Below are 41487 nucleotides of genomic sequence, written 5' to 3'. Positions count from 1 at the left end.
CGCCCGTCCGTCCGGCCGGGTTTCATGCCCCTTTACCGACTTCGCCGTGGATACATACGGCGCATGCTTGGCCATCGTGACATGGTACGGGAAGGCCGGGTTGTACTTCGCCCGGATCATCAACCGCGCCACCTTGTAATAAGGGTCGCTAGGCTTCCATCCACGATACGGCCGGTCCACCGGGTTCCCATCGACGTAGACATAGTCCCCGTCGTTGATGCCACGATCTTTGGCCGCTGATGGGTTGACATGAATTTGATGCTCACCCACCCCCGGTGTCCGCTTATCCATCCGATAGGCATCGCCAAAGTTGGACTCATACATCTGCACCCAGTCATTCACCGACCATTGGCTATGCACCCGATGCCGGGTCTTCGGCGTTACGCAATAGAACTGATACCCCTTCTCCCAGAGCGGATTGGCGTATCGTTTAATTTCCGCCCAGGGCAACTTGATGTTGCGGACGGTTTTATCGTCATGATGTTGCGCCGTGATCGGAATCCCATAGTCATCCGGCCGGATATACGGATTGGATGACATGATCGCATTCGGCAGATACGGTGTCGCTTCCGTTCCTTCCCGATGCGAGATGAAGTTTTCCCCATATTCAATGGCCTCCGGCTCCACCCGGTAGGTCTCCAGTCGGCCACTGCGGGTCCACATCGGCTTCGATTCGTTGGTTTCTTCCCATAATGGGATACGAGGATAGGTCCGGGTCATCACCATCCAGCCCTTTTCCGACTTCAGCATCGTGTCAGCCGAATACCCGTAAGAGGTGCTACCGGCATCCAACAACCGTTGAACATACACGTCCACGCGATTGTCATAGACAAATTTAAAGTAATCGCGGAACCGGCCATCACCCGTTATTTCGGTGAGTTTGGCCGCGACGCCCGCGACCGTATCCAAATCGTTCCGCGTGTCATACAACGGCCGGATGCCACCTTTCCATACCTGCATCCAGGGGTTGGAGACGGTGGCGGTCATTTCAGGATAGGTAAACTCCATCCACCCGTTCACCGCAAATGACACATCGGCGTGATTCACATCTGATGTCATTTCAATGTCCTGAGTCACAATCGCTTCGATGTGGGGATCCACATTCTTGACCATGTCATAATGGTGTTTTGAATTATTGAGAATATTGACATTCGCCACCCATCGGAGCTTACTCGGTGTCGGCATATGCGTCTTTCCGGTAAATACCCGACGGCCGTACTTGGGTGTATTCACAATCAACGCCGTATCGCCGTGGTTCCAGTACGTCGTTTCTTCGCCATAGTAGTATGGACGGTAATTAATCTCTTTCCCATGGGCATTCGGATCCGTCGTGATCTTGAACGGATTTTCCCCGGTGTGGATCCCAATGCCTTCCCCCGACCATGGCGTGGCCGCCCAGACACCAACCTTATAGTTTCCTGACCAGGTATGACATCCCGAACCGAATTTCCCCATGTTTCCTGTCAGGGTCATCACCATGGCAGCCGCACGCCCCATCGACGTCATATGAAAATAATGGCAGACGCCTTCTCCATTATGAATGGCGGCCGGTTTGATGGTCCCGTTATCTCGAGCCCATCGCACAATAAGGTCTTTCGGACATCGATTGATTTGGTGGACCGTATCCAGATCGTAATCCTGAAGATGGACCTGATACATCTGGAAAAGGGGCATGACATCTGCCTCCCTCCCACTCAGTAATTTCACCCTGAACGATCCCGTCAACGCCGGATCGAGACCGCTGTTCTTAAAGTGCCAACCTACCAGTTCTCGGTGAAGCGGGACCGCCTTGTCCTGATTGAGATCCCACACCATAAACCCTCCAAGGCGAGCGATCTGAGAAGGCGAAAGCCCTTGCACTTTCCCCGAATACGTTTTGGAGAAATCCGGGAAGGCATAGTCTTTAATGACATCGCGCGGATCCAAATATTGCAGAGTATCCGTGCGAACCAACAAGGGTAAATCCGTGCTGGATCGAATAAAATCGCTGTCCTGAAGACCATCGTCTAAAATAATTTTGCAGGCCCCGAGAAATAACGCTCCATCTGTCTCGGGACGGACCGGCATCCAATAGTCGGCCCGTTGTGCGGTGGGATTGTATTCCGGGGTAATGACCACCACTCGACCACCTCGTTCAATGGACTCCAGCTTCCAATGAGCTTCCGGCATCTTGTTTTCGACGAAATTTTTGCCCCAACTTGTATTCATCTTGCTGAATCGCATATCGGAAAGATCACAGTCGATGGCTTGCGCTCCGGACCAGAATGGTTGCGAAGGATCCTGATCACCGTGCCAGGTCAAATTATTAAAATACCGCCCACCCTGGGCATTATCCGGCCCAACCTTTCTCACCCAACTATCTAACAGGGCTCCACATCCCCCGTTCATCCGGGTAATGCCCATTTTGCCTATGACACCTAAGACAGGCATACCGGCCCGGAATTTCATGCTCCGGACTCCTGAGCCCTTCATCATCTCGATCATTTCCGGAGGATACCCTTGTTCCCGCAATCGCCTCGCACCGGCCTCGCCGCTATACCGGTTGGCGATCACGATCATGGCCTTGGCCAAATAGGTAAACGCGGTATCCCAGGAGACCCGCAACATATCATCCAAATAGCGCGCATTGAATTTATATTTCGTCATGACCGTTGGGTCTAATTCAGGACTTCCGTCATCCATCCAGGCTTTCCAGCCACGCCGCATCAAGGGCCCCTTTAAACGATAGGGACCATACACCCGGCGATGGTAGGTATACCCCTTCAAACACATCCGGGGATTATGGGCAAAGGTTCCCCGATTCCCGTACATATCCTCATAGGTTTGATGATCGTAGTTTTGCTCTACGCGCATCACGACCCCGTTCCGGACAAACGCACGAATACGACAGGCATGCGTGTCATTGGGGGAACAACACCAGGTAAAGGAACTGTCATACCGGTATTGATCGTGGTAGACCCGCTCCCAGGAGCGATCAGGGTATTCACCCAATGGATTGCCTACCTCCACAACCGATTGCAATGCCGTCAACGCCAACGCATTATCCGCCAACACCACTGCCGCCACAGTGCCTGCTGTAATTTTCAAAAATTGTCTTTTTGTGACCAACATCAAACGCTCCTCCATATAAAGGTTGACTGTTCCGGCTCACGACACAAACCCTTTATTCCTCCTTTCTTTGAGACTGCCTCAACCGATGTCTTTCCCACACATTCAATTCGGCAGGTATGGCCACCGCGGTTTTTGGGGGATCGACCATAAGATTTGCCCAGCCCAACAGTAAGACTCCCACGAAGCTGACTATCCCGAAGATCATTTCAATCAGAGGATTTGCAACCCAAAATTCCATCATCTCTTTTTTCCTCTCTGTTCAATCACTCCATCATCCGCTTCACTTAAATGAGTGCCCGCGCTTTTCAGCGCCCCGTCCTCGCACTGGCTTCAGGAATCAAGGATTCATTCACCAACCTATACTTTCCCCACGAAGCACATCAGATACGACTGGCCGGTTGAGGTGTGAACTGCGGTACAGGGGATGATTCTGGTACCTTCGACATCTCCGGTACCGGCGATTTTTTACCGGCAAATGCCGCCAGCCAGAACACGAATAGAATGGTCGACCAGAACAGCAGAACGTTAAAGGAGATCATATTCGCGGCAAACCCGATGGTGTGGGTATAGGCCCAGGGCGAGTTATCCCGCATTACCTCATTGACATGCCAGAAGAGGCGAACTGATGAACGGATGTATCCCATCAATGCCATCATCCAGGTAAATTCCGTGGCCAGAGCGATCAGGGCATATTGTGATCTGGCCGGCATTTTGCCCCATTGAATGGGGCCCGCCATCCTGGCATTTTTCAGCATGGCCAGATTCATCGGCATCATTAACAAAAGGCACGACATGGTAGTGGCCACCTGGGGCACCGATAGCCCTATCCGCACGTTCGCCGGAATGAAATACCCATAGATGGCTAACCAAATAATATTGAGACTGCCGACCACGAAAAAACAGGTCATAAAAATATTGCCAAACTTTTTCCATTTCACTGCCGGAATCAAATTGCCTCGCTGATACCAAATGAAACTCACAATCGTCACAATGATGAGCATATTGATTCCACCATTTTTGGCAGACATCACCCCGTAGTTGCCTAATACGGGATGCTGTTGACCTCCCATGGCTTTCAACTCAGCCGGGGTCATCACGATGGTATGGGGCGTGATAAATACCAGTAGGCCCACCACCGCAATAAACACCAGATATTTAATGTATCGTTGAAATCGTTCCGCACCCGGCATCCGGCCAAAGCATTGCCACAAGTAATAACTCGTACTCAAAAAGAGAGCACCGATCATGGTGGCCTGAATAATAAACAACCAAGCGAGGAGGCCTCCCATCAGGGTAATTCCCATTTGCTGGCGGTAGGCATATACCTCCCGCATGAGCCAATAGCCCGCAAACGGCAATGGAATGAGGAAAATGACTGCGATAAACATCGCGACATATCCCATCCAGTCGTAATGGGCACGTTCTTCATCGGTTTTAGCCGATAAAAACCGGTAGGCCGCGTAGGCGGCAACGACGCTGCCTCCGAATGCCATATTTCCTAAAATTCGATGAACATTCAGCGGATTCCACAACGCGCTATGAATCGCATGCCAGATATTCCCGAGGTACCGTCCTTGTTCATCCACCCCTGCCGGGGACATCATGAAGGCGATCCACGAATTCGCTAAAAACATCAGCACGGTTCCAATAACATTTAGGACCACGGCGATACTGAGATGCACCCATTTCAGGACTCCTTCTCTCATCCTGTCCCATCCATAGTAATAGATATACAGCGTTCCGCTTTCGGCGACGAAGAGCAGAGCGTAGATGTGCATGACAGGACGGAAAATTCCAGAGAGGTAACTGAAGAACGTAGGATAAAGCGTGAGAAAGGTGAAAAGGAGGATGCCCCCAAGGATCGCGGTCAACGAATATGCGGTCAGACTAATTCTGATAAAATCATAGGCCAGCTGGTCGTATTTCTTCGCCATGGCTTTATCCTTTGTCACCATGCCGATGAACTCAATCACCATGCAGAAGATGGGAACCGCTAAGACAAAACTGCCGTAATACAAATGCTGCTGGTTCGCAACCCAAATCAGCACGCGACTTTCAAAATTCCCATAGCGCGGATAATCGTGAGTATTGTCAGCTGTAAGTGGCGCCGTCTCACTGGACACGATGCCCTCGGTCTTGTAATAAATATCCCGTCCCATTTCGACCGGCGCTGCGCCTTCCTCACCCTCAACAACCTCCTGGACAGGCTGGGAACTTTGCCCTCCCCCTGAAGCGACGGCTTCACCATTTCCAAATAGGATCGGCATCGCGATACCGATCGGCAGCAGCAACATTCCCGCAATCATGCTGATCAATAAAACTGCGGCATTCTTTTTAAGTTTCATTCCTCCACGCTTTCCACTCATATCTCTCCCCCCAAAATCATTGGACTCATCTGACATCCATAAAAAATTTCTTCTGATAAATTTATCTCACAAGTTTTCCTGACATTGCCGAATTCTGGGTGCCACTGCTTTCATTCCGGATGTTCATGTTGTTGAACGCTTTGCATGGGGCATGCCCAATCAAAATAATTCAGTGTCCCAGGACAATCCCTTGTAATCCTAAAGTTTCCATTGTTTTTCTCCGGGATAACATCCGCAGACGGATCATTCACCCACGAAAGAACGTGGTGGGAGGTGGTGGCCAACCACCGCTTTACGTGGCTGGACTCAAAAAATGCGGGAAGCACAAAAGGGGGAAGACTAAGAGCATGACGAAGAAAGATAAGATACCCGCACACCCGCTCACGCTTCGAAAGGTCGGGGGTTCTGAAGAGCACAATCCGGATCGGAGGATGTGGCCAGAAAGGACAATTACACAGCAGGATCGAAAAGTTGCTGAAACACAGGGAATCGCATCGTACAAATATGCCCTCCCGCTAATGCTGCCTCACGCACATCATGAGGAGAACGGATACCGGCAAGAAGCACCTGAGTGGATAGACCATAGTTTTGAAAGACGGTGACAATGGTTCGAATAATATCGTCTCCCTTAATTTGATTGTCCCCGGTGCGATCAAGGCAAATGGACACACACCAGGCACCGGCTTTGGCGGCAATTAAGGCTTGTGTGAGGGAAAAACACAAAGACACATTCACCCTGATGCCTTCAGCTGTCAACCGCTTAGTCGCCTTGAGACCAGCAGGGGTCAAAGGACACTTCACCAAGACATTTTTGTGGATTTTCGATAATTCTTTGCTTTCCTTGACGATGGCCTCTTCTTCAATACTCAACACGCCGACACTGATCGGACTATCTACATAACGACAGATTTCTCGAATTCCTTGATAGAAATTCAACCCCTGCTCAGTAACCAACGTGGCGTTCATGGCTATTCCATCCAGAATCCCAAGCCTACCAATCTCCTGAATTTCTGTGAGACTCACCGTGTCGAGATAGAATTTCATGAGCACTCATTACTCATGAACAGAGGTTGCCCCCCAAGCAGCAGAACCTCAACCAAAATCATGACCTACTGCTCCCGCCTCAGGATCGCGCATAAAACCTGAACTCATGAACCAAATTTCTATAACGAATTGATAAAAAGTAACTGGCTCCATTTTCGGTATGCATACACCGAGCCACAGGTGGATTGAGAGGGACTGAGACGAGAAACCATTGAAAATGCTGTAGATGCTATTGACAAATACGCAGGTTAATAGACTGGCAGTGAAACCCCATGAGAGATCGTGGTGGTCCGGTGGCTCATACCACCATCCACCGTGGTTTCAGCACATGAGATTTCAGAGAAAAGAGTGGGACCAGGTAGAAAGAAAGAGTGTAACGTTGAACAATTTAGGGTCGAGTCGGGCGTTGAAGACCTAATTTTTTGATCCGGCTCCTGAGCGTGCTAGGTGCCAATCCAAGTTGTTCCGCCGCCCCACCCTCTCCCTCAATTTGCCAATTGCTGGAGGCCAGGGTCTGAAGAATATGTTGCCGTTCAAAATCAACCAAACCAGCTGGAGCCTTTGATTCATGGGTGGCATTCTGAAGAATCAAAAGCCGTTCATCGATCCGCAGAATCTTTTGATGAGAGAGAATCACCGCCCGTTCAATAACATTTTCCAGTTCTCGAATATTACCCGGCCAGGAATACCGGATAAGCCGCTGCAGAGAATCCGGTTCAATGATTTCGCAGGGCCGTTTGAGTTTAATAGCATAGTGCTCCAGAAAATGCTGTGCGAGTTCTGGAATATCTTCCGGCCGGGCACGGAGGGGAGGGATGGTAATCGGAAACACATGAAGTCGATAGAAAAGGTCAGCACGAAAACGACCTTGTTCAATGGCTGATGGCAGATCGGCATTCGTTGAGGCCATCAACCGAATATCCACCGGAATAGACTGTTTCCCACCCACACGATCAACCATCCCGTCCTGGATTACTCGTAATAATTTCGCTTGGGTCTCCATAGGAATTTCCCCGATTTCGTCTAACAACAAGGTCCCGCCATGGGCTAACTCAAAACGCCCCTCACGCCTGGAATCGGCTCCAGTAAACGCTCCTTTTTCGTGACCAAATAATTCGCTTTCGACTAATCCTGCCGGAAGAGCCGCACAATTGACCCGAATGAACGGTTTGTTCGCACGCATGCTCCAATCATGAATGGCCTGGGCGAGGAGTTCCTTCCCGGTTCCCGTTTCCCCCGTGATCAGAACGGTTGCCGTGGTGGGAGCGACCTCGCGGGCAAGTTCCAATACATGCTGAAAAACCTGACTTCGTCCTACCATGGCCCCGAAGTGTTTTGTCAGCTTGAGTTCCTCGACCAGATAGATGTTTTCTCGTGCCAACTGTTGACGTAGCAGATTAATTTCCTCATAGGCCTGTACATGATCTATGGCATAGGCAATTTGCATTGCCACTTGGGATAAAAACTCAATAGCATCAGGATCCGGGTTACCCGCATCAACGCTTCCAAGGTTCAACACCCCCACACACTTTCCTCTGACCAGCAGCGGAAGGTTAATCATGCGTCCTAGCCCTTCCTCCACATACCATTGATCTTCCAAAAAGACCTGCTCCTGTTTGAGATCAGGACGAACATGTAACGTCTTGTGATCGTACACCCACCCCATTGCACTCCCAACACGCGGTATCACGGTATCACCTTGGACCACGACCCTCGCCAAATGAGTCGTCACAACATAAAATTGAAACCCATCAGACTTACGGTCATATAAAGTCACACTGACCCGGGCCCAGGGCATGACCTGTTCAATCTGCTCGATAATGGCCTGCCAGAGACTATTGGTATCCCGTTGTGAATTAAGCACAATCGCGACGTTCAGGAGCGCCCGGTAATTTCTCTCAATTCGTTCCACAATCCTTCAATCCTTTGTTATGACAGATTCAAGCACAGAAACGAATGACCTGTCTAATACGAGAAATGAGCTTAAACTTACGCAAAATCTGAGAAGGCAGTACGATTATTTCATGTTTAAATCGTGAGGAAAAAATGGATTCATTTTAATCGGCTAATGAAAACCATGGGCCAACAATTGACTCAACCCCATATCAAACCGCTAGGATAATATGAGTTCGGAATCACCTCATAACGTATGTCACCATCAAGAAGCGATCTCAATGGGAAAACTCACTAGGCCTTCCAGTTATCACGTGGCATTGAAAAAGCGTCAGGAAATCGCCAAGGATACAATGGCGTTCTATTTTGATCGACCGGCTGGATTCACCTATACAGCTGGACAGTTTATCGATGTGTCATTACCGAATCTTTCCACATCCGATCCAGAAGGCCAAACACGGGCGCTGACCCTTGCCAGCGCTCCTTCCGAACAACAGCTCATGGTCGCCACCCGTCTTCGGGACACCCCCTTTAAACGCATGTTGGCAGAAATGCCTCTTGGAACGACAATTGACCTTGAAGGTCCATTCGGACAATTCACGCTACCGCCTGACGATTCCCGAACGATCGTTCTTCTCGCAGGAGGAATCGGGATTACACCGTTCCGAAGTATGGTGGTCGAAACCGCTCATCGCAAATTCTCACATCATCTCATTCTCTTGTATTCAAATCGACATCCCGAAGATGCCGCTTTTCTTGATGAACTGCATACCCTCCAACAAAAGAATACGCATTTTACGTGTATTGGAACAATGACGAACCCAAACCGAGACACGGAAACCTGGGAAGGTGAAACCGGTCGGATTGACAATGTCATGCTTCGAAAATATGTCAAAGAGGGGAAAGCGGCTCTGTATTATGTTGTGGGGCCCCCTGCAATGGTTGATGGATTACGAAAAATGCTTGAGTCTATCGACATTCCAAAGACCAATATTCGCTCTGAAGAATTTGTGGGCTACTGAAAATCTCATGAAGATTGTATTTGCCTCGTTAACCCATTGAGGATAGAAATTTCCCGGACTTCACGACCGAACAGTCATATACCAATAAACAGATTTCAGCATGGATCTGAAAAAAATTGGCCTTGGCGTGAGGCGTTTTTTCGCATGCTGGGGCCACTCACCAGGAGTGGTGCAAAGAAACCTGTTTACATGGGTTTCCCCTCTGAATAATCATCCTGACGGGATGACCTGTTAATGCCATGATGGCAAAGAGATATATTAGTGAAACAGTGGGACGGGCCAAAATATCGGATGGGAGAGCAAAAACGAGAGCATAGCCTATTTTTAAATAAGTACCTCCGGACGAACCGGTTCTCAATCAGACAGACACGCCACGATTGGGTGTCTTATTCAGAGTGCCGCTTGATCCCGAATTTTTTCAATCGGCTTCTCAATGTGCTGGGATGTAACCCCAGATGCTTAGCTGCCCCCAATGGTCCATCAATTCTCCATTCACACGCCGCTAAGGCTTGTAGGATTCGAGTGCGTTCCACGTCTTTTAATTGAGTGGGCGGCATGGCATCCATGTCGTTTCCCGTGGACTGCAACAATGAATCCTCCACATGCATGACGGACGATTGGCAAAGAATCATGGCCCGTTCAATCACATTTTTCAGTTCCCGTACATTACCCGGCCATGGATACTGAACAAGCATTTCCATTGAACGATCATCGATTTCCTGACAGTTTCGTCTGAACTGCAACCGATTTTTCTCCATGAAATGTCGCACCAGAAGGGGAATATCATGCAGACGTTCCCGGAGAGGTGGAACCACAATCGGAAAGACATGCAGTCGGTAATATAAGTCGGAACGAAAACGCCCTTCGGCAATCGCCTTGCTTAAATCGCTATTGGTCGCGGCAATGATTCGCACATCGACGGCTTTCCCCTCGATACTGCCTACTCGTTCCACGATACCATCTTGTAAAACCCTCAGGAGTTTTGCCTGCGCTTCAATCGGCATCTCCCCGATTTCATCAAGAAACAAGGTGCCCCCATTGGCTAACTCAAATTTGCCGGGTCTTCCATTCTCTGCACCGGTAAACGCGCCTTTTTCATGGCCGAAGAGTTCACTTTCCACAAGACCTGAAGGCAACGCCGCACAATTGACTCGAACAAAAGGCTTTAAATTGCGTGGGCTCAACTCATGTAGTAATCGCGCCAATAGTTCTTTTCCCGTTCCCGTTTCCCCCATAATGAGCACCGAGGTGGTGGTTGGGGCAACGGCCTGGGCCAGGTCCAGCACGTTCTTAAACTTTTGACTATTTCCAACCATCGCTCCAAAATCATACGTAACTTTGATTTCTTCTAGAAGATAGGCATTTTCACGAGTGAGCTGTTCCTTCAGGTGGTTGATCTGTTCATAGGCCCGCACATGATCAATGGCAAAAGCAATTTGAGTCGCCACTTGGCGTAAAAATAAGACATTTTCCGGATCAGGATCCCCTGATTCCACACTCCCGATATTCAAAGATCCGATGCAATTATCCCCGACAATCATGGGAATATTGATCATTCTTCCCAGACCCTCTTCGTGATAAAACGCATCTTCTAAAAATACTGGATTTTGCTGTATATTGGGACGAACATGAAGACGCCGATGATTATACACCCACCCCATTGCACTGCCTTCTCGAGGGATGATGGCATCACATTTCAACTTCACCACAGACATACTGGTTTCCACCGCGTAAAACCGGAAGGCATCTATGTCAGAATGATACAACGTAATACCCGCACGTTCCCAAGGAATCACCTTTTTAATATGTCCCGTAATGGCTTTCCACAGACCTTCCGAATTCCGTTGGGAATTTAAGATGTTCGTGACTTCCAGCAGGGTTTGATAGAAGTAACGGGCAAGATGATCAGTTGAGTGGGTCATATCGACTATCATGTATAAGCCCCTCACACTAAAATATGAGTACGAAAGATTCTAACCTTAACTGGAACCTTTGAACCAGAAACTGTTATTCATGGGCAAAAATATTACGCTTAAATTTCTATAAGGAGGCAGCAATTACTGAGCCATAAATAACTTTTGTGGTGGTGTACAAATATCTATTTTCCTCGTCAAAATTGTCTTGGCGCCTTAGCTACTATTTAGAAAAATATGTTATATTTTTCAATAGCTTAATAAGTCAAACCACCACTCATTCCATGGTGCCATCCAGGTCACGCAATTAATCGTTTATTTAAGTAAACTTTATTAAAAAAACTTCATTTTTAATTTTCATAGTAGAGCGAAAACGCACGGAGATGTCCGTGCTAAATCGCACACCCATTCGCCACCCCATGGATGCATGGCTGGATAAGGGTCACCATTGAGGCCACTTCTTCATGTGTGGAAGAAGCGATTTGCCTAAGATTTTTTTTGCATCAGGTCGTAACTGGTATGCAATTCTATGTAGATTAAAAATCTTATAAAAAAAAAGCCTGACGTATAACGTCAGGCACAAGAGTAAACAGGGGGGAAATTATTCTGTTCCAGGAATGAGGAGACTGGCGAACCTCCCCATTCCATGGAACCGGGATGGACATTTACTGGCATTTGCAACTACATCATACAGGGAATCCACTACTCCGTCAGCTTAGCTTGATCAGCTTGGCTTATATGCCATGCAATCTTCTCATTCAGAAGACTCGTATTCCCTTTCAAGGTAGAAGAGATATGCTTCAAGGCATTTCTATGAAACCCCTTCGGGTCGAAGTGTGGCTTGCTCTCAAAATGGGCTATGCGCTTATCTATATCCTGAACACGACTTTCCAGAGACTGGACCTCCCCTTCTGAAGCTTTTGCCGCAGTCATATGATCTTGAATCGACCAACCCTGGGTCTCCATTCTCCAGGCTGAGCTCTGCTCTTGACCGTTATCACTAGCCAGGACCCACTGTGGAAGTCCTAGAAGCATCCCCACAAGAAAAGCTGAAATAAAAAATTTGTTATTCATAACTTCCTCCTTCCAGCATTTATCAGTTTTAAAACATCTTCGAACCTGTCCTGCTAATGTTAACTTTGCTTCCCGCACAACCTATTTCAATATCCAATTTATATGCCAACAAAAATTATATTATATTTACCTTTACATTCAATGATTTAAAATTTTATGAATTTAAAATTATGTCATGCATGTAACATGCAAATGTAACAAAAGTGATTCATGTAGTTACACAATGTTACACTTTTTGTCGTCCATTCTAGCTTCCTTCCGTTTTGTTGATCAGGGTTTTGTCTGAGAAATGTGAAGACGGCTATAGAAGGGGCTACCCCTCCAGCCTGAAGTAATCCATCGGCCCATAATCAGTGTCCGTTAGGAACATTCAGAAAATGAGAAGAGTCTTGGCTCTGCTTTGCCGACTCACTCAGGCTCCTATTTAAGGGACCCGCATGGTTGAGAAAATTGAGGTCCTGTTTCTGAAAAGAACATTAACGGAACACACTCATGCAAGGATTAGGAAACAACCGGCATAAAAGGCAGACCCTCCCTACTAATATGACCCCAAGTAAAAACCGATGAGGCCAACGTCATGGTTAAGTTCGGTTAGACGATTACCCACATTGGCTCAATGACGTTACAGCCGACTCCATCGACGGAAGGGATATTCACAAACACTCAATACCGATAGCCAGGTAATCCTCCCCCTCTTTCTTGGAGGTTCCATTACTCCTCCGTCAGCTTGGCCTGGTCGGCCTGCCGAAAATGCCAGGCAATCTTTTCATTTAGAAGTTTCTCTTGCCCTTCCAATGTACTGAAAAGAAGTTTTAAGGAACTTCTGGTAAAGCCCTTCGGATCGAAGTATGGCTTTTCCTCCAACTTGCTTATGCGTTCATCTAATTGCTGAATGCGGTCCTCTAAAGACCGGGCCTCCTCTTCTTCAGAATACGCAGCAGCTATATGGTCTTGAATGGACCAACCCTGGGTTTCCAGTTTCCATTCAGAAACCTGTTCTTTCGTAATTTCACCAGCCAAAACAAAATTTGGAATGCCTAGGAGTATCCCCACGAGGAAAAATGACATCATTATTTTGTGATTCATGACTTCCTCCTTCTTGCTGACTGCTTCAAAAGAGCACCATTGATTCACTGCCCACCCTTTCATCTCCTATTTATGTCTATCCAATTTATAGGCCAACAGTTTTAAGGCAGTATTTACTTTTAATTTCAATAGCTTAAAATTTGTGAAATAAAATGAACGCGCTAAACTGTTACATCTAAATGCATCAAAAGTGTAATTCCTTGATACATTATGTAACACGTCAGTCTGTCATGCCTTCAGATGCGTTTCTTATTGATCTGGATGTAGGAAGATTAAGAAGATGCGGGATATTTGTAACTGTTCTAAAGGAAGTGTTGAATAATACAGATTTTCAAGGGCAAATTTGCCCAGGATTAGATTACTCATCAAAGGCTCCGGGTCGGTTCAAAAAAGTCCGTCCAGCAAGGCCGCAGCCGTTTTTACGCACGGAGCGTACGCATAGTACGTGAGCACGGAAAAATGGGGAGAACGCCGCTGGCGGCTTTTTTCAACAGACCCCTAAAGGAATAGACGAACAAGGAAAGAAGTGCGGGGAAATCGCGCAAGCACCCAGACAGGAAACTTCTAGGCCATGCTCGGCTACTAATCTGGGCGTTCCAGCCATCCAGGTGATTGCCACCGGGACCGTGGAAAGCCATGCCTTAGCCTGCCGGGGTTGGCGAATTAGAAGCAGGACCTTTCTGAAATCCCTCACCCAGATTCGCCAGGATTGATAGTGGCAATTTGCCTATGGTTGGAGGATGGGCGAACTGTCTCTCAAACAAGATTTCAAATGGAGGGCGTTTTACGCCGAGAAGATATTCCGAGGCGTGACATGCGACGATACAAGGTGAGGCGTGCGATCCCAAGCAGCTTTGCCGCAGCTGAACGGTTCCCTCCCGTCTGCTTTAATGCAGCGAGAATCTTCTCCTTATCTTCATCATAGCTTGAAGTTATGTCCTCAAAGGGTGCCACTGGAAGCCTTTCATCCTGATTAAGCACCTCTGGCGGTAAGTCTGGGGGTCGAATAATCGTCTGAGGACATCGAATGACCGCGAACTCAATGGCATGCTTGAGTTCGCGAACGTTTCCAGGCCAGGCATAAGCCATCAACAGCCGGAGCGCTTCATTACTCACGGCCTCAACAGGCCTTCCTGTGGTCGCCCGGTATTGGTTCAGAAAATGGCTGATTAACAACGGGATATCTTCCCGTCGTTCCCGTAGCGGAGGCAGTAGCACTCTTCCAACCCGAATCCGATACAACAGGTCAGCCCGGAAGCTTCCCACACTGACATCATTGGCAAGATTATGATGGGTGGCTGCAAGCACACGAACATTCACTTTCCGGAGCCGAGATTCCCCAAGACGGGTAATTTCCCATTCTTGCAGAACCCGAAGCAGACTGGTTTGGACGGTGAGCGGAATATCCCCGATTTCATCCAGAAACAAAGTTCCTCCTTCTGCGGCTTCGATCAATCCCTGCTGATCTGATACGGCGCCTGTGAAGGCCCCACGCTTATGCCCAAATAATTGGCTGGCGACCAATGATTCCGTCAACCCCGCACAATTCACCGCAATAAAAGGAAACTCATTGCGGTGGCTGGCTTGATGAATGGCACGAGCGACCAGTTCTTTGCCTGTTCCGGTCTCTCCCTCAATAAGAATGGTGGAATCCACACGGGAAAAATCCTGAATCTGCTGAAAAACCAATTGCATGGAATGACTGGTGCCAATAAGATCCTGATATTTGCCGGTCTCTCCCAATAGTTGACGAAGGGTCTGCACCTCCGAGGCATCGTACAAGAAAAACATTTTCCGTTCCGGGTCTCGTGGATCATCTCTGACATCCACATTGATCCAACGAGTGCACTCTCCACCAACCTCAGACATGCGCACTAAGACTTCCTGCCGTTCTCCAGGAGAACGATTCACCATGTCCTGTATTTGAACATGATAGGCAGGATCGCTAAACAACGCATGCCAGGACTCACCTGAATGAGGAAAATTCGCTTTTCCGCATAACTGTTGGGCCGCCTGACTCAAAAAGGTCACCTTTCCATCCCTGTCGGTCAGGGCAGTCCCGATATGCAATTGATTTAAAATAGCAATGAGATCATCGTGATTCCGCTGGATTTTCGCAATTAAGTCCTCTAATTTCTCCTCGGCTTCTTTCCGTTGTGCCACTTCCCGCGACAGCAATCGATTGGCCGTCGTCAGGTCGGATGTTCTGTCCAGCACACGCTGCTCCAGCACATCATGCGCCTCACGAAGGGCGGCTTGCGTCCGTTTCCGATCCAACTGCAGACGGACCATCTCTCCCAGTGAGTGTAATAAATTTCTCTCTTCTTGCAGAAAGGGGCCTTCAACTTCCGTCGGGCGTTCCTCCAGATATACGACCTCAATTTCACCCGTCGTTCCATCTCGGCAAATAAACTCCTCCCGCTGGGTCCATGGGGATACCACAAAATTAGGCGTCGTAATTTCCAGATGACCGAAACGAATCCGGGCGGCTGTGACTTCCGGGTATTGCCAGGATGGCGGAATCAAATCGGCAATGCGTTGAAGTAATTCCTGGGTCGATAAATCTTCGTTGTGAAACAACTGCGTGGTGGAATGAAGTGCGGTAAGTTCCTTTACGCGTTCCTGGAGATCGTGCAACGTCCGCTTTAATTCTTGATCCGAATCCTTCAATACATGACTATCGGTAGATGACAAGAACCCTTTGTCTTCCATGATGGCTTCCTATGGCACTTTAAAATAAGACACGTTCCCAAACGACCTGGCTTAGCGCTCTAGCGTTTTCGGGACACTACCGCATGGAACCATTGAATAAGGCCAATCGATCTCCTACATATCGAAGGTTCAATCAATTACATGCGGGAGACTGCTCGCCCCGCTCTCATTATCCCAACACAAAAATGCCGGCTATGTCCTGGCCATTCTCTCTCATTCACAGAAATCTTCTCACTTCACAGAATGCCTCGTCACCCGTGTTTTGATGAATTTTCTCCAAATACTCCACACCGTGAAACCTATCGTTAAACTTATTAATTCATTCTACCTGAACCGAGAGGATGGAGTGACCAGGTTTCTCCCTTTTGTTGATGTCCTTTTGCCATTGCACAGTATTATGCCTAAGTTGGATTTAGTTCCTAAGGCAACAGAGGGAGGTTTACCGAACCCTCAATTCTCTCATAATGAATATTCCCATGAAAATTAATTTCATCAGCTAAACAGGACATGCCCATATTGGGAAATGGATGACCTTTTTTTTCGGGTTGTCGTGGTTCCCTCGTCGGGCATGCCTCAGTCATATGCCCGTTTGGCAAAAATGCATTCACACTCCAATTTCAAAAGAGAATTAGGGAAAGAGAGAGGATTTTAAGAAGAGGACAAATTAGGAGCAGAATTCACGACCTAGAATGCAAAATTTTATTTTTACGGAAATTTTTCCACTAAAACGGTTATCATATGTTTCTCCTTACTCCACACAATTCCCATAGCAATGGATCAAGCACCCACCACCCCATTTTCCAGGATGAAATGGATACACCTTCAATGATGGGCCTCTTGTTTGCGATGTACGACTTCCCGAACCATCTTCAGAATCTTCCTTTGATCAAATGGCTTTGAGAGGACGGCCAATGCCCCTGCATGTGTCGCTCTCATTCGCACAGAATCTGTAAGGTTTCCTGTAACCATCACAGCAGGAGGACAACTAATCGCCGCACTCGAAATGCCTTCAAGGAATTCGCATCCATCCATATGTGGCATCTGGAAATCTGTGATGATGAAATTAATCGTTTTTTCCTGAATTAATTTGAGAGCAGCAATTCCATCCTCTGCCTCTATGCAACGATAGCCCTCTCGCTCTAGGGCCATGTGGAGTATCATGCGACAATCAACACTGTCGTCGACAACCAGAATAGAAACAGGAGGTAAAGATTCAAAATGCTTCCCATCCAATTTTTCCTTCGATTTCACACGACTATATGGATTTTCCAGAGAATGGTTCTGGGAATCGGGAACCCACCATACAGGAATCATGTCAATTCCTCCCTAAATTGGCCTTCCTGCGCCCCTACCCAAACAACCGCACACATTTATTTCGGAGTTCCATGTGATCGATGGGTTTCATAATAAAATCCATCGCTCCATTTTCAAGGGCTTTTATCAGCAGCTTCTTGTTTGAAGGGCTTGAGATGACCATAACCGGCGGGACAGGCATTCTTCCGCAAAACTGAGACACAACCGCTAAGCCCGTCAGGGAACTCGATTCACAGTCCCACAATACGCCATCGACGAAAGCATTTTTCAGTTGATCCAATCCCTGAAGGGAAGAGGGAAGACGTTGAAGCGTAAACCCTAAATCCCAAAGGTTCTCCGTCAACCCAGTCCATGTCTTAAGATCGACACCCAAAACTACAATGCGCTTACCACTGTCCGGAAGGTCAGGCTCATGCTCCGGATGCCACCCATTACAGTCTTTTGTCTCTAATTCGATACTAGCCACACCACGCCCGGTCAAGCTATTCACATTCATTGAATGATGCTTTCTGGCCAGCAGCCTTTCTCAACCCACACCCCGCACAAAGTATGGAAAGATTCAATGCCGAGCCCTTCCGGTGCGACTACTCAATACACCTTTCCCTGATCGATTCATGAGAATAACGGGATCCACAATATCGCCACACTGCAGACAACGAGCGGACATAAATTCTATTTCATTTTCAACGAGATCAAAAACTGACTCCCTTTTCATGAGTCCCCCACATCGACAACATGCATCAGGTTCTCGGCTAGAAGTCGGGCAGCCCTCAAGATGAGAATTTCCATTTATGTGTGGATGCATTCGAATCTCCTAGGAAAGTAAAAGCACACCGATAAAAATTCCATCATTATGCTTATGAGAGAGCATTCAGAATTTCTTGCAGCCCGATTTTTTCTCTTTTTCTCACCAAGTGGTGCAACCACTATGCCCATCTTAAACATTCCAAGATCTCAGAAATTTCTCCATACATTTCAGCACTTCATTCCAAAGCCAGAAGATCAAGTCACCATGATAAAAAAACCGAGCGTTGGCGCACAGGCAAGCATGAGCGAAATAACCCACTTGCTACATTTTTTCACGTTTCTCTCCAAATTTATAGAAGGTTTTCCTAAGCCAGCATGGCATCTGGCGTTGATAACGAGGCTAGTCTCTCCGGTTGAACCCTGTTATCCTGCCCACAGGTCACAGGAAATTCTCCAGACGTTCATCATGAACGATGACGCATCACCACACCATTTGGATTCTCTTATCCCCGGCCCTAAGGAACTTACCCACATGAACCCGTGGGCACTGGAAATCCAACAGGTCAGCAAACAATTCCCGGATGGCACCTATGCCCTTCAAAACATTGAATGGAGTGTGAAAGAGGGGGAAACCATGGCGCTGATTGGTGAGAGCGGATCAGGGAAAACCACCTTTTTGCGTCTTCTGAATCGGCTGATAGAACCAACGACCGGTGCCGTCGTCATTCAAGGCGAGCCCGCCTCTGGACAGGATCCCATTCAACTTCGTCGACGCCTCGGATATGTCCCACAAGATGGCGGCCTTTTCCCTCACTGGACCATCAAGCAAAATGTCTGCCTCGTACCTCACTTATTAGGATGGACATTGGAACAGCAACTCGAACGAGTCGACATGCTCTTAAATCTGGTGAACCTGAATCCCTCCCAAATTGCCGAACGGTACCCCATTGAACTCTCAGGGGGACAGCGGCAACGAGTGGCCGTGGCACGTGCCCTGGCAGCCGATCCGCCCATCGTCCTGCTCGACGAACCATTTGGCGCGTTAGATCCGCTCACCCGCCATGACCTGCAGGACCAATTTCTCTCCCTTCAAGCCCGATTGCAAAAAACCATGGTCCTCGTGACCCATGACATGTCAGAAGCCTTCCGGCTAGGCGACCGGATTACCATCCTCAAAGAAGGATGCATTCAGCAAGTCGGGACTCCACACGAAATTCTCCATGCTCCGACCACCCCCTATGTTCATTTGCTCGTTCAGCACTATCACGCTCATCGAGGTTAGCAGGAAGGAGATGAGAACCGATCGGATCAGACAACGCACACGGAGGGTCTCTAGAGGAATCATGGTCGGTCTTCTTGGACTGCTCTATGCTCTTTCCCTGCCGGTTTGGGCCTCTGACACCATTGTGGTGGGATCCAAGAATTTTATGGAAAGCCGGCTCCTGGCGGAAATGTTCGCTCAACTCATTGAAGCCCGTACGGAATTAACCGTCATGCGTCGACTGGGACTCGCCGGCACTCAAGTCTGCTTTGAGGCTTTAAAAACGGGAGGGATTGATCTTTATCCAGAATACACAGGAACAGGGCTCGTCACCATTCTGGGTGAACCGCCGATGCACGATCGAGTATCGGTTTTGAACCGCGTTCGCACGGAGTTTCTTCACCGATGGGATATTTGGTGGCTGGCCCCGCTCGGATTTGAGAATTCTTATGCGCTAGCCCTTCGCCGTGATCGAGCACAAACCTTAGGACTCCGAACGATTTCTGATCTTGTGCGTGTCGCCCCTCACATGAAAGCCGGATTTGGGTATGAATTTATCCAGCGAGAAGATGGATTGGCGGGGTTAAAAAAATCCTACGGGTTACAGTTTCAGGAAGTGATCGGCATGCAACAAACCCTAAAATATCAAGCCACAGATACGGGAAAGGTTGACCTCCTGGATGTCTACACCACAGATGGACGCTTAGCTGTGTATGATTTTGTCGTCCTGAAAGATGATCGTCAGTTCTTCCCGCCGTATGAGGCAGCGGCACTCGTTCGAGGAGAAACTCTCAAACGCCATCCGGAATTGGGACGGGTCATCAGTTTGCTCACCAATGCCATAGACCCGACACGCATGCGTGAATTAAATCTCCGGATTCAGGAACAGGGAGAACCGGTTCCCCAAGTAGCGCATAGCGCCTTACGGGCACTCGATCTTGTGGCCGACAATCACGCCCAACCAGCCGCCACCACGGAATCTTCCGATTCCATTTTGTCCTACATGTGGACCAAACGTTCCAATCTGGCCTTGCGCACTGGAGAACACCTTGGGCTTTCCGGACTAGGGTTGTTCCTGGGCATACTGGTCGCCATTCCATTGGGGCTGGCTCTCGAACGATGGCGAAGGGGAGCGGAGGCGATCATCCGAATAATCGGCATGTTGCAAACGATTCCATCCATCGCACTTCTGGCCTTTATGATTCCCATATTTGGCGTGGGAGCGCTCCCCGCCATCATGGCCCTATGGATGTACTCGTTATTCCCTATTCTTCGAAATACCTATTCGGGGTTGCGAGACGCAGCTCCAAATGTTGTGGAAACCGGGCGAGCCCTTGGCATGACGGAATGGCAAATTCTCCGCACGATTCGCTTCCCACTCGCCGCGCCGACCATCATGGCGGGCATTCGCACCTCTGCCATCTGGACAGTCGGGACTGCCACGCTGGCCGCCTTTATCGGATCTGGAGGTTTGGGCGTCCCCATCGTGGCAGGGCTCCAGCTTGCGGACGTCAATTTGATATTATCCGGCGCCCTACCCGCCACCGTATTGGCTTTGTCAGTTGATGGCCTCTTGGGTCGAGTGGAACAATGGGCCCGGCCACGAGGCCTGGAACCGGCTCGATAACCTTACCGGATTGCCATTTGAGATATGCCAAGGCACGCCAACCCAAGTGACATTTTGACGGACAAAAGATCCCTTTCTCATCTGATTTCGTCAATGCTTTTGTCTTGCCCGCAACTCTCTCTGCCGCTATAGTGGGAAGATTGATACCATTTCAATGCATTCGCCATCATCCACAGCCCCCTTTATAATTTTGCGTATTGAAGGCAGATCAGGGAACTTATTGAACGAAGACGTTCTCTCATTCAGCATCACACGGGAAAACCATAGGCCAAAGAATGTTCATTTTCTGAACATTTTCTTTCCGTCTTATTCCAACCATGACGTCATCTGCGCTGACGTCTGAGGGAGAGGTGAGAATATTGTTCACGATAAACCCCCGAGGAGGGCTCATGTCATCGCAAACAGATCCATCAATAACCATTGATCTTCCCTTAACCAGAGAAGATCCGGACTTAGTCAAAACCCAAATCACCCGCGGTCTGCAAGCAAGCCCCAAAACCCTCCCTTCGAAACTCTTTTATGACGAACAGGGATCCACCCTGTTCGAACAAATATGCGAATTGCCGGAATATTATCAAACAAGGACCGAGCATCAGCTGCTCACCAATTGCGCCGACGAAATTGTGGCTCTCAGTGGAGCTGAAGAACTTGTGGAATTAGGGTCCGGCGCAGCCACAAAAACACGGGTACTCCTCGATGCCATGGCCAAAGTTGACCAACTGCGCTATTTCGTCCCGTTTGATGTCGATGAAGCCATTGTCCGACGAGTCTCCGAAGAACTGGTCCGCGAGTACCCCAGCCTCCACATACATGGCGTGGTAGGAGATTTTCTTTTCCATTTGGAGCATATTCCGGAAGGCGGCAAACGCCTGGTGGTCATCCTTGGAGGAACCATTGGCAACCTTCCTGCTTTTGCCGCTCAAGAGTTTCTCTCCTCCGTGAACTCAGAAATGGCATCCGGAGATTATTTCTTATTGGGAGTCCAGCTCATCACGGAACGAAGTCGCCTGGAAGCCGCATATAATGACAAGCAGGGCATTACAGCAAAGTTTAACAAAAATATTATTCGGGTTCTTGGTCATCATTTCGGATCTCAGACTGATCCGGATTCGTTCGACCATATCGCCAGATACAATAATGATGAACATCGCATTGAAATGTGGCTCCGGTCACGAGAAGATCAAATGCTGGACATTCAGGACTTAGGATTACAAGTCCATCTCAAACAAGGGGAGGAAATCCGCACTGAAATCAGCACGAAATATGACCGCCCCTTGGCGGAAGCACTTCTCGCGGCTTCGGGTTTTGCCTTGGTCAAATGGTACTCGGACCCTGACAGCCTGATTGGCCTCGCGCTCGCCAAAAAACCCTAAACCGGATGGTTCGAGAGAGGCACGACCCTTTCCACCAGGATTCAGACCCGAACTAACCGCACAACCTTACGGTACTGCGCCAACCTACTCCCATGATTTATCTCAACCCGGCTGGACTCGCTCCGTTCCATCCTGACGTGCAGCAAGTAATTTCCCGGACCCTCGACACGTTCAGTCACTTGTTATATGCGGAAGCCGGCATTCAGTATTACCGGGACACGCTTCAGGAATGCCGACGGACCATTGCGGATTGGTTGGGGTTGAACGATGAGCAACGGTTCGCCTTTACGCCCAATACCACAACTGCGTGCAGCCTGGTCCTTTCTCGGATCAATTGGAAACCTGGAAATGTCCTTCTGACCACCACTCATGAAAATTCCACGATTCTCAATGAAATCGACAAACTCAGTAACCGTGGAGTCCGCGTTATTACACTCGACCCGGATGTCCCCGGCGGCTTCCTTCCCGCGCTTGAACGCATTCTCAATGAACAACCCATTCAGGCTATCGTCATCAGTCACGTCTCTCATTTTGATGGGCGCATCTTTCCCATCACCGCAATCCAGGACCTGGCCCAGTCACACCACACGCGACTCATCGTAGACGGGGCGCAAGCCGTCGGACATATTCCGGTTTCTTTTCAGGAAATTTCTCCCTATGCGTATTTTTTCCCTGGCCATAAATGGTGCACAGGCCCAATGGGAACCGGTGCGCTGATTGTCGGGATAGACGGTCACCAGGAAACGCAACCCTATTGGGCCGGATACGAATTGGGCACCCAGAATATTGGCTTGATCGCCGGATTTGCCAAAGCCTGCCATCTCAAGGCTCAACAAGATCCACACAACCACATCCTTGAACAGGTGCGAGAAGAATGGAAAGTTTGCCTCAGACACCATCCTGGCATTCGAATAATTGAATGGGACGGGGCGCAGGCTCCCGGTATCTTATCGTTTGCCTGCCTTGACGAATACACGGAACAGGCCATGCACAACCTTTCCTCCACTCATTCCATTGCATGGAAAACTCTCACCCATCCCTCCTATCCCTCAAGCCTTTCAATCCGTATCTCCTGGACCACGGACACACCAAGTATCGACATCCGCTCGACCCTTGAGTTGTTTTCCCCATTCTCAAACGAGTGAGGCCCCCTACACATCCTAGAACACCTTCGGGGTATTTTAGGATTAACAACTTCGGAGAATTTCTTAAAGGCACGATGACTTGAGACAAAGACGCAATTGCCTATCCATTGGGCCTCGCAATGAACGCTATAACTTAGTTAGAGCCATCCTTTGTCCGGGCGGCAACACGCTCAAAGCGTGACAGCGACACGTTTTACCGGAGAGAAGAAACTGATTCAGTTGGGTTTATTTACCGGGAAGAGTACGATGGAATGGTAAACGGGCTCTTCTTTCAATGGGGATGTCAATCGATAACTTTCCAGAATTTGGTGAATCGATGGCCAAAAACTATTGAAAAACAACGGAGAGCCGGATAGATACCCAATAAAAATGTGCTATAATCGGCCCCAAAATGTCCTTGAGTACGAACATATTCTCACTTAGTCAGCTAAGCGGCGAATTGCCTCAAGGTATTGCTCAAACTTTTCATGACCATATTTTTGCGTGCGACCATCACCAATGGCTTCCCTGTCCACAAAGTCCAATGATAGAAAGCGATCAAGGTCTCTCATTTCTGGATTGTCCTACGATAAATTCCTCCCATTCCCTCAGTTTTTCATACCCCCATATAGTACAATTCACGATGGAACCCAGATCAAGCAGGGGGGCCATCTCCCTCTTAGCCAACGCGGAATAATCTTCCCCATTGAGCATTCCTTCTTAGGTTTTTTCCTCAGTGGGATATTTTATATGGGTAGTTTCAGTTTCATAATCTTTATAAACGGGAGCGTCAGTGATGAGAATCTTGTTAGCTGGAATGGTCGCGATGTTCTTGATGTTCCCCCTGCATGTAGCAGCGGGCTTCACATTCGATCAGGTGGTTCAGAAAGCGAAAAACTTAGCGGATAAACCCTATGAGGCACCTCAACTTGTCCCAAAAATCATGCGGGAAATTTCCTATGAGGCGTACAAAGGGATCCGTTTTAATCCTGACCACAGTCTGTGGAGAGAGAGCCAATCGAATTTTCAAGTCATGTTTCTTACTCCGGGGTTGCATTACACCCACCCGGTAACCCTCAACGTCATCGACGCCGAAGGTCCACGCCCGCTGGTTTTTAAGAAAAGCGACTTTGTGTTTGCCGACCCCGAAATCGAAAAACGGGTGCCGGCCGATGTCGGGTTTGCCGGATTCAAGCTGACCTTTCCCTTGAAAAACAAAAATGAGCAAAATCAGTTTTTGGTCTTCGCAGGGGCGAGTTACTTTCGGGGCGTCGGAAAGGAAAACGTGTTCGGATTAGCAGGACGAGGTCTGGCCATTGATACAGGACTTCCCAGCGGAGAGGTATTTCCTTCATTCACGGAATTCTGGTTGGTACGCCCGTCTCCAGATGCCAAAGAGATGGTGATTTATGGGTTACTGGACAGCATCAGTCTCACTGGAGCGTATCAATTTACCATTATTCCCGGCAGCCAGACGAAGATGAAGGTACGCACCAAGCTCTTCCCCAGAAAACCTATTCAGTTATTGGGTATTGCCCCGCTGACCAGCATGTTTTTTTATGGAGAGAATACCCCACGACCGGTTGGGGAATGGCGCCGGGAAGTCCATGATTCGGACGGATTGCAGATTCATGATGGCCTCACCCGTGAGTGGTTGTGGCGCCCTCTGATGAATCCTGCCAACCTGGAAATGGATTTTTTCAGCACGGACAATGTCCAAGGATTCGGTTTACTGCAACGCGAGGACAAGTTTTCTGGCTATGAAGATCTAGGTGCACATTATGAACAACGTCCAAGCGCCTGGATCGAACCACAAGGTGACTGGGGACAGGGAAAAGTGGTGCTCGTCCAACTGCCTACTCCCAATGAAACGCATGACAACATCGTCGCGTTTTGGACACCCGTAGCGCCCGTGACCCGTGAGACCCCTTTAGAAATGTCCTATGATGTGAGCTTTGGGAAGGCCACTCTCTCACAAAATCCGTTAGGAACCGTGGTCAATACCTTTATCGGGGACGGCAATCGTATCGGGGGAGGAAATGTTCCACAGGCGTATCGTATCATTATCGATTTTGCAGGTGGCCCACTGAGTAAAATGCCGCCTGATGCTCCCATCAGCGGCCAGGTCACGGTGTTAGACAATAGCGACATACTGGAGCATTTTGTGGAATATCATGAACAGATACAAGGATGGCGATTGTCCATCCTGGCCAAACCTCAAGACAAAAAGCCGCTTCATTTGCGGGCATTTCTCAAAACAGATTCGGCCACGTTAACCGAAACCTGGACGTACCGCCTGCCAATGAATAACCACATTCTGGCACAAGAAAAAGAATAATGGCCCGATCGATTGCCGAACATACTCTCTCACGAGCCTGTGATTACCTGTCGGCGATGGGAGTAGAATTAACCCGCGAGGTCACGCTGCGGGCTCTCACCCTGGTTGAGGCCGGACTGGCTTCAAAGGAGGAAGATCCACTGCAATTTGTGATGACAAGAATCCATGACCACTTTGCCCTGCAGAATCCTCCTCTCCCAACCACCGCCCCACCGATCACACGCGGCAGCATGAGTTTTAAACCATGAAAATTCGTGAAGCCACAATCGCCGATGCCCGGCATTCGCTGGCCACCCCCAGACGAATAAGCTGGAGAATTGCCGCAGGACTCCGGCGTGCCCTGCTGACCATATTAGTCCTCATTCAATCATTAGTGGCCGCTTCGTATATGACGGCCATCCTTCCCTATCATGGAGGGAATTTCCTGGAGATGGCGATTATTACCCTGTTTTTTGTGCTATTCGTCTGGATTTCCGTTGGATTTTGGATTGGCATGTTCGGCTTTGTCCTCCGGTGTTTCGGTGGGGATCGATTTTCCCCACTGGGACGCCATACCGCTGCAGAGTTAAGCACTCAACCTCTAGCACGGACAGCCGTGGTCATGCCGATCTACCACGAACCCATTCAGCGGACGTTCGGCGGGATCCGCGCAATGTATCGCTCCTTAGAACAGACCGGACAGATTGACCATTTTGATTTTTTCATTCTTTCCGACAGCCGCAATCCGGATGTGTGGTTGGCTGAACAAGCCGCCTGGCATCGGTTATGTACCGAATTGGGAGCGGGCGGACATCTGTTTTATCGTCGCCGGTCTCTGAACCAACATTATAAAAGTGGCAATATTGCCGACTTTCTTCGCCGCTGGGGTTCCGGCTATGAGTATATGATCGTCCTTGATGCAGATAGTCTCATGGGTGGATCCACCCTGGTCACGATGGTGCAACTCATGCAGGCTGAACCTCAAACAGGCATCCTGCAAACCAGCCCCACCTTGATCAATGCCCGTTCAATGTTTGCACGGGTCCAGCAATTCGCCAATCATATCTACGGCCCACTGTTTACGACAGGCCTTGCCTCCCTGCAGCTTGGGGAAGCAGTCTACTGGGGCCATAACGCCATTCTTCGTACCCAAGCGTTTATGGAACATGCCGGCCTGAAGCGGCTTCCAGGACCAGGCCTTTTTCATGGCCCTATTCTCAGTCACGATTTTGTGGAAGCGTCATTTATGGGACGGGGCGGGTATGAAGTCTGGCTGGAACCGGAACTCTCTCACAGTTATGAAGAATCCCCTCCCACCCTTGTGGATGACCTGCAACGCGATAAACGATGGGCCAAAGGAAATTTACAGCACATCTGGCTCATGCTGTTTGAACCTGGGCTACGGCCTGCGCATCGCATGGCCTTTTTGAACGGGATTATGTCCTACCTGGCCTCCCCGTTGTGGTTGATCTTTTTGGTGTTAACCACGATTGAAGCCGCACGTCTGGTCCTATATCCCATCAATTACTTTCCGGAACCTCATAGTCTGTTTCCCCATTGGCCCGAATGGAATCCGGAATGGGCCATTATTCTGGCCAGCAGCACCTTGTTTCTGCTGTTTCTGCCGAAATTTCTATCCGTAATCGATGTCATCCGATGTCGACGGGGCAGACAGCATGGTGGCATCATTCGACTGTTGATCAGTGTCTTCCTGGAAATAGTGGTATCCACTCTCCTAGCGCCCATTCGCATGTTGGCCCATAGCCGTTTTGTGTTGGAAGCGCTGCTCAACACCTCGTTACGTTGGGCCGGCCAGAATCGGACAGATGAAACCGGTTGGTCAGCCGCCATTTTAAATCAAGCCCCGGGGACGCTGATTGCCGGAGCCTGGGCCGCATTCGCTTTCTGGCTTGATCAGATGTTTTTTTTCTGGTCCCTTCCGGTCGCAGGACCACTCGTATTTGCCGCACCCACCTCCGTCTTTCTCAGTCGGGTAGGACCAGGCGACCGACTGAAGCGCTGGGGATTTTTGCAAGTTCCTGAGGAAAGTCATGGCTCACCATTGCTGGATGATGTCTATGCCAGGACCTATCCTCAACTAGAAACCTACACTGAACGATCTTCTCCCGCCATACAGGCTATCCTGGATCCGGTGCTAAACCAGGTTCATCAAGCCATGGCTCATGCGCATCGAGGTGGCAAAAAACAGGAAATGATCCTCGCACTCCGCAAACGATGCTTTCAACAGGGTCCACACTCCCTCACGCAAAAAGAGCTCTGTCACCTGGTACGCGACCGGGCCAGTTTGCAATGGCTGCATGAGCAGGCCTGGCAGGCTCCACCTGATTCCTATTGGGGCAAAGCCCTTCAGCATCATTTTCAACACTGAACGGATCTGACCCAGACCTAACCATCTCTGGCTATCCATCACCGTGGCTTTTGCCCGTTTCCTTATAATTTCCACTTGGATTATTTTGCGGCATGTGTACTCTGACTAATAATTCCTATGCAGGGTCGGTTGAAAAAAGCCGCCAGCGGCGTTCTCCCCATTTTTCCGTGCTCACGTACTAAGCGTACGCTCCGCGCGTAAAAACGGCTGCGGCCTTGCTGGACGGACTTTTTTGAACCGACCCGGAGCCTTTGATGAGTAACCTAATCGTGGGCAAATTTGCCCTTGAAAATCTTTATCATTCAATACTCCCATGCATGAAGAGCCAAAAATCGGACACATGGGTCCCTGATGGTATTATTCTCAATTAGAGCCCACAACCGACAGTCGTACCTGTATATATTTAAAGAATATCGTCTTGCAAAACGACACGGATTACACACTGAAGTTTGCCTTCCACGCCGTCCTGCCTACCCTTGCCGGAATAGATTTGATGGGGATGATCAAGAAAGGCACAGTGCAGGAACTGAGAGTTTGGCCTTCGGGGCAGACACAAAGTTCTATGCCTTGGCTTCCGTATCACTCGGCCAATCATGAATGATTCCTCCAATGCTGGTTCGAGTCAGATTTACCATGAAATCCTTTTTCAATGGGTCTTCCGGGATAAACAGGCGGTGACCCTCAAAATTTTGATCCAGGCAGAGTATGTGGGTAAGAGGACAATCAATCCGACGGGGTTATGAGGGGTGGGAATACCGATATAGCGTTTTGATGGACTGAATCCCATCTCTCCAGCGAATTTTTTTCCCGGCCGCTTTACTTCTGGGTAAATAAGAAATCGGCACCTCTGTCACGCGCCAATTCTTCTGAGCAACTTTCAGTGTGAGCTCCAACTCCAATTCAAACCCTGATTCTTCCAGCGAGATATCGCTCAAGACTTCCTGTTTAAACACTTTGTAACCGGTCCATACATCCGTCAATGATAGCCCAGTCGCAGCATTGGTTAAGGTGGTGAAAATTTTGTTACCCAGATAGGAGACCGGTGGCCAACTCCCTTTCCAGCCCCCCAAAAACCGGGATCCGTAGACAACATCGGCCCGGCCGGTTATCACTGGCTCCAACAGCTTATAATAATCCTCTGGACTATATTCCAAATCGGCGTCCTGCACGATTACAATGCTCCCTCGAACCTGCCCAAATCCCGTTTTCAGGGCTGCGCCTTTCCCTTGATTGTGCTGATGAGCCAACACCAGGACTTGAGGACAATCGGCACGTGAATCACAGATTAATTTCTGGCTTTTTTGATCCTCTGCAGCCCCCTGACCGAACTGCTCGTAGAGCCATTCCCGAGTTCCATCCGTGGACCCGTCATCCACAATGATAAGTTCTTTTGGAATTTCCACCTTTTGCACCCGGCCGACAATCGTCTCAATCGTTTTCCGTTCGTTATAGACCGGAATAACAATACTCACCAATTGAATTTTTTGATTTATGGTATCTCGAAGGTTTTCCATATCTGATTCGACCGCAGCGGGGGCATGGCCTCCTAGAACCAATTGCTGAAGAGTTTTCGGGTAGCCTACCATGAACGTTCAGGAAACCACTCTCATTTTTTTGAGGGGAAATTCACTCCCCAAGCAAGTCTCTGGTTTTTGACGAGGAGATCTCACAATTATCTGCTGAAGTGATCAATCCGAACTAACGGATAGCGTCGATTTTTGAACAGGTTTCTCCTCCCAATTGCGGTATTGTTCATTGTCTCAAACACCTTTTTTGTCCCATCTCTTTGTCTCATGACACACCTCACGACACCCGATCCCTTGGAACAAATTGACTAAAAATAGCTCCACTTCAATGCGTTACAATGCCCAACCAATCCGGCACTCTCCTTGCGTAATTTACCGGTAATAAAAATGGATGAAGCAATAGGACAAGGAAGGAAGGAAGGGAGGGAGGCAGATGAACATGACGGTATCTTCATCCCAGACTTCAGAAATGATTTCCGGTATCGATTCCGTCACAATATTGCTCATTGATGATTCCTCGGATAATTTGATGATCCTGGGAGATATATTAGAACAAATGGGCTATCAGGTTATCTGTGCAGAAGATGGTGCGCAGGGACTTGAACTCGCTCAACGGGTTCAACCCGACTTGATATTTATGGATGTGAAAATGCTCGGCCTTGATGGATTCCAGGCCTGTGAACGACTTCGAGCACAGGAGAATTTTCAGCTTACCCCGATCATTCACATGAGCGCGCAATCAGAAATCACTCATCGAGACCGGGCCTTCGAAGCTGGAGGCTCTGAATTTTGGCTTAAACCCATAACCCCCAAGAAAATCCGGAACGAACTTCATCGATTTTTGTAATAATACGGTTCAGGTAGAATCGGGTTTTACCTTAACTGCAAGCAGCATTCATTTGGGATGAGCCCCTAAGAGACGACCTCCCTCTTTCATTGATAATAGAAATTTTCCCATTCCATGCACTCGTTTATCTAAATGGATACATGCATCCTCCCCAAGTAAACAAAGCCCCACTCACATGAAAACACCCTAACTCCCCTGTCCTATTGCTCAAATCATTGCTGAAAGCCCTTAATTAAAGAACGTATTTTGGCATGGCATGTAAATTGCTGTTTAATTATAATTATGAGGTTTCCTTCAAAATTTCCCGTTTAGGATACATTTTTGAAGGGAAAACCACACAGGAAGAGTCATTTACCAGACGCCTATTTGGCCTATTTACCTTTTACAACATGGAGAAAGTACTCATGGTTACCGGTCTAAGAAAAAATTCTACGATCAGCCTGTCCACTTGGGGCCAACGGGGAACGGCAGGGTTGATCGAGGAATGGGAACCCCGGATACCCATTCCTGAAAAAAAACAACAAACCAGTCGACGTTCATCCATCTCCAGTCCAGTCCCAATCGAGTCGAACACGGAGGAAGAAAAACTTAAAAAATAGGACTCTCCCCCCTAAAGAAGTCTCCTCAATCTTCTTCGTAAGTGAAGTATTTAGCTATCCCCCCATGGCCCTGACTTTGAATAACACAAGTCTTGAGCTTTCCACCAAAGAGTATACTTCACATAAGTAATTCCTCATCCTATGATCTAGCCCATTTAGTATTACCCCCTTTAAAATAGCTCATCATTCGTATCTGCTCCCCATGTTTACCGCATGTACCCCTTTCGGTACTTCCCCATATGACACCAATCAAAGATTTGCAGGAACAATGTTTTAACCTCTCTTTCTTTTTCTCTTTAAAATTAGTTGCTTAGCTTGCATTCCTGGTTGGCCAGAAGGCCCAACACGACCAACGGCATCAAGGTTGCTTTTATTTGGAATCAGGAACGGGTGACAGCCGACTGACCAAATAGAGAGGCAACACCATGGAAGGTATTTTACTCATCATCATCAGTTGCGTAAGTCTGTTGGGATTGGCTTCCTTGTATTGGTTATGGCGACCATAGGCAGGAACTTGCATTCATTGAACGTGAACATTTTTTTCAGCTGATATCTTTTGCGAACAAAGAAGTCTGTAATTCTCACTGCTTCAATTTTTTAGCCCATTCTGTGGCCTACGGCTTCTAAAGGAGAGACAAGCGATGAACGACACAATGACCATTAGTCGATCATGTGAAAAGGGAATGTATCTATTTCGTGAAGGCGATTATGTGTGGAGAGTGAACGAAGACGGCAAGGTGGATTGTGCCGTTCTAGGTCATCCCACTGTGTTCGAACTTCTCACCTTCATTCAGAATTGGAAAACCCCATCTCGTCGGATTTTTCAGGAATACCCCTTCCAGGATTTTCTCACTGACTGACAGGACTTTTATGCCCGACCTCCAATTCTCATCATCCTGCGTTTGACTGCCTGATTCTCCGGGCACATGCTTGACACCGACCCCTTTTGACAAGCCGACGTGAACATCCTTGAAAAGCCGCGGCCGTGCAAGACTCTTCGAGTCTTGACGGCCACGGCTACCAAGTCGATCTCCAATTGAACATGTCCGGGGATCCGGCCAAGACCCATTCCCCTACAGTAAATCAAAAACAACAAGCAGTGTTGTCCCGGGATCCATTACTCACGACCTTCTTCTTTTTCACTGAACCCGGATGGGAATATACGCACGATTATTCGAACCATTCACCTCATTGATATCATTGTCCTCATCAACAATGATTCCCAGCCAGTAATTTTGTCCCGCATTCAGATAATTGGGAATGATCACCGGAATTGTGGTGGTTAACACGTCGGCGGGATGAATCGAGCCAAAGGTTCCCCCACCAATACGGGTATCGCTATAACTAATAAAGTCATTGGTGGAGACATAGATGCCAAACGTCACATTGGAATGAGTCTGTTTCCCATTATTTTCGATCGTAAATTCAGGCCGCACCACATTTCCTCGATTCACCCGATACCCGGGTTCCCCGGCGATCGTAATACCCGTCAACGTCCCGGTGTTAGCACTATTTCGAACTCGTACCCGGTCATGACTTGAATACTCACCGCTGGCTCCGGTTCTTCGCCAGTGCGAAGCGGACACATCGTTAAAGGAAGAGCTTTGCGAGCCATACAGCACCCGCGCCCCATGCGAAGCATCTTCTCCGAAATATGTGACAGCTGATCCCCCATTGGTGTGATGATGGCGCCAGGAATCACCCATGACATTATATTCCCAATTGACATGCATCAGGCCAAGATAGTGTCCGGCCTCGTGCACGATGACCGCATCAATGGGACGCCTTGAACCGGTATAAGTAAAATTCGCGCTTTTGTTTTGGGAGGTCGTCCAGGACCGCCCTGTCGAATCCAACACAATATCCACTTCATCCAGTCCATAATGCCACCCGAATAACCAGTAGCAGTGATAGCGCATGCGGGCCTCTCCCGGTGGAGAAATACTTGCGGCCCATATTTCATTTTGTCCATTTCCACTCCCCACCCCACCGGTTTCGGTCGTATGGTTAATTGAAAACGGCGAAGGATTCGTGTTCGTAATATTCACACCTCGTTGGGCCGCCTGCAGGACGCTCCCCGCCGGGAAACTTCCGGTATTGATCCGCGCTGTCGTGGAGTTTCCTCCCCAACGCAATTTCTTGCCACTGTCTCCATTACATTCCAGCCAGGATGCTGAAAATGCGGGAGAACTCCATAACACCACGAACATCATGGATACGAAAATTTTTGTCATATTCATTATCGAAGTCCCTCCTTAGCATGAATGTCATAACGCTCTTCATCAGTTATTTTACGTCCTGCCTCATCCTTGGCCTCGAGGGCCAAGACCTCTTGGTCAGGCACTTCAAACCGTTCTTTCACGTTAGCCATCACTATTGGGGATCGAGGATCGCCGACCCGTTTATTCCACTCGCGTATGGCGTCAAAAAATACGTCGGGAGTCAAAGGATCTCCGTAAACTTCCATTGGATTAGCCTCTGGTTCGTCGGCGACATCTTTTTGGATTGGCAGAATCTGATTGCCCAGATTGACCGTCGTGACCTTTGGAGCTTCCCGCTCATAACGGGCCTGCAGATCTTTCAAGCTCTGTCGGCTCTCCCGGCTCACTCGATCTATATAGGCCTTCATTTCAGGTCGTTCCAGCAGGGCCTTAAACGAAGGGCGAGGTATTTCCATCACATTGAGATCGAAACGTGGTTTTCCACCCATGCGTAACGATTTGTGGGCTTCCACAACCGGCACTCCCCAACCATTCAACACCTGATTTTCATGTATACGGAATCTTCCCTCGACACATTCCACCAGCTGACAATCATCGATTTCTCCTCCTTTGACGAACAACACATCGGTTTGTCCAAGGGCAAACGCGGGGGCTGTCGACACCATGTAGACACCACCCTGCCCATCAGCCCCACCGGGAATTCGGAGCGTGACTTTTTTGTCCGGGACATCACCTCTCAAAACTTCCAGAACCTGATAAGTCACAAACGTATGAGGAAGACCCTGGGGTTGCTCTTTCGTGGGCTCTGAGTTTCGATATCGGATATCAACAACCTGGCCATACATAATCAAACCCGCTTCACGAACTTTAGATTGAAGACCGCCTTCGCCGGCATCATTAGGACTATGTCCCCATGCTGATGAATTGATGGCCACCATGCCAAGCATTACGGCTACGTTAAACAATACATTGAGTTTCATAGAATGCCCTTTCTGTTTCCTTTGCGTGAATACAAAATTGTCGGAACCGTGACGAAGCAGTTTTCATTTACGGATCACCGAAAACATTATGTGTCCATTTTCTGCCTTGCATCTGAATTTTGTGCGACTGCTTTCTGGGCATGCACCCTCCTTGGTGAGTTAATGAGAAAAACTATTTCTGCAGTCTGCTAAAGCAACCTCAATGCCAGAATCTTCAATGAAAAAAAACCACCGTATTCATTGGTAATTTGAAGATATTTCAATTCAAATGTTTTTCGATCAACTCCTCTTTGCCGGGGAAAGGCAACGACTGAGATACGAAAAGTATCGATTCAGATACGCACACCCTTTTCCAAACACGATCCCTCGCCCTATCACCAATCGTTCGCTTATTCATTTCCATGCACCTATCAAAATAGGACGGCCATGGTGCCAACCAGGCAGATGCCCAGAAACAATGCGCGAAAACGGGAGGACCCGGCTCCGGACCACTGAGAACACATTACTGACCGTTAAAAAAGATTTGAATTAATACCAACGCGAGAGGGAGCAGCATCGAAAGAGTTGTACAACTTTGGCCCTCAATAAGGGAACGATGCCGGGAGTAGTTCGCTGAAGAAGAGATTGAGAAATGTCATAGTGGATTTCACAGTATTTCGAACCTATGGTATTCGAGAGCAACTGAAGGAATAAGACACCCAACCCTTATATGGAGGGGACCGGGTCAAAACCGGATCGGAAAGTCAGACGTTAATGGATGTCACCAATGGCATCCAGGTGGCACTTAACGTACATTCTGATTTTCTGATTCTCTCTCGCTGGGAAGACGGTAAGAAATATATAAGGATCTTACGTCTGACGAATGGAGAGGTTTGGGTCAAAACCATGGGAGGACCAAAACCATTGGAAATCGAAACTCCCGTAGCCACAGCAGCCGTGAAGGAAACGGAATTTGACATCAAGGTCTTGCCGGATGGTCAAACGACTCTCACTGTTGTGGAGGGGATCGTGGAATTTGGCACTGCGTTCGGAACCTGCCCGATCAAAACTTCCACAATCAGCTATGGGAATCGCGGGGAAAAATGCACGAAGCCGGCTCCGGTCGACGTAGCCCCTAATGTCGCGTGGGCCCAAGGTATTCAACAGTAGCGATTTCCGTTATGTTATCGCCATAAATCGGGCCCGCTCCGGCAGACCGGACCGGGCTCGATTTTTTCGTGTCGGGATCTGCCCGAGGAGCCTGTCGGACTTCGGATGAATTGGCTGCAAAAGTGCCTAAGCGGCCCATATTTCGCCGCCTCCTTGGCCCATAGTCCCACTATAGGCCGGCAAAGCCCTCAAAATTTGCCCTCGCTCAGTCACATTTCCGCTATCGATTCCCAAAGTCCGACAGACTCCTAGTGGATTATCCCCGCCCTTTCTTTCTCTATCATTCCTTTCCACGATTGCCCTTGGAACGTAACCAACCTGGTTCCGGGTATTTTAACCTTTCAACACTTTCGATAGGGGTAAGACATTCTCTCCAGACGTTCTTTCCAAGCGCTCCTCCAGGCGCTTGAGGGCTATTTGTGTTTCTCTCAAATCCTTGAGAATCTCTTTTTGTGTAACCGGCCCCTGAAGTTCAGCCAGCCGTTCGGCTTTGGCCTCATCGAGGTTATTGATCACCACGGCAATAAACAGATTAATTACGACAAACGTCCCTAAAACCACAAAACTCACAAAATAAATCCAAGACAGGTAATGAAAATCCATGGCGGTATACATCACATCAGTCCAATCTTCCAGGGTCACGACGCGAAATAGGGTCAACAGCGAGATCCCCAATGATCGCCAATGCGTCGGATCGTGCTCATGAAACAACTGATAGCCCATGATGGCATAGACATAAAAGATCACGCCCATGAGAGTCATGACGTGAATCATGCTGGGAATAGATCTGACGAGGGTTGAAACGATAAGGCGTAGCTCAGGAATAGTCGAGATGAGACGAACCACCCGCAACAAGCGGGCTAACCGGGCAATCATGGCAAATTCACCGGTAGCCGGAATCAAAGAAAACACGATGACGGAAAAATCAAAGATGTTCCAGCCATCACGAAAATACCGGTCAATCTGAGGTGCCACTGCAATCATTTTGATGAGGGCTTCCAGAATAAAAATTCCAAGGATGACGTGATTTCCCCAATGCATCAGGGCACCATAACGTTCCACCAATGCCGGTGAGGTTTCCAGGCCAAGAATGACCCCGTTAATGAGAATAAAGGCAATGATCCCATACTCAAACCATGGAGCGCGGACAATCTGATTCGCTTGATCTTTCATCGTCGTCAACTCACAGACTCATGGCGCATTCTCACCCTAAAATCAGAAAGAAAACGTGCGCCGATTCATTCATGTTGGAAAATGAGAGGGATGAACCCAGTGAAGGAAAGCCGTAGCACAACTCTCGGGGAGCTTCAACTCCCCGATGTTTGCAAATAGCCCCGCAGTAAATCTCTTCGCGCGACGATCCCGATTAATTTCCCCTTCGAATCCACAACAGGCACTCGAATCAGATGATTATTTTGCAGGACGTCCATCAGAGTCAGCACATTGGTATCTTGCGTGACCGATACCGGATTAGCAGTCATGATATCACCTGCCGTCACCTCTTCCAGGTTTTTTCCTTTGCGCAAGGCCTTAAGTAAATCAAACTCGGAAACGATTCCAACCAATTTCGAGGTTTCGTCAATGATGGGAACAGAACCGAATCCTTCCATCATATAAGAGGCCAGTAACTTGGCTTCCGAATCCTTCATGCCCGATTGCACTTCCTTCTCCATGACACTGCCCACCGTTAACTGACCAAATTTACTGGCCCGCAAAGCTGCCACATCATCGCTCATAAGATTTTTTCCTTTTTTGACTAAAAGTTCATGCCCACTTTGTTGCTCTTTCGAATATTTCCAGTGACCCCTGCTCACAATTCACTAGGACGGGGGTATTCATCTTCCCAATTCCAGGTTATTGTACCTGATGAGTTACAACGGGAAAAGATGGTATTTCCCACACGCCACTTCCAACACGCCTTCAGGGTTCCAGTTCTTCAACTTAAGATCAGCAGCCAAATCCCCATCCCATGCCTCCTGGGGAACCAGGCCCACGATTTCACTTTCCTGAATTTTTACACCCAACCGATGTGACTCACGCTCCACAGCCTGAAATGCCGCTCGTAGGGATGTTTCCCGGAAATCCATTAGGTTCATGGACACCTGCACAAGCCCTTTTGATGACAAGGGCACACCCATGGCCTTGAGCGCAGGCAAACCTCCATCTGAAGACCGGATCGTGCCGGCAATACGACGAGCCACTTGAATGTCCTGACTTTTGAGGACCACGTTAAAGGCAATCAGGAAAAAACGGGCTCCAATTGCGACCGCTCCGGCCGTAGGATGCAATACCTTTGGCCCAAAATCAGGCTTCCAATCCTCCTCCTGATCCATCCGTTCCTGTAGCCCAGAAAGCCCTCCCCGCCGTATAATTTCCAGCCGGGCCCGCAAAGGCACTAAAGCCGCCTGTTCATAGAGAAAGACGGGAATGCCCAGTTCCTGCCCGACTCGCCTGCCCAAATCTTTGGCATACTTCGCACACTCCTCCACCGTCACGCCTCGTAAGGGAATCCAGGGCACCACATCAACCGCCCCGATGCGTGGATGCTGCCCCTGATGTCTGCGTAGGTCGATGCGATGCTGTGCTTCTTGAATAAACTGAAAAAGCGCCGTGGCCATTGCCTCAGGTTCCCCCGCAAGGGTAAAAACCGACCGATGATGATCGGGATCCATATGAAGATCGAGTAAGTCCACATTGGGTACCGACTGAATGCGCTCAGTCAATAAAGCGAGGACGGCCTTGTCCTGGCCCTCACTCACATTCGGCACACATTCTACCAACCGATCCATGGCCCCTTCCTTTCATCTGCCTGCACGGCTAAGAAGCCTGCGGTCCCTTCCTCATGCAGGCACAATCCAGAACAGGCTTTTGTTGACACCGAAAAAATTACCATATTATAGTCGAATGAGCGGTAAGCCTCATTCTTGGATAATGCCTCCAAGCAAAATCAACTCTATTAAAGGCCAAGAGCTGCTATACTCCGTAACAATACGCCTATATGGAGGACTCTTTAAAAGGCGACCCATCATATTTTTGAGAAAGAAGGTGACCTCATGAACGCCACCCACGTAGAACCAGCAACTGCCTTAGCCGAACTCAAAGAAACCAAACCCGATAAAGTGACACTTGTCGTCCTGAGTGGAGATATGGACCGCGTCATGGCGGCACTAATTATCGCCACGGGCGCTGCAGCCATGGGCATGCAGGTAACGATGTTTTTTACCTTCTGGGGGTTGAATGCCATCCGGAAGGAAAACGTGAGTAGCTCCCCTAAGGATTGGCTTCGTCGAGCCTTTGGATGGCTGAACAAAGGGGGAGCCAGTCGCCTGCCCCTCTCACGATTTCATTTTGGAGGTCTCGGAACCACCATGATGAAAAAGGTGATGAAAGATAACCGCATGCCCGGTATACCCGAACTCATGGAAACCGCCAAAGACCTGGATGTGAAGATGATTGCCTGTACCACGACCCTAGGACTCATGGGCATTTCAAAGGATACGCTCATTGATGGCATCGACCAACTCGCCGGAGTCAGCACCTATTTGGCGGAAGCCCGGCACGGGTCCGTAAACTTATTTATCTAACGACCACCACAAAAGGATAAACCATGATACCAGCCGACGTTAAACTCGATACATTGGGGTATTTTTGCCCGATGCCCATCATTCTGACCTCAAAAAAAATCAAAGAGCTCGCCTCAGGGCAAGTCCTTGAAGTGATTTCGGATGACGAAGGGATTAAAAAAGATATGCCGGCCTGGTGCGAGACAACCGGACACGCCATGGTCGGTATGGAAGAAGAAGGTGCCGCCGACAAAAAAGTCTACAAAGCCTACGTCAAAAAGGCTTGAGATTCTGCTCTTGTAGAATATCTCTTTTCCAGAGTCTCCTAACTGATCAATCACCGAGGCAAACGCTGAGGCAAAATCCGTCAATCTCCGAAAATTCAAATAAATACCTTATCCAGACGGTCCTACTTAAGGAAGTGATCCTCGACTTCCCTCGTCCGGTCATTTTCTGCGGCGAGGGAATATGAATGAATCCCCGATGACACGCGTCAGATGGGTAATGCCATGCTCAGAATATGGAAGTCGAGCCGTCGCTACAGGAACTTGTCTCCTTTCACACTGATTAACTTGCTCTTTTCATGCGCACAGCTTCTTCATTATAGGCATTCACGTTTTTGACGAAGGCAAAGCATTGGAGGAGTGACCAGTGAGTGGGTTCCTCAGCTAACCTTTAATACTACTCTGAACCTTGCTTCACCACTCATCATGCGATCATAGGCCTCAGCCGCGCGTTCAAGAGGATACTCCTCTATCATCGGCCTTATGGCCGTCATCACACTGAAGGCCAACGTATCCTGCGAATCCGACGACGTACCGGACGGCCAGCCCTGAACTGAATGTCGACCCATAATAAACTGAACGATGGGCACTTCAACCGGCTCTTCAGAGGCGCCAACCATAATTAATTTACCGTCGATGGCCAGTCCCCCGATAGTCGCACTCATGGCCTTTCCACTCGTGACGGTTGCAAGGATAATTTTCGCTCCACCAAGACCCTTAAGCGTTTCCGATACATTTTGGGCCATGCTGTCGATATAGTGCCGCGCGCCCAACTTCTTGGCCAGAGCCTCTTTGTCTTTTCCTCTGGCAATGGCGACTGTCTCGAATCCCATCTTATTGGCATACTGTACCCCTAAATGTCCAAGGCCGCCGATGCCCAGAATAGCAACCACATCACCGGGGCGTGCGCCGCTTTTACGAAGCGCATTGAAGGTCGTAATGCCGGCACAAAGCAGAGGGGCCGCTTCCACGTCGGAGAGATCCTCTGGTATGCGCGCCAAGGCTTCGACCGGAGCGATCATGTATTCGGCATAGCCTCCATCGTAACTAATTCCCGGAACCAACCCACGTTGGCAAAGGACAAAATCGCCTCGGCGGCATGGCTCACAACGGCCACAATGTCCTCCGTGCCACCCTACGCCAACCCGTTGGCCCCGTGTCCATCCCTCCACACCCGAACCCATCTCCTCGATGATACCGGCAATTTCATGTCCGGGAATACGTGGATACTCAAGACCGGGCCATAGACCTTCCTTGGTGAACACATCGCTGTGACAGATGCCGCAGGCCTGGACCTTGACCAGAACCTGCCCTGAGCCAGGAGTAGGCACCTCACGCTCGACGAGTTGCAAAGAGGCCTTTGCCTGCCGGACTTCTACGGCTTTCATCTTTTTCATGTGAATACTCCTTATTTATTCACTATAAAATTTCTCTCGACTTGGAGCCGATCGAGCCACAAGCTTCTGGCGGGTACCGAAAAATGTCACGCCAACTATCATGACAGATCAGAAAACTCTAAGAAAGGTGGATAAGGCCGAATCGGGCTTTTGTTATTCACCTTCAACCCTTGCTGCCGACACAGCCATAGGACTTCCGGCATACCTTCCTGTAAACCAAACCGATGGTGAGCCAACATTATTCGCACGTGCCGGTTAAAACAAGGGTTATATAGAGGTTAGTTTCACATTCATCACTGCTACCATCAGGTTTCAGCACAGATTCCGGCCGGCGGCCTCTTAATCCTAATCCAGTTTTCCTGTGGAATGAGATGGAAAGTTGCGGAGAAGCATGAAAGAAAAGCGGTTAGTAAAGAACCCCCCAGCAAGCTGGGAGGCATTTAAGATTTAGAAATCTAATTTCAGTTGTTTGGGATCATGTTGATGCGTGATATACCGACGAATCACCTCTGCCGTTACTTGGTCCCCTACTCTTCGGACAAAATAA

General features: G+C 48.8%; 32 protein-coding genes and 1 pseudogene. 14 read left to right on the top strand and 19 right to left on the bottom strand.

Features of this window, described 5'->3' with window-relative positions; genetic code table 11:
• The 5 genes from ACTRXD_RS03435 to ACTRXD_RS03415 all read right to left on the bottom strand — a co-directional run.
• On the bottom strand, positions 1 to 3111 hold a 3111-nt coding region (locus ACTRXD_RS03435), incomplete at its 3' end, for a molybdopterin-dependent oxidoreductase (protein WP_442430442.1).
• Between the two features lie 52 nt (positions 3112 to 3163).
• Positions 3164 to 3352, bottom strand: a complete 189-nt coding sequence (locus tag ACTRXD_RS03430; RefSeq protein ID WP_312741590.1) for a hypothetical protein — start codon at positions 3350 to 3352, stop codon at positions 3164 to 3166.
• Positions 3353 to 3491: 139 nt separating this feature from the next.
• Positions 3492 to 5456 (bottom strand): cytochrome ubiquinol oxidase subunit I, encoded by a 1965-nt coding sequence (locus tag ACTRXD_RS03425; protein WP_442430441.1) that lies wholly within the window; start codon positions 5454 to 5456, stop codon positions 3492 to 3494.
• 471 nt (positions 5457 to 5927) lie between these two features.
• A complete protein-coding gene (locus ACTRXD_RS03420) occupies positions 5928 to 6521 on the bottom strand; it encodes a transaldolase family protein (protein ID WP_442430440.1) in 594 nt (197 codons plus the stop codon).
• A gap of 388 nt (positions 6522 to 6909) precedes the next feature.
• Positions 6910 to 8433 carry a sigma 54-interacting transcriptional regulator gene (locus ACTRXD_RS03415; protein ID WP_442430439.1) on the bottom strand — a complete coding sequence of 508 codons (1524 nt, stop codon included), beginning with the start codon at positions 8431 to 8433 and terminating at the stop codon, positions 6910 to 6912.
• 262 nt (positions 8434 to 8695) lie between these two features.
• Between ACTRXD_RS03415 and ACTRXD_RS03410 the strand changes: the two genes are divergently transcribed.
• Positions 8696 to 9436 (top strand): ferredoxin--NADP reductase, encoded by a 741-nt coding sequence (locus ACTRXD_RS03410; protein WP_442430438.1) that lies wholly within the window; start codon positions 8696 to 8698, stop codon positions 9434 to 9436.
• Between the two features lie 386 nt (positions 9437 to 9822).
• Here the strand turns inward: ACTRXD_RS03410 and ACTRXD_RS03405 are convergent, their stop codons facing one another.
• From ACTRXD_RS03405 to ACTRXD_RS03380, 6 genes are all read right to left on the bottom strand, one after another.
• The gene (locus ACTRXD_RS03405; protein ID WP_442430437.1) at positions 9823 to 11370 is read right to left on the bottom strand and encodes a sigma-54-dependent Fis family transcriptional regulator; all 1548 of its coding nucleotides are present in this window, start codon (positions 11368 to 11370) and stop codon (positions 9823 to 9825) included.
• Between the two features lie 681 nt (positions 11371 to 12051).
• Complete coding sequence (locus ACTRXD_RS03400) at positions 12052 to 12423, bottom strand: hypothetical protein (protein WP_442430436.1); 372 nt, start codon at positions 12421 to 12423, stop codon at positions 12052 to 12054.
• A 711-nt stretch (positions 12424 to 13134) separates the two neighbouring features.
• Positions 13135 to 13509, bottom strand: coding sequence for a hypothetical protein (locus tag ACTRXD_RS03395; RefSeq protein ID WP_442430435.1), 375 nt, complete (start codon positions 13507 to 13509; stop codon positions 13135 to 13137).
• A gap of 768 nt (positions 13510 to 14277) precedes the next feature.
• A complete protein-coding gene (locus ACTRXD_RS03390) occupies positions 14278 to 16221 on the bottom strand; it encodes a sigma 54-interacting transcriptional regulator (RefSeq protein ID WP_442430434.1) in 1944 nt (647 codons plus the stop codon).
• Positions 16222 to 17043: 822 nt separating this feature from the next.
• The gene (locus ACTRXD_RS03385) at positions 17044 to 17535 is read right to left on the bottom strand and encodes a response regulator (protein WP_442430433.1); all 492 of its coding nucleotides are present in this window, start codon (positions 17533 to 17535) and stop codon (positions 17044 to 17046) included.
• Positions 17536 to 17569: 34 nt separating this feature from the next.
• Positions 17570 to 18031: a response regulator gene (locus ACTRXD_RS03380; RefSeq protein WP_442430432.1), complete on the bottom strand. Its 462-nt coding sequence runs from the start codon at positions 18029 to 18031 to the stop codon at positions 17570 to 17572.
• Positions 18032 to 18814: 783 nt separating this feature from the next.
• On the opposite strand from ACTRXD_RS03380, the gene ACTRXD_RS03375 reads away from it, so the two are divergent.
• From ACTRXD_RS03375 to ACTRXD_RS03360, 4 genes are all read left to right on the top strand, one after another.
• Positions 18815 to 19564, top strand: a complete 750-nt coding sequence (locus tag ACTRXD_RS03375; RefSeq protein ID WP_442430431.1) for an ATP-binding cassette domain-containing protein — start codon at positions 18815 to 18817, stop codon at positions 19562 to 19564.
• Between the two features lie 61 nt (positions 19565 to 19625).
• A complete protein-coding gene (locus ACTRXD_RS03370) occupies positions 19626 to 21170 on the top strand; it encodes a glycine betaine ABC transporter substrate-binding protein (RefSeq protein WP_442430430.1) in 1545 nt (514 codons plus the stop codon).
• A gap of 389 nt (positions 21171 to 21559) precedes the next feature.
• Positions 21560 to 22543, top strand: coding sequence for an L-histidine N(alpha)-methyltransferase (gene egtD, locus ACTRXD_RS03365; protein ID WP_442430429.1), 984 nt, complete (start codon positions 21560 to 21562; stop codon positions 22541 to 22543).
• Between the two features lie 92 nt (positions 22544 to 22635).
• Entirely contained in the window at positions 22636 to 23688 is a 1053-nt protein-coding gene (locus ACTRXD_RS03360; RefSeq protein WP_442430428.1) for an aminotransferase class V-fold PLP-dependent enzyme, read from the top strand.
• Between the two features lie 419 nt (positions 23689 to 24107).
• Here ACTRXD_RS03360 and ACTRXD_RS03355 read toward each other — a convergent pair whose 3' ends face one another.
• Positions 24108 to 24239 carry a hypothetical protein gene (locus ACTRXD_RS03355; protein WP_442430427.1) on the bottom strand — a complete coding sequence of 44 codons (132 nt, stop codon included), beginning with the start codon at positions 24237 to 24239 and terminating at the stop codon, positions 24108 to 24110.
• A gap of 224 nt (positions 24240 to 24463) precedes the next feature.
• On the opposite strand from ACTRXD_RS03355, the gene ACTRXD_RS03350 reads away from it, so the two are divergent.
• From ACTRXD_RS03350 to mdoH, 3 genes are read left to right on the top strand one after another with little or no spacing between them, the layout of a single operon-like run.
• Positions 24464 to 26005: a glucan biosynthesis protein G gene (locus tag ACTRXD_RS03350; protein ID WP_442430426.1), complete on the top strand. Its 1542-nt coding sequence runs from the start codon at positions 24464 to 24466 to the stop codon at positions 26003 to 26005.
• On the top strand, positions 26005 to 26253 hold the full coding sequence (locus ACTRXD_RS03345; protein ID WP_442430425.1) for a hypothetical protein: 249 nt from the start codon (positions 26005 to 26007) through the stop codon (positions 26251 to 26253). Before ACTRXD_RS03350 ends, ACTRXD_RS03345 begins: the two co-directional genes overlap by 1 nt.
• Positions 26250 to 28373: a glucans biosynthesis glucosyltransferase MdoH gene (mdoH, locus tag ACTRXD_RS03340; RefSeq protein ID WP_442430424.1), complete on the top strand. Its 2124-nt coding sequence runs from the start codon at positions 26250 to 26252 to the stop codon at positions 28371 to 28373. Before ACTRXD_RS03345 ends, mdoH begins: the two co-directional genes overlap by 4 nt.
• Before the next feature lie 737 nt (positions 28374 to 29110).
• On the opposite strand, the gene ACTRXD_RS03335 is transcribed toward mdoH, so the two are convergent.
• Positions 29111 to 29959 (bottom strand): glycosyltransferase family 2 protein, encoded by an 849-nt coding sequence (locus tag ACTRXD_RS03335; RefSeq protein ID WP_442430423.1) that lies wholly within the window; start codon positions 29957 to 29959, stop codon positions 29111 to 29113.
• Between the two features lie 379 nt (positions 29960 to 30338).
• Here ACTRXD_RS03335 and ACTRXD_RS03330 point away from each other — a divergent pair, with 379 nt between their 5' ends.
• The 3 genes from ACTRXD_RS03330 to ACTRXD_RS03320 all read left to right on the top strand — a co-directional run bounded on the left by ACTRXD_RS03330 (position 30339) and on the right by ACTRXD_RS03320 (position 32205).
• Positions 30339 to 30746: a response regulator gene (locus tag ACTRXD_RS03330; RefSeq protein ID WP_442430422.1), complete on the top strand. Its 408-nt coding sequence runs from the start codon at positions 30339 to 30341 to the stop codon at positions 30744 to 30746.
• A gap of 251 nt (positions 30747 to 30997) precedes the next feature.
• Positions 30998 to 31345 (top strand): hypothetical protein, encoded by a 348-nt coding sequence (locus tag ACTRXD_RS03325; protein WP_442430421.1) that lies wholly within the window; start codon positions 30998 to 31000, stop codon positions 31343 to 31345.
• Positions 31346 to 31986: 641 nt separating this feature from the next.
• Positions 31987 to 32205, top strand: a complete 219-nt coding sequence (locus ACTRXD_RS03320; RefSeq protein WP_442430420.1) for a hypothetical protein — start codon at positions 31987 to 31989, stop codon at positions 32203 to 32205.
• A 279-nt stretch (positions 32206 to 32484) separates the two neighbouring features.
• On the opposite strand, the gene ACTRXD_RS03315 is transcribed toward ACTRXD_RS03320, so the two are convergent.
• A complete protein-coding gene (locus ACTRXD_RS03315) occupies positions 32485 to 33585 on the bottom strand; it encodes a CARDB domain-containing protein (protein ID WP_442430419.1) in 1101 nt (366 codons plus the stop codon).
• Positions 33585 to 34547: a hypothetical protein gene (locus ACTRXD_RS03310; RefSeq protein ID WP_442430418.1), complete on the bottom strand. Its 963-nt coding sequence runs from the start codon at positions 34545 to 34547 to the stop codon at positions 33585 to 33587. The genes ACTRXD_RS03315 and ACTRXD_RS03310 overlap by 1 nt, the downstream gene beginning before the upstream one ends.
• A gap of 729 nt (positions 34548 to 35276) precedes the next feature.
• Here ACTRXD_RS03310 and ACTRXD_RS03305 point away from each other — a divergent pair.
• A pseudogene (locus tag ACTRXD_RS03305) lies at positions 35277 to 35696 on the top strand (FecR domain-containing protein); the annotation flags it as partial.
• 333 nt (positions 35697 to 36029) lie between these two features.
• Here ACTRXD_RS03305 and ACTRXD_RS03300 read toward each other — a convergent pair.
• The 3 genes from ACTRXD_RS03300 to ftcD form a co-directional block, all read right to left on the bottom strand.
• Positions 36030 to 36869, bottom strand: a complete 840-nt coding sequence (locus tag ACTRXD_RS03300) for an ion transporter (RefSeq protein ID WP_442430417.1) — start codon at positions 36867 to 36869, stop codon at positions 36030 to 36032.
• Between the two features lie 134 nt (positions 36870 to 37003).
• On the bottom strand, positions 37004 to 37432 hold the full coding sequence (locus ACTRXD_RS03295; RefSeq protein WP_442430416.1) for a CBS domain-containing protein: 429 nt from the start codon (positions 37430 to 37432) through the stop codon (positions 37004 to 37006).
• A 135-nt stretch (positions 37433 to 37567) separates the two neighbouring features.
• The gene (gene ftcD, locus ACTRXD_RS03290; RefSeq protein ID WP_442430415.1) at positions 37568 to 38485 is read right to left on the bottom strand and encodes a glutamate formimidoyltransferase; all 918 of its coding nucleotides are present in this window, start codon (positions 38483 to 38485) and stop codon (positions 37568 to 37570) included.
• A 264-nt stretch (positions 38486 to 38749) separates the two neighbouring features.
• Here ftcD and ACTRXD_RS03285 point away from each other — a divergent pair, with 264 nt between their 5' ends.
• Entirely contained in the window at positions 38750 to 39280 is a 531-nt protein-coding gene (locus ACTRXD_RS03285; RefSeq protein ID WP_312644384.1) for a DsrE/DsrF/DrsH-like family protein, read from the top strand.
• 23 nt (positions 39281 to 39303) lie between these two features.
• Positions 39304 to 39546, top strand: coding sequence for a sulfurtransferase TusA family protein (locus ACTRXD_RS03280; RefSeq protein WP_312644386.1), 243 nt, complete (start codon positions 39304 to 39306; stop codon positions 39544 to 39546).
• Between the two features lie 377 nt (positions 39547 to 39923).
• Here ACTRXD_RS03280 and ACTRXD_RS03275 read toward each other — a convergent pair whose 3' ends face one another.
• Positions 39924 to 40940: an alcohol dehydrogenase gene (locus ACTRXD_RS03275; protein ID WP_442430414.1), complete on the bottom strand. Its 1017-nt coding sequence runs from the start codon at positions 40938 to 40940 to the stop codon at positions 39924 to 39926.
• Positions 40941 to 41487 lie beyond the last annotated feature (547 nt).

Source organism: Nitrospira sp. T9 (assembly GCF_052156535.1).
Lineage (GTDB): Bacteria > Nitrospirota > Nitrospiria > Nitrospirales > UBA8639 > Nitrospira_E.
This window is presented reverse-complemented; position numbering and strand designations above follow the sequence as displayed.

Coding starts and splice junctions, on each gene's coding strand:
- ACTRXD_RS03425 (WP_442430441.1), bottom strand. CDS start 5,456: ATGAAACTTAAAAAGAATGCCGCAGTTTTATTGATCAGCATGATTGCG.
- ACTRXD_RS03325 (WP_442430421.1), top strand. CDS start 30,998: ATGGCATGTAAATTGCTGTTTAATTATAATTATGAGGTTTCCTTCAAA.
- ftcD (WP_442430415.1), bottom strand. CDS start 38,485: ATGGATCGGTTGGTAGAATGTGTGCCGAATGTGAGTGAGGGCCAGGAC.
- ACTRXD_RS03295 (WP_442430416.1), bottom strand. CDS start 37,432: ATGAGCGATGATGTGGCAGCTTTGCGGGCCAGTAAATTTGGTCAGTTA.
- ACTRXD_RS03330 (WP_442430422.1), top strand. CDS start 30,339: ATGACGGTATCTTCATCCCAGACTTCAGAAATGATTTCCGGTATCGAT.
- ACTRXD_RS03300 (WP_442430417.1), bottom strand. CDS start 36,869: ATGAAAGATCAAGCGAATCAGATTGTCCGCGCTCCATGGTTTGAGTAT.
- ACTRXD_RS03405 (WP_442430437.1), bottom strand. CDS start 11,370: ATGATAGTCGATATGACCCACTCAACTGATCATCTTGCCCGTTACTTC.
- ACTRXD_RS03355 (WP_442430427.1), bottom strand. CDS start 24,239: ATGAGAGACCTTGATCGCTTTCTATCATTGGACTTTGTGGACAGGGAA.
- ACTRXD_RS03275 (WP_442430414.1), bottom strand. CDS start 40,940: ATGAAAAAGATGAAAGCCGTAGAAGTCCGGCAGGCAAAGGCCTCTTTG.
- ACTRXD_RS03420 (WP_442430440.1), bottom strand. CDS start 6,521: ATGAAATTCTATCTCGACACGGTGAGTCTCACAGAAATTCAGGAGATT.
- ACTRXD_RS03375 (WP_442430431.1), top strand. CDS start 18,815: ATGAACCCGTGGGCACTGGAAATCCAACAGGTCAGCAAACAATTCCCG.
- ACTRXD_RS03385 (WP_442430433.1), bottom strand. CDS start 17,535: ATGATTCCTGTATGGTGGGTTCCCGATTCCCAGAACCATTCTCTGGAA.
- ACTRXD_RS03310 (WP_442430418.1), bottom strand. CDS start 34,547: ATGAAACTCAATGTATTGTTTAACGTAGCCGTAATGCTTGGCATGGTG.
- ACTRXD_RS03280 (WP_312644386.1), top strand. CDS start 39,304: ATGATACCAGCCGACGTTAAACTCGATACATTGGGGTATTTTTGCCCG.
- ACTRXD_RS03400 (WP_442430436.1), bottom strand. CDS start 12,423: ATGAATAACAAATTTTTTATTTCAGCTTTTCTTGTGGGGATGCTTCTA.
- ACTRXD_RS03345 (WP_442430425.1), top strand. CDS start 26,005: ATGGCCCGATCGATTGCCGAACATACTCTCTCACGAGCCTGTGATTAC.
- mdoH (WP_442430424.1), top strand. CDS start 26,250: ATGAAAATTCGTGAAGCCACAATCGCCGATGCCCGGCATTCGCTGGCC.
- ACTRXD_RS03350 (WP_442430426.1), top strand. CDS start 24,464: ATGAGAATCTTGTTAGCTGGAATGGTCGCGATGTTCTTGATGTTCCCC.
- ACTRXD_RS03315 (WP_442430419.1), bottom strand. CDS start 33,585: ATGAATATGACAAAAATTTTCGTATCCATGATGTTCGTGGTGTTATGG.
- ACTRXD_RS03285 (WP_312644384.1), top strand. CDS start 38,750: ATGAACGCCACCCACGTAGAACCAGCAACTGCCTTAGCCGAACTCAAA.
- egtD (WP_442430429.1), top strand. CDS start 21,560: ATGTCATCGCAAACAGATCCATCAATAACCATTGATCTTCCCTTAACC.
- ACTRXD_RS03380 (WP_442430432.1), bottom strand. CDS start 18,031: ATGAATGTGAATAGCTTGACCGGGCGTGGTGTGGCTAGTATCGAATTA.
- ACTRXD_RS03335 (WP_442430423.1), bottom strand. CDS start 29,959: ATGGTAGGCTACCCGAAAACTCTTCAGCAATTGGTTCTAGGAGGCCAT.
- ACTRXD_RS03320 (WP_442430420.1), top strand. CDS start 31,987: ATGAACGACACAATGACCATTAGTCGATCATGTGAAAAGGGAATGTAT.
- ACTRXD_RS03370 (WP_442430430.1), top strand. CDS start 19,626: ATGGTCGGTCTTCTTGGACTGCTCTATGCTCTTTCCCTGCCGGTTTGG.
- ACTRXD_RS03390 (WP_442430434.1), bottom strand. CDS start 16,221: ATGGAAGACAAAGGGTTCTTGTCATCTACCGATAGTCATGTATTGAAG.
- ACTRXD_RS03360 (WP_442430428.1), top strand. CDS start 22,636: ATGATTTATCTCAACCCGGCTGGACTCGCTCCGTTCCATCCTGACGTG.
- ACTRXD_RS03410 (WP_442430438.1), top strand. CDS start 8,696: ATGGGAAAACTCACTAGGCCTTCCAGTTATCACGTGGCATTGAAAAAG.
- ACTRXD_RS03395 (WP_442430435.1), bottom strand. CDS start 13,509: ATGAATCACAAAATAATGATGTCATTTTTCCTCGTGGGGATACTCCTA.
- ACTRXD_RS03430 (WP_312741590.1), bottom strand. CDS start 3,352: ATGATGGAATTTTGGGTTGCAAATCCTCTGATTGAAATGATCTTCGGG.